Annotated in this window: 52 protein-coding genes (1 of these 52 cut by a window edge); 27 read left to right on the top strand and 25 right to left on the bottom strand. The window is 69.7% G+C overall.

Going from position 1 to position 57,238, the window contains the following annotated elements; genetic code table 11:
* Positions 1-848: the 3' portion of a glycosyltransferase gene (locus VN461_01750; protein ID HXB53472.1), read on the top strand. Its footprint begins 286 nt before the window's first position; 848 of the gene's 1,134 nt are visible here — the last part of the coding sequence; the start codon falls outside the window, past its left edge; the stop codon is at positions 846-848.
* 19 nt (positions 849-867) lie between these two features.
* Positions 868-2,085 (top strand): PP2C family protein-serine/threonine phosphatase, encoded by a 1,218-nt coding sequence (locus tag VN461_01745; GenBank protein ID HXB53471.1) that lies wholly within the window; start codon positions 868-870, stop codon positions 2,083-2,085.
* Here the strand turns inward: VN461_01745 and mtnC are convergent.
* The 6 genes from mtnC to VN461_01715 form a co-directional block, all read right to left on the bottom strand.
* Positions 2,082-2,849: an acireductone synthase gene (mtnC, locus tag VN461_01740; protein ID HXB53470.1), complete on the bottom strand. Its 768-nt coding sequence runs from the start codon at positions 2,847-2,849 to the stop codon at positions 2,082-2,084. The two genes, VN461_01745 and mtnC, sit on opposite strands and share 4 nt — an antisense overlap.
* Positions 2,810-3,370, bottom strand: a complete 561-nt coding sequence (locus VN461_01735) for a cupin domain-containing protein (protein HXB53469.1) — start codon at positions 3,368-3,370, stop codon at positions 2,810-2,812. Before VN461_01735 ends, mtnC begins: the two co-directional genes overlap by 40 nt.
* 10 nt (positions 3,371-3,380) lie before the next feature.
* On the bottom strand, positions 3,381-3,992 hold the full coding sequence (gene mtnB, locus VN461_01730; protein ID HXB53468.1) for a methylthioribulose 1-phosphate dehydratase: 612 nt from the start codon (positions 3,990-3,992) through the stop codon (positions 3,381-3,383).
* Between the two features lie 135 nt (positions 3,993-4,127).
* A complete protein-coding gene (locus tag VN461_01725; protein ID HXB53467.1) occupies positions 4,128-5,960 on the bottom strand; it encodes a transketolase in 1,833 nt (610 codons plus the stop codon).
* A gap of 93 nt (positions 5,961-6,053) precedes the next feature.
* Complete coding sequence (locus tag VN461_01720; protein ID HXB53466.1) at positions 6,054-6,968, bottom strand: DCC1-like thiol-disulfide oxidoreductase family protein; 915 nt, start codon at positions 6,966-6,968, stop codon at positions 6,054-6,056.
* A gap of 101 nt (positions 6,969-7,069) precedes the next feature.
* The gene (locus VN461_01715; GenBank protein ID HXB53465.1) at positions 7,070-7,624 is read right to left on the bottom strand and encodes a TlpA disulfide reductase family protein; all 555 of its coding nucleotides are present in this window, start codon (positions 7,622-7,624) and stop codon (positions 7,070-7,072) included.
* Positions 7,625-7,721: 97 nt separating this feature from the next.
* On the opposite strand from VN461_01715, the gene fumC reads away from it, so the two are divergent.
* The gene (gene fumC, locus VN461_01710) at positions 7,722-9,110 is read left to right on the top strand and encodes a class II fumarate hydratase (GenBank protein HXB53464.1); all 1,389 of its coding nucleotides are present in this window, start codon (positions 7,722-7,724) and stop codon (positions 9,108-9,110) included.
* The gene (locus VN461_01705) at positions 9,107-9,697 is read left to right on the top strand and encodes a DUF4337 domain-containing protein (GenBank protein ID HXB53463.1); all 591 of its coding nucleotides are present in this window, start codon (positions 9,107-9,109) and stop codon (positions 9,695-9,697) included. The genes fumC and VN461_01705 overlap by 4 nt, the downstream gene beginning before the upstream one ends.
* A gap of 62 nt (positions 9,698-9,759) precedes the next feature.
* Here the strand turns inward: VN461_01705 and dtd are convergent, their stop codons facing one another.
* Positions 9,760-10,209: a D-aminoacyl-tRNA deacylase gene (gene dtd, locus VN461_01700; GenBank protein ID HXB53462.1), complete on the bottom strand. Its 450-nt coding sequence runs from the start codon at positions 10,207-10,209 to the stop codon at positions 9,760-9,762.
* 82 nt (positions 10,210-10,291) lie between these two features.
* Here dtd and VN461_01695 point away from each other — a divergent pair, with 82 nt between their 5' ends.
* Both VN461_01695 and VN461_01690 read left to right on the top strand, forming a co-directional pair.
* Positions 10,292-11,800, top strand: coding sequence for a serine/threonine-protein kinase (locus tag VN461_01695; protein HXB53461.1), 1,509 nt, complete (start codon positions 10,292-10,294; stop codon positions 11,798-11,800).
* Between the two features lie 97 nt (positions 11,801-11,897).
* Positions 11,898-12,164 carry a ferredoxin family protein gene (locus tag VN461_01690; protein HXB53460.1) on the top strand — a complete coding sequence of 89 codons (267 nt, stop codon included), beginning with the start codon at positions 11,898-11,900 and terminating at the stop codon, positions 12,162-12,164.
* Positions 12,165-12,188: 24 nt separating this feature from the next.
* On the opposite strand, the gene VN461_01685 is transcribed toward VN461_01690, so the two are convergent.
* The gene (locus tag VN461_01685) at positions 12,189-13,691 is read right to left on the bottom strand and encodes a TonB family protein (protein ID HXB53459.1); all 1,503 of its coding nucleotides are present in this window, start codon (positions 13,689-13,691) and stop codon (positions 12,189-12,191) included.
* A gap of 89 nt (positions 13,692-13,780) precedes the next feature.
* Between VN461_01685 and VN461_01680 the strand changes: the two genes are divergently transcribed.
* From VN461_01680 to map, 5 genes are all read left to right on the top strand, one after another.
* Positions 13,781-14,062 (top strand): hypothetical protein, encoded by a 282-nt coding sequence (locus tag VN461_01680; protein HXB53458.1) that lies wholly within the window; start codon positions 13,781-13,783, stop codon positions 14,060-14,062.
* Between the two features lie 29 nt (positions 14,063-14,091).
* The gene (locus tag VN461_01675; GenBank protein HXB53457.1) at positions 14,092-14,553 is read left to right on the top strand and encodes a hypothetical protein; all 462 of its coding nucleotides are present in this window, start codon (positions 14,092-14,094) and stop codon (positions 14,551-14,553) included.
* Between the two features lie 388 nt (positions 14,554-14,941).
* Positions 14,942-15,145: a cold-shock protein gene (locus VN461_01670; GenBank protein ID HXB53456.1), complete on the top strand. Its 204-nt coding sequence runs from the start codon at positions 14,942-14,944 to the stop codon at positions 15,143-15,145.
* A gap of 130 nt (positions 15,146-15,275) precedes the next feature.
* The gene (locus tag VN461_01665; protein HXB53455.1) at positions 15,276-16,172 is read left to right on the top strand and encodes an exopolyphosphatase; all 897 of its coding nucleotides are present in this window, start codon (positions 15,276-15,278) and stop codon (positions 16,170-16,172) included.
* A gap of 7 nt (positions 16,173-16,179) precedes the next feature.
* Positions 16,180-17,073, top strand: a complete 894-nt coding sequence (gene map, locus VN461_01660; protein ID HXB53454.1) for a type II methionyl aminopeptidase — start codon at positions 16,180-16,182, stop codon at positions 17,071-17,073.
* A gap of 10 nt (positions 17,074-17,083) precedes the next feature.
* On the opposite strand, the gene VN461_01655 is transcribed toward map, so the two are convergent.
* Positions 17,084-17,293, bottom strand: coding sequence for a hypothetical protein (locus VN461_01655; protein ID HXB53453.1), 210 nt, complete (start codon positions 17,291-17,293; stop codon positions 17,084-17,086).
* A 93-nt stretch (positions 17,294-17,386) separates the two neighbouring features.
* Between VN461_01655 and VN461_01650 the strand changes: the two genes are divergently transcribed.
* The 5 genes from VN461_01650 (at position 17,387) to VN461_01630 (ending at position 23,395) form a co-directional block, all read left to right on the top strand.
* Positions 17,387-17,710 (top strand): translation initiation factor, encoded by a 324-nt coding sequence (locus tag VN461_01650; protein ID HXB53452.1) that lies wholly within the window; start codon positions 17,387-17,389, stop codon positions 17,708-17,710.
* A gap of 146 nt (positions 17,711-17,856) precedes the next feature.
* Entirely contained in the window at positions 17,857-18,714 is an 858-nt protein-coding gene (locus VN461_01645; GenBank protein ID HXB53451.1) for an SDR family oxidoreductase, read from the top strand.
* A 5-nt stretch (positions 18,715-18,719) separates the two neighbouring features.
* Positions 18,720-19,457: a DUF2071 domain-containing protein gene (locus tag VN461_01640; GenBank protein ID HXB53450.1), complete on the top strand. Its 738-nt coding sequence runs from the start codon at positions 18,720-18,722 to the stop codon at positions 19,455-19,457.
* Between the two features lie 295 nt (positions 19,458-19,752).
* Positions 19,753-21,825 carry a S9 family peptidase gene (locus tag VN461_01635; protein HXB53449.1) on the top strand — a complete coding sequence of 691 codons (2,073 nt, stop codon included), beginning with the start codon at positions 19,753-19,755 and terminating at the stop codon, positions 21,823-21,825.
* Between the two features lie 4 nt (positions 21,826-21,829).
* Positions 21,830-23,395, top strand: a complete 1,566-nt coding sequence (locus VN461_01630) for a 3,4-dehydroadipyl-CoA semialdehyde dehydrogenase (protein HXB53448.1) — start codon at positions 21,830-21,832, stop codon at positions 23,393-23,395.
* A gap of 82 nt (positions 23,396-23,477) precedes the next feature.
* Here the strand turns inward: VN461_01630 and VN461_01625 are convergent, their stop codons facing one another.
* Together VN461_01625 and VN461_01620 are read right to left on the bottom strand one after the other, a co-directional pair.
* The gene (locus VN461_01625; GenBank protein ID HXB53447.1) at positions 23,478-25,973 is read right to left on the bottom strand and encodes a Tex family protein; all 2,496 of its coding nucleotides are present in this window, start codon (positions 25,971-25,973) and stop codon (positions 23,478-23,480) included.
* A gap of 70 nt (positions 25,974-26,043) precedes the next feature.
* A complete protein-coding gene (locus VN461_01620) occupies positions 26,044-26,712 on the bottom strand; it encodes a DNA-3-methyladenine glycosylase (protein HXB53446.1) in 669 nt (222 codons plus the stop codon).
* 89 nt (positions 26,713-26,801) lie between these two features.
* On the opposite strand from VN461_01620, the gene VN461_01615 reads away from it, so the two are divergent.
* Genes VN461_01615 through VN461_01605 form a run of 3 tightly spaced genes read left to right on the top strand, consistent with a single transcriptional unit; the run spans position 26,802 to position 30,610 of the window.
* Positions 26,802-28,685, top strand: coding sequence for an acyl-CoA dehydrogenase family protein (locus VN461_01615; protein HXB53445.1), 1,884 nt, complete (start codon positions 26,802-26,804; stop codon positions 28,683-28,685).
* 30 nt (positions 28,686-28,715) lie between these two features.
* On the top strand, positions 28,716-29,573 hold the full coding sequence (locus VN461_01610) for an arginine deiminase family protein (protein HXB53444.1): 858 nt from the start codon (positions 28,716-28,718) through the stop codon (positions 29,571-29,573).
* Positions 29,574-29,590: 17 nt separating this feature from the next.
* Complete coding sequence (locus tag VN461_01605; protein ID HXB53443.1) at positions 29,591-30,610, top strand: adenosine deaminase family protein; 1,020 nt, start codon at positions 29,591-29,593, stop codon at positions 30,608-30,610.
* A gap of 9 nt (positions 30,611-30,619) precedes the next feature.
* Here the strand turns inward: VN461_01605 and VN461_01600 are convergent, their stop codons facing one another.
* Both VN461_01600 and VN461_01595 read right to left on the bottom strand, forming a co-directional pair.
* On the bottom strand, positions 30,620-31,591 hold the full coding sequence (locus VN461_01600) for an aldo/keto reductase (GenBank protein ID HXB53442.1): 972 nt from the start codon (positions 31,589-31,591) through the stop codon (positions 30,620-30,622).
* A 43-nt stretch (positions 31,592-31,634) separates the two neighbouring features.
* Positions 31,635-32,837 (bottom strand): M24 family metallopeptidase, encoded by a 1,203-nt coding sequence (locus VN461_01595; protein ID HXB53441.1) that lies wholly within the window; start codon positions 32,835-32,837, stop codon positions 31,635-31,637.
* An 87-nt stretch (positions 32,838-32,924) separates the two neighbouring features.
* Here VN461_01595 and VN461_01590 point away from each other — a divergent pair, with 87 nt between their 5' ends.
* From VN461_01590 to VN461_01580, 3 genes are all read left to right on the top strand, one after another.
* Positions 32,925-34,232 (top strand): S8 family serine peptidase, encoded by a 1,308-nt coding sequence (locus VN461_01590; protein ID HXB53440.1) that lies wholly within the window; start codon positions 32,925-32,927, stop codon positions 34,230-34,232.
* A gap of 37 nt (positions 34,233-34,269) precedes the next feature.
* Complete coding sequence (locus VN461_01585) at positions 34,270-36,204, top strand: S9 family peptidase (protein HXB53439.1); 1,935 nt, start codon at positions 34,270-34,272, stop codon at positions 36,202-36,204.
* Between the two features lie 91 nt (positions 36,205-36,295).
* Complete coding sequence (locus VN461_01580) at positions 36,296-36,826, top strand: hypothetical protein (protein ID HXB53438.1); 531 nt, start codon at positions 36,296-36,298, stop codon at positions 36,824-36,826.
* Positions 36,827-37,196: 370 nt separating this feature from the next.
* Here the strand turns inward: VN461_01580 and VN461_01575 are convergent, their stop codons facing one another.
* Positions 37,197-37,433: a hypothetical protein gene (locus tag VN461_01575; protein HXB53437.1), complete on the bottom strand. Its 237-nt coding sequence runs from the start codon at positions 37,431-37,433 to the stop codon at positions 37,197-37,199.
* Between the two features lie 185 nt (positions 37,434-37,618).
* Here VN461_01575 and VN461_01570 point away from each other — a divergent pair, with 185 nt between their 5' ends.
* Positions 37,619-39,706, top strand: a complete 2,088-nt coding sequence (locus tag VN461_01570) for a tetratricopeptide repeat protein (GenBank protein HXB53436.1) — start codon at positions 37,619-37,621, stop codon at positions 39,704-39,706.
* An 8-nt stretch (positions 39,707-39,714) separates the two neighbouring features.
* Here VN461_01570 and VN461_01565 read toward each other — a convergent pair whose 3' ends face one another.
* Positions 39,715-41,256 (bottom strand): radical SAM protein, encoded by a 1,542-nt coding sequence (locus VN461_01565; GenBank protein HXB53435.1) that lies wholly within the window; start codon positions 41,254-41,256, stop codon positions 39,715-39,717.
* 45 nt (positions 41,257-41,301) lie between these two features.
* Positions 41,302-42,414 carry an aldo/keto reductase gene (locus VN461_01560; protein HXB53434.1) on the bottom strand — a complete coding sequence of 371 codons (1,113 nt, stop codon included), beginning with the start codon at positions 42,412-42,414 and terminating at the stop codon, positions 41,302-41,304.
* Positions 42,415-42,472: 58 nt separating this feature from the next.
* Here VN461_01560 and VN461_01555 point away from each other — a divergent pair, with 58 nt between their 5' ends.
* Together VN461_01555 and VN461_01550 are read left to right on the top strand one after the other, a co-directional pair.
* Positions 42,473-43,465, top strand: a complete 993-nt coding sequence (locus tag VN461_01555) for a radical SAM protein (GenBank protein HXB53433.1) — start codon at positions 42,473-42,475, stop codon at positions 43,463-43,465.
* 38 nt (positions 43,466-43,503) lie between these two features.
* Entirely contained in the window at positions 43,504-44,268 is a 765-nt protein-coding gene (locus VN461_01550) for an enoyl-CoA hydratase/isomerase family protein (protein ID HXB53432.1), read from the top strand.
* 42 nt (positions 44,269-44,310) lie between these two features.
* On the opposite strand, the gene VN461_01545 is transcribed toward VN461_01550, so the two are convergent.
* The 4 genes from VN461_01545 to VN461_01530 form a co-directional block, all read right to left on the bottom strand.
* On the bottom strand, positions 44,311-45,840 hold the full coding sequence (locus VN461_01545; protein HXB53431.1) for a biosynthetic peptidoglycan transglycosylase: 1,530 nt from the start codon (positions 45,838-45,840) through the stop codon (positions 44,311-44,313).
* A 147-nt stretch (positions 45,841-45,987) separates the two neighbouring features.
* Entirely contained in the window at positions 45,988-48,846 is a 2,859-nt protein-coding gene (locus VN461_01540) for an FAD-binding and (Fe-S)-binding domain-containing protein (protein HXB53430.1), read from the bottom strand.
* 12 nt (positions 48,847-48,858) lie between these two features.
* Positions 48,859-49,272, bottom strand: coding sequence for a hypothetical protein (locus VN461_01535; protein ID HXB53429.1), 414 nt, complete (start codon positions 49,270-49,272; stop codon positions 48,859-48,861).
* Positions 49,273-49,442: 170 nt separating this feature from the next.
* A complete protein-coding gene (locus VN461_01530) occupies positions 49,443-49,619 on the bottom strand; it encodes a hypothetical protein (GenBank protein HXB53428.1) in 177 nt (58 codons plus the stop codon).
* A gap of 240 nt (positions 49,620-49,859) precedes the next feature.
* Between VN461_01530 and VN461_01525 the strand changes: the two genes are divergently transcribed.
* Positions 49,860-50,366, top strand: a complete 507-nt coding sequence (locus tag VN461_01525; GenBank protein HXB53427.1) for a DoxX family protein — start codon at positions 49,860-49,862, stop codon at positions 50,364-50,366.
* Between the two features lie 43 nt (positions 50,367-50,409).
* Here the strand turns inward: VN461_01525 and VN461_01520 are convergent, their stop codons facing one another.
* The 4 genes from VN461_01520 to VN461_01505 form a co-directional block, all read right to left on the bottom strand.
* The gene (locus tag VN461_01520; GenBank protein HXB53426.1) at positions 50,410-51,678 is read right to left on the bottom strand and encodes a hypothetical protein; all 1,269 of its coding nucleotides are present in this window, start codon (positions 51,676-51,678) and stop codon (positions 50,410-50,412) included.
* An 18-nt stretch (positions 51,679-51,696) separates the two neighbouring features.
* A complete protein-coding gene (locus VN461_01515) occupies positions 51,697-52,404 on the bottom strand; it encodes a hypothetical protein (protein HXB53425.1) in 708 nt (235 codons plus the stop codon).
* A gap of 87 nt (positions 52,405-52,491) precedes the next feature.
* Complete coding sequence (locus VN461_01510) at positions 52,492-53,139, bottom strand: arylesterase (protein ID HXB53424.1); 648 nt, start codon at positions 53,137-53,139, stop codon at positions 52,492-52,494.
* Between the two features lie 5 nt (positions 53,140-53,144).
* Positions 53,145-54,155, bottom strand: coding sequence for an NAD(P)-dependent alcohol dehydrogenase (locus tag VN461_01505; GenBank protein HXB53423.1), 1,011 nt, complete (start codon positions 54,153-54,155; stop codon positions 53,145-53,147).
* Positions 54,156-54,563: 408 nt separating this feature from the next.
* Between VN461_01505 and VN461_01500 the strand changes: the two genes are divergently transcribed.
* Entirely contained in the window at positions 54,564-55,835 is a 1,272-nt protein-coding gene (locus VN461_01500) for an NYN domain-containing protein (GenBank protein HXB53422.1), read from the top strand.
* A gap of 3 nt (positions 55,836-55,838) precedes the next feature.
* On the opposite strand, the gene VN461_01495 is transcribed toward VN461_01500, so the two are convergent.
* Positions 55,839-57,238, bottom strand: a 1,400-nt coding sequence (locus VN461_01495; GenBank protein HXB53421.1) for a hypothetical protein, incomplete at its 5' end; no start/stop codon positions are given.

Raw genomic sequence — 57,238 nt, 5'->3', positions numbered from 1 at the left:
TCGGGGAGCGCCGCCCCGCGGCCGTGGTCTCGGTCATGCCTAACTTCAACGGGGTCATCCGGGACGCGCTTCGGGCCACGCATCCCGGGGTGCCCTTCCTGGTCCTGCTCACGGATTTCGCCGACTTCCCCCCCCACTTCTGGATGGAGCCCGGGGTGGATCGCGTGATCGTGGGCTCCGATCGCGCGGGGGAGCAAGCCTTGGAAATGGGGATCCCGAATGAGCGGATCTCGCGTGTCTCGGGCATGGTCCTGCATCCCCGCTTCCACCGGGGGGAAGGCCAGCAGCTGCGGAGCGGGGTGCGGAGCGCGCTTGGCCTGGGCCCGCAGGACTTCGTCCTGCTTCTGCTCTTCGGGGGCAAGGGCTCCGCGGAGATGGAGCCGCTCGCGACCCGCTTGCTCGACTTGTCTCCCTCCTGGACCGTAATCGCGATCTGCGGCGACAACCCGACCCTATTCGAGCGTCTGGCCCCCCTGGAGGCTGCGGCGGGGGGGCGCCTCCGCCGCCTGGGCTTCACCGACCGCGTGGGGGACTACATGGCCGCGAGCGACGTGCTCATCACCAAGTCGGGCCCGGGCTCCCTGGCCGAGGCCTTCCACCAGGGCGTGCCCGTGGTGGTGACCGCGAACCGCCGGACCATTCCCCAGGAGCGGTTCAACACCCGCTTCGTGGCCGAGCGGCAGCTCGGGCTCGTGGTCCCGCACTGGCGCGAGATGCCACCCGCGGTGGCCCGCCTGGCCCAAGATCCCGAGCGTCTGGCCACCCTCCGCGCGAACATAGCGGCCCTGCCCAAGAACCGTGCCGTCTACGAGGCCCTCGAGGTCATCGGGAGAGAGATCGGCTTCTAGATGCTAGGATGGCCTCTTCATGGAGACCGCCAAGCTCCTCTACCGCCGGCTCGACGCGCTCTTCGGAACCCTCGACCCCAAGCGCCCGCCCGGGAAGGCGCTGGAGTCGTTCCTGGAAGACGCCTTCCGCACCCTGCACGAGGACCTGCGCTTGCGCGCGGGGCTCCTCTACGCCGAGCGGCGGGACGGCTTCGCCCTGACCAAGACGGTGGGCGATCTCGAGAGTCCGGTGGCGGAGACCCTCGACCCCTCGAAGCCGCCCCTGAGCCTGATCTTTCGCCATCGCGTCTACATCTTCAGCGACCTTAGCGCCGAAGGATCCCCCCAGCGCCTCGGCCTCCTGCCCCGCCGGGCGGCGGCGGCTCTGGTGGTGGGCCGGCGGCCGAACCGCCACGTCTTCTTCTTCCTGCTCGCTGACGGCTGGGTCCTGGAGGAGGTGGACTTCACCCTCAACACCGTGCGCGCGGCCCTGGGCTCCCGCCTCTTGGACGCGCGGGCGCAGGGTACCTTCCGGGAGGCGGCGGAGATCCAGCAGAGCCTCCTCTTGGAGGAACCGCCGGACTTCCCCGGTTTCGACCTCGCCTGCCGCTCGGTTCCCGCGGAGGAGGTGGGGGGGGATTTCTTCGACTTCCATGTTTTCGATGGGGACATGCTCGGCCTGGCCATCGGAGACGCTAGCGGCCACGGTCTGCCCGCCGCCCTCCTCGTGCGCGACGTGGTCACCGGTCTGCGCATGGGGATCGAAAAGGAGCTCAAGGTCGCCCACGTCTTCGCCAAGCTGAACCGCGTCATCCATCGCAGCAACCTCTCCAGCCGGTTCGTATCCGTGTTCTACGGAGAGCTGGAGTCGGACGGCAACCTCACCTATGTCAACGCCGGGCACCCCCCACCCGTGCTGTTCTTCCGAGACGCCGCTAAGGGCAACGGGTATGTCGAGCTGGCCACGGGAGGCACGGTCATCGGGCCCCTGCCGGAGGTGCAGTTCCGCCGGGGTTTTGCCCGCGTGCGGCCCGGCGAGGTGCTCGTGCTCTGCACCGACGGCATCCTGGAGCGGCGCGACCCCGCGGGGGAGTTCTTCGGGACCGAGCGCCTGATGGCGGTGGTGGCGCAGAAGCGGGACGGCACCGCGGGGGAGATCCTGGAGGGGCTCTTCGAGGCCGCGATCGCCTTCGGCGACGGCCGCCCCTGGGAGGACGACGCCACGGCGGTGGTGGTGCGACGGCGGGGAGCGGACTAAGCGAGTTCGGCCATTGAGCCGATGATCGGGTGGGGGCCGGGCTCCCCCCGCCCCCCGCGCACGCAGAGCGCGGTGCGCAGGCCGGCGCCCCGGGCGGCGTCCGCCTCCCCAGGGGTGTCGGTGACAAAGAGGACCTCGGCCGCCGGGCGGCCCAGGGCCTCGGTGATGCGCGAGTAGCTGGCCGCTTCCTGCTTGGGTCCGGTGGTCGTGTCGAAATACGCGTGGATGAAGCCGCTCAAGTCTCCCGCGGTGGAATGCCGGAAGAGCAAGCGCTGGGCGAGCACGCTGCCGGAGGAAAAGATGGCCAGCCGCCTCCCTCCCGCGGCCAGGCGGGCGAAGGCGGGGGGAACATCCTCGTAGACCTGGCCCTTGAGCTCGCCGGAGAGGTATCCCGCCTCCCAAATGCGGCCCTGCAGGGCCTTCAGGCCGGTGGACTTCCGGTCGCGGTCCATGAGCCAGAGCACATAGGCGACCGCGCCCACCAGCCGGGTCGCCGGCGGCTGGTCCGGCCAGGGCGGCGGAAGGGGGGCGACGGCGGCCGCGTGCTCCTGGCGCAGCCGGTCGAGGTCCGCCTGCACCCCCTGCTCCGCGGCATGGCTCTCCAGGAAGGAGCGGACGCGCGCGCGGGCATAGGGGAAGAGCACGGCGTGGACGAACTCCACGGGGGTGGTCGTGCCTTCGATGTCGAGAACGACCGCGGAGAGCCCGGCGGCGAGGGAGGGGCTCACCCCGGAGGTGAGGGTAGGAAGGCGGGGCCTAGACACACCGGCTCGTGCTGCCTTTCCGCTCCGCTCTCGGTGTAGTGGGGCGTCCAGCCGGAAGGGTCCTGGAAGAGACGGATAGCCCTTATCCGCCGGTCCGCGCAGAGGTCGAACCAGTGCCAGGTCCCGCGGGGCACCCTCAGCAGGTCCCCCCCTCCCACCTCGATGGCCAGGACGGGACCCTCTCGCGGCCGGACGTGAAACAGTCCCCGCCCCTGGAGGATGAAGCGCACCTCGTCCTCGTCGTGCCAGTGCTCGCGGCTGAACTTGGCGAGCATGGCCTCGAGCCCGGGGGTCTCCGGCTTGACGTCGATCACATCGGCGGTGACGTAGCCGCCTTCCTGCTTGAGCCGCGAGATCTCGCCCGCGTAGGCGGCGAGGACGTCCGCGGGCGGCGCGTCGTCGGCCACGGGATGAGCCGGCTCCCATTGTTCGTAGACGATCCCCGCCGGGGCCAGCTGCTCGCGTACCGCCTTGGGCTCCTGGAGCGTCCGGCTCTGGCTGGGGATCCTCACCAGGACCATGTTTCCTCCCTCACGGGGCCCCTCCCGCCAAGGACGGCCGCGCGCCGCCCTGCCGGCCCCGCACCTCGAACAGGAATTCCAGTATCTCCACGTGCCGCTTCGCCTCCGGGAGGTCCCGGCCCCAGGTGTAGAGCCCGTGCCGGTGGAGCAGGAAGCCGTGGGCCTCGGGATGACGATCGAGGGCGCGCTCGACCTCCACGGTCAGGCCGGCGTAGTCCTGGGAGTTGGCAAGAATGGGGATGGCTTCCCGGTGGTCGTGGGAGCGGACGCCGGCCAGCCCCTTGAGCATCTCGTAGCCCTCGATGTGGACCACTCCATCGGCGGCGTGGGCTTCGGAGACGAGCGTGCTCCAGACCGAGTGCGTGTGCAGGACCGCGCCCGCCGGCCGCCGACGCACGATGGCCAGGTGCAGCCCGCTCTCCTCGGAGGCGTGCCCCTTCCCGTTCTTCACCGCGCCCCTCTCGTCGATGGTCAGGATGTGCTCGGGGCGGAGCGCGCCCTTGTCCACGCCGCTCTGGGTGATGGCCAGGCGAAGGGGCTCGCGGCCGAGGACGACGCTCAGGTTGCCGCTGGTGCCGAGGAGCCAGCCCCGCGCGTGAAAGGCCGACCCGACTTCGGCCATGGCGCCGGCGAGGCTCGCCGGAACCCGAGGGCTTGCGGTCGCGCGAGCCATACCCGAGTGTAACAGGAGGCGCGCGGTCATTTCATGAGCGCCCCGCACCCCGTCCGCCGGGCTGGTGGCATCGGTGGACGGTCCTCAGGCCGACATCAGCCAGCGCACCGCGGCCACGATCGACTCCGCGGAGATGCCGTGGGCGTTCATGAGCTCGGTGGGCTTGCCGGAGCGCGGGATCTCACGGATGCCCAGCATGTGCACGGGCGCGCGGCCCGCGACCACCCCCGCCACCGCCTCCCCGATGCCCCCGCACACACTGTGGTCCTCGACGGTCACGAAGCCCCGGGTCTCGGCCGCGGCCTTGAGGAGGGTGACTTTGTCGAGGGGCTTGACGGAGTAGAGATCGATGACCCGGGTAGAGATCCCCTCCGCGCCCAGGGTCTCGCCCGCCCGCAGGGCCTCGGGGACGGTAATTCCCGCCGCCACCACCGTGACCACATCGTGGGCGGTGGCGCGGAGGGTCTTGGACCCGCCCACCGGAAAGAGTTCCTGGTTGTCGTAGAGGACCCGGGTCTTGGGCCGGCTGGTTCGGATGTAGACGAGGCCGGGGGTGCGGGCCGCGGTCTCCACCAGGCGCTCCCCGCTCACGGCGTCGCTCGGGTAGAGCACGGTGGACCCGGTGATGGCGCGCATCATGGCCAGATCCTCGAGCGCCATCTGCGAGGGGCCGTCCTCTCCGATGGAGACCCCGGCGTGGCTGCCGCAGAGCACCAGATGAAATGGCCGGGAGTAGGCGGCCATGCGGATGAAGTCGTAGGCCCGGGTCAGGAAGCAGGCGAAGGTGGAGGCGAAGGGGATCTTGCCCTCGGTGGCCATGCCCAGGGCGGCCCCCAGCATGTTCTGCTCCGCGATGTAGGCCTCGGCGAAGCGCTCGGGAGCCACCTCCTTGAGGCGCTCGCTGAAGGTGGAGTTCTTGGTATCGCCGTCGAGGGCCACCACCTCCGGGCAGCACCGGGCGAGCTTGGCGAGGGCGGTGCCGTAGGCTTCGCGGGTGGCGACCTCCTGGCCCCGGGCGTATTCCGGGGTGAGCGCGGGTAGGACGGGCGGACGGGAGGGCGCGGGGGGGTAGCGGCGTGGCTCCACGGGGAGCTCGATGGCGGTGTCGCCCAGCTCCCCCAGCGCCCGGGACAGTTCATCCCCCTTCTTCACCGGCTTGCCGTGCCAGCCTTCTCGGTCCTGGAGGAAGGACACCCCCTTGCCCTTGAAGGTGCGGGCCACAATCCCAAAAGGACGGCCCTGGGTGGTGCGCGCGCGGGCGAAGGCCTCCCGCACCGCCCCCACGTCGTGGCCGTCGATGACCAGCGACTCCCAGCCGAAGGCCTGGAAGCGCGACTCATAGCGGGCGGTGTCGTGTTCGTACATGGTGGGTCCGCTCTGGCCCAGGCGGTTCACATCCACCAGCGCGCAGAGGTTGTCCAGCTTGTAGAAGGACGCAAACTGGGCGGCTTCCCACACCGAGCCTTCGGCCGCCTCTCCGTCCCCGAGGAGGCAGAAGACGCGGGCCGGCGTTTGGTCCAGCTTGCGGGCCCAGGCCATGCCCGCGGCGGCGCAGAGCCCCTGCCCGAGGGAGCCCGTGGCGACCCTCACCCAGGGGCTGCGCGGGGTCGGGTGCCCCTCCAGCCGGCTGTCGAAGCGGCGCAGGGTCAAGAGGTCGTCCGCGATGGCCCCCGATTCCTTGAGTGCGGCCCAGAGGATGGGTGCGGCGTGGCCCTTGGAGAGGACGAAGACGTCCTGGTCCTTCCCGCTGGGATCCCGGGGGTCGAAATGCATCTCGTCGAAAAAGAGGACGGAGACGAGCTCCGCGCAAGACATGCAGCTGGTGGGGTGCCCCGACCCCGCCTCCGCCGTGGACTCGAGGCAGTGGCGGCGCAGCTTCTGGGCCATCTTGAAGAGGGCGGGGTCTCCCACCGACATCTGGTTCTCCCTTCCTCAGTTCGGGGTTTTGAACCGGAGGGCGGAGTCTACAACACCCGCGCCCGCCGGGTCCATCGCGGTGCTTCCCGCTCGTTAGAGGTCGAAGCGGGCGCGCAGGTGGGGGGGGACGACGGGGCAGGCTTCCGTCGGCCGCGCGAAGAGTCGGTAGCGCACGCGCGCCACGGCGTCATAGGCGGCGTCGCGCAACCGCGTGGGGATGAGCCCCCCCCCGGCGGCCAGGAGCCGCCAGAGACCACCCAAGCGGGCCATAGCACGGAGCACGGCCGCCGACCGCATGAGGAAGGCACCATCCGCGGTCTCAAGGATCAGGCTGTCGGGAAGCGGACGAGGCAGCTGGCCGCTCACCGCCCGGAAGGCGTCGCCGTCCAGGGGTGCGAAGCGGAAGGCCCGGCCCGAGGGATCTTCGGCGAGCAGGAAGCGCACCGCCCGGTGGCAGAGACCGCAGGTCCCGTCATAGTAGAGCCGCTCCCGAGCCGCGGGCGGCGCGGGTTTCACCCAGGCGGGATCGAAGGCGAAGAGGCTCACCCAGACGACGGCGGGCAGGCCGGCCCACGCTCCCGAGGCCGCGGCCACGGCCCCCTCGAGGGCCAGCATGAGCATCCAGAGCCAGGGACGCCAGGTCCGGACAAGAGCCAGGGGCAGGACAGCCAGCTCGGCAAGCGCGGGCCAGGGGCGGCCGGCGAGAAACCTTGCCACACCGGAGCTCAGATAGAAGAGCAGGAGCAACCCCCAGGCCGCAGTCTGCAGGGGCGCGGGCACGCGCCAGGCGCCGGCCGGGTCCGGACGGTCGCGCGCCGCCCAGGCGCCATAAGGCGCGGAGGGGAGGGCGACGTGATAGAGGAGGAGGACGCCGACCACGAGGGGGCCGGGCGCGATCAGGGGAACGGGAAGGGCCACGAACCAGGCCACCGCCAAGGCGAGGGCGGCCGGGCGGTCGAGCCAGCCCGCGGCCAGAAGGAGGCTCAGGAGGGTCGCGGCCGCAGTCAAGACCGGGCGGACCCCGCCTGCGGCCAGCCGGGCGTAGTGAACGGCGAGGTACCCGCCGAAGAGGATGCGCAGGACGCTGTACTGCCCGCCCGTCCAACCGTTCAGGGCTTCTCCGCCAGGAGTTCCGCCACCCGGGCTTCGATGCTGGGCACGGGGGCCGACCCCTCGCGCCGGAAGCGCATTACACCCCTGCCCGCGGCTTTGCCCGGCTTTCCCGTGTCTTCCCTCATGTCGATGATCAGCTTGGTGGGAAAGACCGTGACCTCGTACGGCCCTAGGAGGGCGTCTGCGAGATAGACGGGGAAGCCGATCTTCTTCTCCTTGACGAAGGCCTCCAGGGTGTCCCGGGGATCGGTGACGTCGAAGCTCAGGAAGGCCATGTCGGATCGACCCTTGAGGCGCTCCTGGTAGGCGCTGAGGTCGGGCAGCTCCTTGATGCAGGGTGTGCACCAGGTGGCCCAAAAGTCCACCACCACGATCTTGCCCGCCAGGTCTCGGGTCCGGAGGACGTGGCCGGAGAGGTCCTTGACCGCGAAGTCGCGGGCTGGGACCCTCACCATCTCCCAGCCGTCGCGCTCTCCTCCTCCCGCCGCGGCGAAATGGGACAAGCCGAGCAGCGCCATAAAGCCCACCCGCGCCACAACTCTTGGGCCCAAGCGATCCCCCCTCTCGCCCCCTTCAACCCAGGTTAGCAGAGTCCGCCCGTCCCCGCCCCCCCGCGATTAGAATGGGGGCAGGAGGCCCACCATTGCCATGAAGACCCGGATCGAGCGCGACACCTTCGGCCCCATCGAGGTCCCCGCGGACCGCCTCTGGGGGGCCCAGACGCAACGCTCCCTCGCGAACTTCAAGATCTCGAAGGAGCGCATGCCGGAGGCCCTCCTCCACGCCCTGGCCGTGGTCAAGAAGGCTTCCGCCCTCGTGAACATGGACCTCAAGATCCTCGAGGAGAAGAAGGGCCGGGCCATCGTGGCCGCCGCCGACGAGGTGCTGGCGGGGCGGCACGAGGACGAGTTCCCGCTCGTGGTGTGGCAGACGGGGAGCGGCACCCAGACCAACATGAACATGAACGAGGTGCTGGCCAACCGCGCCAGCGAGCTCCTGGGGGGAGAGCGGGGCGAGGCGCGGCTCGTTCATCCCAACGACGACGTGAACAAGGGCCAATCCAGCAACGACGTCTTCCCCACCGCCATGCACGTGGCGGCGGCGGCCGCGCTCCGCGAGGCGGTGATCCCGAGCGTGGCCCGCCTGCGCGACGCCCTCCAGGAGAAGGTGGTGGCCTTCCGGGACGTGGTGAAGATCGGCCGCACCCACCTCCAGGACGCGACCCCCCTCACCCTCGGCCAGGAGTTCTCGGGCTATGTGTCCCAGCTCGATCATGGGATCGCCCACACGGAAGCCGCCCTCCCCCATTTGCTGGAGCTGGCCCTGGGCGGCACCGCGGTCGGCACCGGCCTGAACGCCCACCCCGCCTTCGCGGTGCGGGTCGCGGCCAAGATAGCGGAGCTGACCGACCTGCCCTTCGTGACCGCCCCCAACAAGTACGAGGCCCTGGCCGCCCACGACGCGCTCGTCCACGCCCACGGCGCCCTCAAGACCCTGGCCGCTTCTCTCAACAAGATCGCCAACGACGTGCGCTGGCTGGCCTCGGGCCCACGCTGCGGGATCGGCGAGATCTCGATCCCGGAGAACGAGCCCGGGAGCTCGATCATGCCCGGCAAGGTGAACCCCACGCAGTCCGAGGCTCTGACCATGATCGCGGCCCAAGTCATGGGCAACGACGTGGCCGTGAACATAGGGGGCATGTCCGGCAACTTCGAGCTGAACGTGTTCAAGCCCGTCATCATCCATAACTTCTTGATGAGCGCGCGGCTGATCGCAGAAGGCGGCGAGAGCTTCCGCGAGCACTGCGTGGTAGGGATCACGGCCGACCGGGAGCGCATCCAGGAGAACCTCCAGAAGTCCCTGATGCTGGTCACGGCCCTGAACCCCCACATCGGGTACGACAACGCGGCCCGGATCGCCAAGACTGCCCACAAGACGGGCCGCACCCTCAAAGAGACGGCGGTGGAGCTGGGCCTCGTGACCGCCGAACAGTTCGACCAGTGGGTGAGGCCGGAAACAATGGTAGGGAGCCAATGACCAAGCACGAAGTGGAACTGCCGAATCCGGAGGAGTTGGAGGAGGCCAAGGGGAAGTCCTTCACCCGCCGCACCGCCCTCACCACCGCGGTGATCGCGGTCTTCCTGGCCGTGGTGTCGCTGGGGGGGAACAACGCGACCAAGGAGGTATCCCTTTCCCAGCAGCAGGCCTCCGACCAGTGGGCCTTCTACCAGTCCAAGGCCATGCGGGAGCACCTGTACCGGATCGAGAAGATGCGGCTGGAGTCCGAGCTCCTAGAGAAGGGTCCGGGCCTCACCCCGGAGGCCCGGCAGCACAAGGAAGCGCTCCTAGAGAAAGTGACCAAGGAATCGGAGCGCTATGCGGAAGAGAAGAAGGAGATCGAGGAGAAGGCCAAGGAGCTGGAGAAGGAACGCGACCTCTATCGCCGCCGGGACCCCTACTTCGACTTCGGGGAGGTCCTCCTCCAGATCGCGATCGTGCTGGCCTCCATGTCCATCCTGACCGGGGCCCGGCCCATCTTCTACGCCTCCATGGCCGCGGCCGCGCTGGGCCTGGCCTTGGGCCTCAACGGCTTCTTCCTCATCTTCAGGCTACCGTTCCTTTGAGGGTAGGTCCCGGGGAGTCCGGGGCCCGCGGGCGGCGCGGGTCCCGGCATCCCGGGCGCGGGTCAGAAGGTGCGGCGGCTGTCCAAGAGCAGGGTCACCGGCCCCTGGTTCACGAGGGCCACGTCCATCATGGCTCCAAAGACACCCGTCGCCACGCGCAGGCCGGAGGGTCGGAGGCCCGCCAGGTAGCGCTCGTACAGAGGGCTGGCCACCGCGGGGGGCGCGGCTTCCAGGTAGGAGGGCCGCCGGCCCTTGCGGGCGTCCCCGTAGAGGGTGAACTGCGAGACGACCAGGATCTCTCCCTTGAGGTCCAGGACCGAGCGGTTCATCTGCCCGCCCTCGTCGGGGAAAATGCGAAGGTTGAGCGTCTTGTCCGAGAGGGCGTCGGCGTCGCTCTCCCCATCCCCCTGCCCCACGCCTAGGAGCACGAGGAGGCCGGGACCGATCCGGCTCACCGTCTCATGCTCCACGCGGACGGAAGCCTCTGACACCCGCTGCACCACCGCGCGCACGAGGAGGACCCTAGGGCGAGGACCAGGCCGGCGTCAAGCCCGATAATCCCCGGGCGATCGGGTTTTCGATATGATTCCGGCCGTGGCCCTGCCCCCGCACATCGGGCGCTACCGCGTGCTGGGCCTCCTGGGGCAGGGGGCCATGGGCATCGTTTACCGGGGTCGCGACGAGGCCCTCGAACGCGACGTGGCGCTGAAGGTTATGTCCCTGGGCCAGGCCGACGCCGACGCCCGGGGTCGATTCCAGCGGGAGGCCAAGGCCGCGGGCCGCCTCCAGCACCCCAACATCATCACCATCTACGAGCTGGGTGAGCATCAGGGCTCGCCCTTCATGGCCCTGGAGCTGCTGGAGGGAGTGGACTTGCAGCGGGCCATCGAGGCGGGGATTCGTCCCGACCCCAAGGTCACCCTGCCCATCGTGCTCCAGCTTCTGGCCGGGCTCGGACACGCCCACGAGAACGGCATCGTGCACCGAGACGTGAAGCCCTCCAACATCTTCCTCCCCCGCGGCCGCCCCGCGAAGATCATGGACTTCGGCGTGGCTCGTCTGGCCGGGGGCGCCACCGCGGCGGGCATGGTGATCGGGACCCCGAACTACATGTCCCCCGAGCAGGTCCAGGCGCGGAGCGTCGACGGACGCAGCGACCTCTTCTCGGCTGGGCTCATCCTCTACGAGCTTGTCACGGGAGAGAAGGCGTACCAGGCGGACACCGTGGTCGCCCTCCTCTTCAAGATCGTGCAGGAGGATCCCAACCTCGACCTCATCCCCGAGGGGGGGCGGTGGGAACGACTCCGCCAGGTGCTAGCGCGCTCCGTGGCCAAGCAGCCGGACGACCGCTATCCCGACGCCCAGGCCATGGCCGCCGACCTCGCGAAAGCCTTGAAGGACCTGGGGGGGTCCGCGGACTGGACGACCGCCGCGGACCAGGGCTTGTTGGTGAAGACAGCCCCCCGGGTGACCCCCCCCGCCCCCGTCGATCCACCGGTCGCCCTCTCCGCCCCGCCCGCTCCCGCCCCCCCCTCCTCCTCGCGTCTGCCCATCGCGATTGCGGGGACCCTGGGCGTGCTCGCGGTTGGGCTTTTGGGCTTCGCGGCCCTTGTCCTCGTGCGTCCCTCCCCTCCTGCTCCCGTTCCCCACCCCCCGGTGACGGCTGCACCGGTCCTCCCGGCCTCGCCCCTGCCCCTGTCGCCGACACCGCCACCCAGTGGCGGCCCCTCCGCTCCCCCGACACGCCCCACGCCCGCTCCGGAGCGAACGGCTCCTCCCTCGAAGGAGGAGACGCCCCCGCCCGCCCTCTCCCCCGTGGAAGCACGAATGGATCGCGCCAACGACCTCATCGAGAAGGGCCGCTATGCGGAAGCGCTGGCCGTGGCCAGGGCCATCTTGGAGCGCGACCCCGGCAACGCCGCTGCCAAAGCCCTGGCCGGAGACGCGGAAGCCGCCATCGTCATCGAGACCTGCGTAAAGAACGCGAAAGCGGCGCTGAACGCGGGCGACAAGGACAGGGCCCTGGAGGAGATAAAAAAAGGCCTGGCCGTGAACCCGAGCGAGGGCCGGCTCCTGGCCCTCTTCCGCGAGGCCACCCAATGAGCCTTTTCGCCCTCTTCAACCGCGCCCGGTTTTGCGCTACGATGCAGCCCTCCCCGGGGGCTGGCCCCCGGGGACCCTCGTCAAGGAGGACCCGTTCATGACCTACGTCATCGCGGAGCCGTGCATCAACACAAAGGACACGGCCTGCGTCGAGGTGTGCCCGGTCGATTGCATCCACCCCAAGAAGGACGAAGCGGACTTCGCGGGCGAGAACAAGCTCTACATCGACCCCGAGACGTGCATCGACTGCGGGGCGTGCGTGCCCGTGTGCCCGGTCCAGGCGATCTTCCCCCAGGAGGAGTTGCCGGAGAAGTGGGCCCAATTCACAAAGATCGACGCTGACTGGTACACGAAGAAGAAGTAAGGCGGCGGGCCTAACCGCCCTTCTCTAGCGGCGGAAGACGTGTCGGACGATCAGGCGCACGGAGACGGGGACGCCGCCCAGGGTGGCGGGGGCGAACCTCCATCTCGCCACTGCCTGCAGGAGGGCAGCGTCCAGAGCCCCGCCCGCGGACTCGATCAGCGCTGTCTCGATCACGTCGCCCGTCTCCCCGATCCAAGCCTCCACCACGACTGATCCCTCGATGCCGCGCTCACGCGCGGCATCCGAATAGACCGGGGTTTCCCCCGCGATCCGCCGGGGGGGGGTGACCTCGGGGCCGAAGTCCACGAGCTGACCGGGGCGGACACCTCCCGGTCCAGCGACGGCCAGAGGAAGCGTGCAGGTCAGGGCCTGGAGGGGGCGGGCCGCCGTTAGCTCGATATCGGTGGTGACCCCGGCGCGCCCTCGCGCTTCCATCCGTATCTGGTGGCGGCCGAAAGAGACGCCCAGTCCGGGCTGGGGGGCCCGGCCCAGCCGCTGCCCGTCCAGGTACACCTCCGCTCCCGGGGGGTCGCTGTCGAGGGCGAGCACCGCCTCCCGGCCGGCGGCGTGGGGGATCGTGTTCTCCCCGGGGATGCCGGCGGGGGCAGTGGCGGTGCGCGCGGTCTTCAGGGTGGGCGCGGAGGCCTCGGCCCGCGTGGGGGAGGCCTCCGCCGCGGGGTAGGTGACCTCCAAATCGAGGACCGACTGCGCGGCCGTCTGCAGATCGCGCGCGAAGTCCAGGGCGTGGGGGTACCGGTCGGCGGGGGATGTGGCAAAGGCGCGGACGAACACCGCGTTCACGGCCTCCGGAAGCCGCCCGTCGGCCTGCCGGGGGGGCACATGCTTGCCGTGGACGACCCGCGCCACTACCTCAGTGATGGTTTTGCCTGGGAAGGGGGGGCACCCGGTAAGGAGCTCGTAGGCCACCGCAGCCAGGGAGAACACGTCCGCGCGGCCATCCACCCTCTCCCCCATCATCTGCTCGGGGGACATGTAGCGAACCGACCCCACCATGGTGCCAATGGCGGTCAGGGTGGAGGACTCCAGCCGGGCCACCCCGAAGTCCATGACCTTCACCCCTCCGTCGTTCATCATCATGATGTTGGCGGGCTTGATGTCTCGGTGGACGATGCCGTGGCGGTGGGCGTAGTCGATCGAGTCGGCGACCCGCAGGACGAGCGCGCACACCTTGCGCACGCTGAAGACGGAGCCGTCTTTGAGGATCACGGAGAGGGGCTGGCCCTCGAGAAATTCCATGACCAGGTAGGCGGGGCCCACGTCGTAGATCTGGACGATGTCGGGGTGGTTCATCCGCCCCGCCGCCTCCGCCTCGTGCCGGAAGCGAGCCTGGTACTGCTCCTGCTCGGCGGGGGTCATGAATTCCGACCGGCGCATGACCTTGATCGCCACCGGCCGGCTCAGGCGGGGATCCACGCAAAGGTAGACCACGCCCATGGCCCCCGAGCCCAGCTCCTCCAGGACCTGGTAGCGGCCGAAATAGTCGGGGGCCTCGCTCTCGATGGGCATGCGCGCCGGAAATTTAAGGAATCCTCACTTTAGCCCCGCCGCCCTGGCAGCGTCAAACCGGCCTGCCTATGCTATGGTTGGGCTTCGCCATGAGCCGCCTTCAGCCCAGGACGGGCTGCCACGAACTAATGTTCCACGCCGGGTTCGTTCTCGACGATCCGGGGGAGGTGGCGCTCGAGGACTATGCCCGCGCCCTCACCCGGTCCCGGGAGGCGGAGGCCGGGCGGGACCCACTGGACCCCGCCCAGGTCAAGGGCGTCCACGTCTGCGGGTTGGCGAGTCCCCCGGCCCCCCAGGTCCTAACGGATCTCGAGGCCTTCGCCCGTGACCTGGCGGTCCACCGCGAGGGCAGCGGCCTCGGCTGGGCCTAACCCCGTCCTCTACAACGGAGCAAGCTAGCATGGCCGAGAACCTGAGGCTGGCCCGGCTGTATCTGGTGATCCTCGCCATCGTGGCCGGCGGGCGGTGGGGGATGAGCCTCTTCGGCGTTCCCTACGAGAGAGGTACGGACAAGGTCAGCATCGTCATCGTGACGCTGTTCTCGTCGCTGTTCTATGCTGCCTTCTGCCGCCGCTGGCGGGGCTACCGGATCCTACCTGCGGTGGGGCTGGCCATGACGTTCGGCGTCATCTCCCAGCTCGTGGTCCTGCTCTCGACGGTAGTCTCCTACCTCTTGGGGATCCACAGCTACTTCAACTATCCCACCGCGTTGAACCAGCCGGCGGCGGTTCCTTTCGGCTTGGCCCTCGGGATTCGCGTGGGCGGCCTGGTGGCGAATACCCTCACCAACGGCATTGCGGGCGCGCTCGGATGGGCCATGGGCGGCCTGCTCCCACCCTCCAGAGAGCAAACCGCCGGGTAGACCGGGCGGTCGTCCCCATTCCGGAGTCCGGGAGGGAGGGCCGGCCAGGTCCATAGGCCCCAGGGGTCCACGCCTCCGGCGTGGGCTAACGCCGCCGCCACGAATCACCCCCCCGGGGTGACCGACTCCGCCGGTCCCGGAAGAGGCTGGCCGGGAGCGCACTCAGGCCCGCCCTGGCGCCGACGCGAGGGCGACCGTATCCTCCTGAGCCCGCAGGGACGACTGTCACCGTGGTCTTGACATGACTTCCTCCGTTCTGATACCGTTCAGGTCGCACTAGTTGCCCCCGCTCTGGCGTTCGGAAGAGGCCGCCCACGGTGGGCGGCTTTGGTTCGTGGGCGCGCAGGTGACGTGGCGCTAGGCAAAGGCTAAGGAGGCCTGCACGTTCATGATCGAAGGCACGGTTAAGTGGTTCAACGAGTCCAAGGGTTTCGGTTTCTTGTCTCGCGAGGGAGGGCCGGACGTGTTCGTCCACCACTCCGAGATTCGCGCCGAGGGTTTCCGGACCCTCAACGAGGGTGACAAGGTACGGTTCGAGGTCGTGGATAGCCCGAAGGGACCTCGGGCCGCCAACGTCACCAAGATCGCCTAAAGGCTCATACCACTGAACCTAGGGACGCCCGGGGCCGCGAGGCTCCGGGCGTTTTCGCTTTTCAGGGTCTTTCATTGATCGCAGAGCGGCCCGGCGGTAGGATGCGGCTTCCCACCCGGGGAGGTCAGCCATGCGCCTGGTGACACGCGGGGACCTGGACGGCCTGACGTGCGCGGTCATCATCACGAGTTCGGAGGAGATCGACGAGATCCTGCTCGTCCACCCCCAGGACGTCACCGACAAACGGCTCGCCATCACCGAGGACGACATCCTGGCCAACCTGCCCTACCAGTCCGGCTGCGGCAAGTGGTTCGACCACCACCTGCTGACGGAGAGCAACGAGCGCCCTCCCGAGAAATTCGAGGGCCGCTACGGCCTCTCCCCCAGCGCGGCCCGGGTGGTCTACGAGTACTACATCGCCCGGAACCCGCGTATTCAGAGCTACGAGCGCCTGCTCGCGGAGACAGACCGGTTGGACTCGGCCCAGCTCAACATCGAAGATGTCCTCGACCCCAAGGACTACATCCTCCTCGGCTATACCCTCGACCCCCGCACCGGCCTCGGGGCCTACCAGGATTACTTCCTGCGGCTCGTGAACTGGGTGAAGACCCGGCCCATCGAGGAGATCCTGACCCTCCCCGAGGTGCAGCGGAGGGTGGGCCGGATCAAGGAGCAAGACGCGGAGTTTCGCCAGGCCACGGTCGCCAACTCGCGCCTCGAGGGGAACGTGGTCTTTACAGACTTCCGGGAGGTGAACCCGATTCCGGTGGGCAACCGCTTCATCGTCTACACCCTCTTCCCCCGGGCCAACATCTCCTTGCGCGTGCACTGGGGGCCGAGCCGCGAGCACGTAGCGGCCGCCGTCGGGCACTCGATCTTCAACCGCACCAGCCGCACCAACGTGGGCATGCTCATGTCAACCTACGGGGGCGGGGGCCACAAGGGTGCTGGAACCTGCCTGCTGCCCGCGGCCACGGCCGAGGCCCGGATAGCGGAGATGATCGCGATCATGCGGAAGGACGGCTAGGCGGGTCTTGTCCCCCTCCGTCCTCGAAACGCTGCGGGAGGCCGGCCGGGTGGCGGCCGCCGCGCGCGACATGGGGGCGCGCCTCATAGTGCCCGGGGCCTCGCTCCGCGAGGTGTGCGAGGCGGCGGAGCACGAGATCCGTCGCCGGGGCGCCGCCATCGCCTTTCCCGCTCAGTCTTCGCGCAACCACGTGGCCGCGCACTACTGTCCGTCCCCGGAGGACCAGACCGTCTACGCGGAAGGGGATCTGGCCAAGCTCGACATCGGGGTTCACATCGACGGGTACGTCGTGGACACCGCCCTCACCGTGAACGTGGGGGATCGGCCGGAAGGTCGGCGCCTAGTGGAGGCAGCGGGGGCGGCCCTGGAGGCCGCCATTGCCGCGGCCGGACCCGGGGTCCGGGTGCGCCGGGTCTCGGCCGCCATCGAAGCGACCCTCCGCCGCTACGAGCTGCGCCCGATGCGAAACCTCTGCGGCCACCACGTGGGCCGCTGGACGGTCCACTGCCCGCCCCCTATTCCGAACGTCCCCGAGGAGTCGGAGGACCGGCTCGTGGTGGGCGCGGTCTTGGCCATCGAGCCCTTCGCCACCGACGGCCTTGGCCTCGTGGCTGAGGAGGGCGCACCCGAGGTCTTCCGTCTCCCCCCCGGTCCAAGGAACGGGTCCGGCTTGGAGCCGGGCATCCTCGCCGCCCTCGAGGCCAGAAACGGCCTCCCCTTCGCCCGGCGGGACTTGGCCGGCTTTCCGCGGTCGCTGGTGGAGGAGACCCTGGCCGCGCTTCTCGCCCGGGGACGGCTGTCGGCTTACGCCCCCCTCGTCGAATCCAGCGGCCGGGCGGTCGCCCAGGCCGAGCACACACTGTACGTGGGGAGCGAGGGAGTGGAGGTGCTGACCCGCTGAAGAGTGCGGTTTACTTCTCTTCGTCCAGGAGGTCGTAAGGGAGGGGTTGGGGCCCGGGCACGATTCCCGCGATGTCGGGGTCCACCTCGACGCCGCTCTTCTCGACCTTGCCCTTGGCTTCTTTCCGCTCCACGCGCTTGGCGGCCTTTTCTCGTGCGCGCTCCTGGCGGGCTATCTCCTTCTGCCTCTTGGCAAATGTGGCTCTTCCTTTGTTGGCCATACTCTTGCTCCTGGACCTTCTGGCACCGCTAGCGTTTAGTCGGCGCGCCGCAGATCTCTAGTCTAGCACGAACGGGCGTGCTAAAAAGGCCCTATGGCGCGTGAGCCCGAGAGCCGACTCGCCTACTCCACCGGGGGAGAGCGGGAGCCGGAGCCTAAGAGCGCCGCGCCCCCCTCTCCGCGGGGTGGAATCCGAATCCGCCTAGAACGCCGGGCCTCCGACCGCATAGTCACGCTCGTGACCGGACTCCCGGGGAGCGCCGTGGAGTTGGCCCGCCTGCTGCGGGCGCTCAAGTCCGCTTGTGGCGCGGGGGGCACGGTGAAGCGCGGGGTCCTGGAACTCCAGGGCGACCATCGGACGGCGGCGGAGGCTTTTCTGGCGGACCGGGGTCTGGCCCCCCGCGTGACCAGAGGCTAGCCCATAGCGGTCCCGGGGCGCGGGGTGGCCACCGCCCGGAGAGAGTGGTGGACGAAGCGGACCGACTCCACGCCGACACCACCACCAACGGCTTCTTGCAGCGTCCTTCACGTGGGGAGGGGTAGGATTCGGGGGGAGGCACCCCCATGTTCGAACCATTCCGGCCCGAGCTGCTGAAGGGAAAGACCACGATCATCACCGGCGGAGGGACCGGCCTCGGCCGCTCCACCGCTTTGCGTCTGGCCGGACTGGGGGCGCGGGTGGCCGTTCTCGGCCGCCGACCCGACCCTCTGACGGAAACAGTCGGAGCCATTCGCGGGGCGGGCGGGGTGGCGGTGGGGGTCCCCGCGGACGTGCGCGACCCCGCTTCCGTGAAGGCCGCGTTCGACGCCGCGGAGAGCGAGCTGGGCCCCGCCAACCAGCTCATCAACAATGCGGCCGGGAACTTCCTGGCCCCGGCCGAGGACATCTCGGCCAACGCCTTCAACTCCGTGGTGCAGATCGTGCTCTACGGCACGTTCCACTGCACCACCGAGCTGGGGCGCCGGCTCATCGCCCGTCAAGCCAAGGGTGAGGTCCTCTCCATCACCACCAACTACGCCGAGACCGGTTCCGCTTTCGTCGTTCCCTCTGCAGCCGCCAAGGCGGGCGTGCTGGCCATGATGCGCTCGCTGGCCGTAGAGTGGGCGCTGTACGGCATCCGTTTGAACGCGGTCGCCCCCGGGCCCTTCCCCACGGAGGGGGCGTTCAGCCGGCTTCTCGCGGGCTCGGAGATGGAGAAGCAGGCCCTGCGGCGCGTCCCTGGGAAGCGTTTCGGGGAGCATTGGGAGCTCACCAACCTGATCGCCTACATTCTGAGCGACGCCAGCCCCTATCAGACGGGCGACCAGGTCACGATCGACGGGGCGGAGGGGCTCTTCTCGGGGCAGGAGTTCGCGGGCCTGGCGCATCTGGACCGGAGCGCGGCCAAGGAGATGATGGCGTCCCTCAAGCCCAGGAAGTGAGCGGGGTGGAGATCGACCGCGTCCTTCCCACCTGCCGGCCCCCGGGGCGGGCGGCGATGCGCCAGCGATGGGCCGACCTCCTGTTCCTGCACTGGGCGGTGCCGGCGGCGGCCCTCCGCCCCCGTCTCCCTCCCCGCCTCTCCGCGGACACCTTCGAGGGCCAGGCTTATGTGGGTCTTGTCCCCTTCCGCATGACGGGGGTGCGGCCCGTCTGGGCCCCGGCCTTTCCCCCCTTCTCCGACTTCCGCCAGGTCAACGTCCGAACGTATGTTCACCTCGCGGGGCAAGAGCCTGGCGTCTGGCTTTTCAGCTTGGACGCCTCCAGCGCTCTCGCGGTCGTGATGGCCCGAGTCCTCTACAAGCTGCCCTACTACCTTGCGCGCATGCGACTCGAGTACGACGCCGAGGGTGGCGTGTGCTACACCTCCGATCGCCGGGGCTCCCGACCGGTTGGCTGCAGGGTCCGCTACGCCCCCTGCGGCCCGGCAAGGGTGGCCCTTCCGGGCAGCCTGGAGCACTTTCTGGCCGAGCGGTACGTCCTCTACACGCAGAGCCGGGGGCGCCTCTATCGCGGCCGCGTCCACCACCGCCCCTATCCACTCCAGCCGGCCCAGATCGACGGCCTGGAGGAGACCCTTCTGGCCGCGGCCGGCCTCGCGCGGCCCGAAGAGGCCCCGCTGGCCCACTACGTCCGCGAGGTTTCGGCTGAGGTCTTCCCCCTGCGGCGGATCGCGCCTCGGTAAGGGGAGGTTCGTCGGTCAATACCCACTTCGGCATTGCTCGAATGCGGCGCCTCCGTATGCGGGTTCGTATGGCCGACCGCTGTCGATGGCCTGGGCCCTGCGCATCGGGTGGGGGCGTAGTCAGGTTGGCCTGGGCCAGGCCTGTCTCTGTTAATTCGGAGGGAACAACTTCCTTAGCTTCAAGCGTACGCGGAAACGCCCACCCGGCGCCATGCTCTTAGAGCTGACCGACGATACGGGGAGGGGTCGTTTGACAGCCGGGGTCGCCCCGAATAGCCTGTGATGTTGCGGCGTCATGAAGGACTCCATCCTCGATCTCAGCGCTCCCGCGATACCCGCGCCCCCTGTCGCGCCCAAGGCTCCCAAGGTGGACGTTCTCCACGGAGATCGCCGGGTGGACGACTACTTCTGGCTGCGCGACAAGACGAACCCCGCGGTGGCCGCCTACCTCGAGGCGGAGAACGCCTACACGGACGCGGTCATGAAGCCGACGGAGACCCTCCAGGAGGCGGTCTACAAGGAGATGCTCGACCGCATCAAGGAAACGGACGATAGCGTCCCCTACCGCAAAGGCGGCTACTGGTACTACTCACGAACGGAGCAGGGTAAGCAGTACCCGATCCACTGCCGCCGGAAAGGGAGCCGGGAGGCCCCGGAAGAGATCACCCTCGACCTGAACCAGCTGGCGGAGGGGCAGAAGTTCATGGCCTTGGGCGCCTACGCGGTGAGCGACGACGGCTCCCTCTTGGCCTACTCCACCGACAACACCGGATTCCGTCAGTACACCCTACAGGTCAAGGACCTGCGCACGGGGGATGTCGGGCCTCTGCGGGCGGAGCGAACGGGCTCGGTCGCCTGGTGCGCCGACAACCGAACCCTCTTCTATACCGTGGAGGAGGAGTCCACCAAGAGGCAGCACCGGCTCTACCGACACCGCCTGGGGACCTCCGCCCACGACCTCGTGTACGAGGAGAGTGACGAAGCCTTTAGCGTGGGCGTGCACCGGACGCGAAGCCTCCGCTATTTGATCCTCAGCATCTCGAGCCACACCACCTCCGAGGCCCGCTCCCTGCCCGCGGACGAGCCGGGGGCGGAATGGTCGCCCATCGCCCCCCGCCTTCCGGACCAGGAGTACGACGTTGACCACCACGGAGAGCTTTTCTACATCCGCACCAACGACCGGGGCCGCAACTTCCGGCTGGTGTCGGCTCCCGTGGGGAGCCCCTCCCGAGAGCATTGGCGGGAGGTCGTCCCCCACCGCTCGGAGGTGATGCTGGAGGGGGTGGACGTCTTCCGCGACCACTACGTCCTTTCCGAGCGCGAGGACGGCCTGCCCCAGTTCCGGGTGGCCCGTCTGCTCACGGGACAGGTGCACCGGCTGGCCTTCCCGGAGCCGGTCTACGCCGCCTACCCGGGGCCGAACCCGGAGTTCGACACCGCCACTTTCCGCTACAGCTACCAGTCGCTGGTGACGCCCAGCTCCGTCTTCGACTATGACCTCGAGGGCCGGGAGTCGACGCTTCTGAAGCAGACCGAGGTCCTGGGCGGCTATGAGGCGGCCCACTACCGGTCCGAGCGCCGGCATGCCACTGCCCCCGACGGCGTCCGCATCCCCTTGTCCATCGTCTACAAGGAAGGGTTGAAACGGGACGGCCGCGCCCCGCTCTATCTCTACGGTTACGGCGCCTACGGGTTCCCGCTCCCCATCGGCTTCTCCTCGAACCGGCTCAGCCTGCTCGACCGCGGGGTGGTCATGGTCTACGCGCACGTCCGGGGCGGGGGTGACCTCGGCAAGCGCTGGCACGACGACGGGCGGATGATGAAGAAGAGGAACTCCTTCACCGACTTCATCGCGGCCGCGGAATTCTTGATCGCGGAAGACTTCACCGGCGCCGAACGCCTGGTCATCGAGGGGGCTAGCGCGGGCGGGCTCCTCATGGGCGCGGTGGTCAACGCGCGCCCCGACCTCTTCAAAGCGGTGGTCTTGAAGGTGCCCTTCCTGGACGTGATCAACACCATGCTGGACGAGAGCCTGCCCCTCACGGTGGGCGAGTTCGAGGAGTGGGGCAATCCCAAGAAGAAGGAGGAGTACGACTACCTGAAGACGTACTGCCCCTACTCCAACCTGGAGGCCAAGGCCTACCCGGCCATGCTCGTGAAGACCTCCTTCCACGACAGCCAGGTCATGTACTGGGAGCCCGCGAAGTACGTGGCCCGCCTGCGCACGCTCAAGACCGACCCCAATCCGCTCCTCCTCAAGACCAACCTGGAGGCCGGCCACGGCGGGGCATCGGGCCGCTACGATTACCTGCACGAGGTGGCCTTCGACTACGCCTTCATCCTCGGTCAGCTCGGGACGGCGGAGTAAAGCAGTGCTGACCCTCAAGAGCCATCTCGGAGGGCGCTGGGTGGAGAGGGGGGGTGCCTCCTCAGAGACCCTGGTGAACCCCGCCACCGAGGAGCCCTTGGCCTCGGTGGGAGGGGGGGCCACCGACGGGAAGGCCGCCCTGGCTTTCGCCCGCACCCAGGGCGGGGTCGCCCTGCGCGCCCTCAGCTTCGCGAAGCGCGGCGCCCTCCTCGGGGCGATGGGCAAAGCCCTTCAGACCCACCGCGACGAGCTCCTCGACCTTTCCGTCCGCAGCGGGGGCAACACCCGCAGCGACGCGAAGTTCGACGTGGACGGGGCCATCTTCACGCTGGCCGCCTACGCCGAGATCGGCCAGGGCCTCGGGGGGGCCACGTTCCTCGTGGACGGGGAGGGGATCACCCTCGGCCGCTCACCCCGCTTCCACGGCCAGCACATCGCGGTCCCGCGTCAGGGCGTGGCCGTTCACATCAACGCCTTCAACTTCCCGGCCTGGGGCCTGGCGGAGAAGGCGGCGGTGGCCCTTTTGGCGGGGGTGCCGGTGGTGAGCAAGCCCGCCACAAGCTCCGCCCTCCTCGCCCACCGCATGGTGGAGATCCTGCTGGAGGAGCAAGTCCTGCCCGAGGGCGCCCTCTCGCTGCTGGTGGGTCCGGTGGGCGACCTTCTCGAGCACCTGGGGCCGCAGGACGTGGTGGCCTTCACGGGGGGCAGCGACACCGGGCTCAAGATACGGTCCCTGCCCCAAGTGCTGCGGAACTCGGTGCGGGTGAACGTGGAGGCGGACAGCCTGAACGCGGCGGTGCTGGGACCGGACGCCGATCCCGGCTCCGAGACCTACGAGTTCTTCCTGAAGGACGTGCTCCGGGACATGACGCAGAAGGCGGGCCAGAAGTGCACGGCCATCCGCCGCGTCCTGGCCCCCGCAGCGGTGGCGGCCCGGGTCCGGGACGACCTTGTGGACCGCCTGGGCGGGATCACGGTGGGAGACCCTGCCCACGACGGCGTGCGCATGGGTCCCCTGGCCACCGTCTCCCAGCTCCGCGACGTGCGCGAAGGCGTCTCCGCCCTGGCCGCGGACGGTCGGCTCGTGTTCGGGGTCTCGGAGGTGAAGGCCCTGGGCGCGCCCCCCGGAAAGGGTTTCTTCGTCTCGCCCGCCCTCATCGAGGTCGAGCCGGGGGCGGACGCCCCCGCCGTCCACGGGCGCGAGGTCTTCGGCCCCGTGGCCACGGTGGTGCCCTATTCGGGGCGGGCGGGGGAGGCGGCGGAGATCGTGGCCCGGGGGGGCGGCGGTCTGGTCGCCTCCGTGTACTCGGAGGACGCCCCTTTCACCGTCGACGTCGTGCTCGGCCTGGCTCCGTTTCACGGCCGCGTATTCCTAGGCAGCGCGCGCATCGCGGAGCAGTCTCCGGGGCCGGGAACGGTGCTGCCCTCCCTCGTCCACGGAGGCCCCGGGCGCGCGGGCGGGGGCGAAGAGCTGGGCGGGCCGCGCGGCCTCGCCTTCTACCTGCAGCGGGTGGCCCTCGAGGGCTCGCGTCCCATCATCGAGAAGATCGCCGGTATCAAAACGGATTGACCGCGGTGATCCCCACCGGGCCGGGCACGGAGTAGCCACCGGACCCGGCCGCGACCCTTGACAGGGCGCGCGACGCGACTCCTCAGCCGCCTCCTTCGGGCCCGCCCTTCCCCGGCCCCTTGAGCCGGGCCAGGACCGCGAAGGGGTTGTTGAAGGCGGGGGCCACCTTGTCCGGCGGGGTCGCGGCCCGGCTCCGTGGCGTCGGACGGGGGGAGGGCGGCCGCCGAGCCCCCGCGGGCGGGCGGGACACTTCTCGGGGTGCGGGCCGGGCTTGCGGGCCCGGGGGCCGGGACGGGGGCCGAGACACGGGCGCGGGTGCCTTAGAAGGCGCTGCCTTGGCCTCCCGACGGCGCGACCGCGGGGGCTTCCGGTCGGGCGGCGCCGGTTTCAGGCTGAGGGAGATCTGCTTCTTCTCCAGGTTGACCTGGAGCACGCGGGCCGTCACCCGGTCCCCCGGGCTCACCACGTCGCGGGGGTCCTTCACGAACTGGGCCCCGAGCTGGGAAATGTGGACGAGGCCGTCCTGGTGGACGCCGATATCCACGAAAGCGCCGAAGTTGGTCACGTTGGTCACGATCCCGGGACAAGCCATCCCGGGCTTCAGGTCGGGGAGGTCGTGCACGTCTTCCCGGAAGGCGAAGGGCACGAAGGCGGTGCGGGGATCGCGCCCGGGCTTTTCCAGCTCCTTGACAATGTCCTCGAAGGTGTAGTTCCCGACCTCCTCGGCCAGTCCGGCGGCCTGCCGGACCAGCTCCACCCCGGGTCCGAGCAAGTCCGCCACTGCCTTGCCCAGACGCTTGGCCAGCGCTTCCAGCGCCGCGTAGCGCTCGGGGTGGACGCTGGTGTTGTCGAGGGGCTGCTCGCCGCCGGGAATGCGGAGGAAGCCCGCGGCCTGTTCGAAGGTCTTGCTGTTGAGGCGGGGCACCGCGAGAAGGGCGGCCCGGGAGGCGAACAGGCCCTTGTGCGCGCGGTGCTCCACGATGGCTCGGGCCAGGGCGGGCCCGATCCCGGAGACGTGGGCGAGCAGGTGCGGGGAGGCGGTGTTGAGGTTGACCCCCACCTGGTTCACGCAGGAGTCCACGACCCGCTCCAGGCTCTTCTCCAGGGCCTTTCCGGCGACGTCGTGCTGGTACTGGCCGACCCCGATGCTTCGGGGCTCGATCTTGACGAGCTCGGCCAGCGGATCCTGCAGGCGCCGGGCGATGGAGATGGCCCCCCTCACGGTGACGTCCAAGTCCGGCAGTTCCTCGCGGGCCACCTCGCTCGCGCTGTAGACGCTCGCCCCCGCTTCGCTCACCATCACGACCGGGATGGTCAGCGCCTGCTCCTTTAGGGCGTGGCGCACGAAGATCTCGGTCTCACGCCCGGCGGTGCCGTTCCCCACCGCCACCGCTTGGATCCCGTCTCCGCGGACGATCTCGGCCAGGCGGGGCCCCGCCTGGGCCTTTCCCTCCTCGTTTTCCAGGTGAAGGAGTTCGTTCCGGACAAAGCCCCCGGCCGCATCCACCGCCGCCAGCTTGCAGCCGGTTCGCAGCCCGGGGTCCACCCCCAGGACCGGCCGGGCGCCGAAGGGAGGGGCCAGGAGCAGCCGGCGCACGTTCTCCGCGAAGACCCGGATGGCGGCCTCGTCCGCCGCCTCTTTGAGGCTGCGGTGCACCTCGTGCTCCACGCTCGGCAGCACGTGCTCCTTGAAGGCTAGCTGGGCCGCCTTCGCGAGCACCGCCGCCCCCGGCGAGTCGGGCACGGTGCAGGCCGCGGCCTCGAAAGTCCGCAGGAGCCGAGCTTCGAAATCGGAGTCCTCGGGGGGTGGGGCCACGAGGAGCGTGATCTCCTCCTCGGCCGCGCCCCGGCGCAGCGCCAGGTAGCGGTGGGAGTTCTGGGGCTCGCGCAGCGAGGTGATCCGCTCCTGGAAACGGAAATAGTGCTCGTACTTGCTGTTCGGCTTGGCTTTCCCGGCCAGGGTGGAGCGCACGTACCCGTTCTCGAAGATGCCCCTGCGCACGCAGGCCCGCAGCTCCGGGATCTCGGCCAGCCTCTCCACCAGGATGTCCCGCGCCCCCAAGACCGCCGCCTCCGGATCCTTGATTCCCTTCTCCTCGTCGCGGAAGGTAAAGGCCCACAGCTCGAGGGTCTGCCCGGGCTGGGGGCGGTCGAGGCCGTGGCCGCAGTCCCAGATCCAGTCCGCGAGCGGCTGGAGGCCGGCCTCCCGGGCCTGCGCCGCCTTGCTCTTGCGCTTCTGCTTGAAGGGAAGGTAGAGGTCCTCGAGAAGGTCGATCTCGAAAGCGGAGAGGATCTTATCCTTGAGCTCGGGGGTCAGCTTCTTCTGACGCTCGATCGACTCCAGGACGACGGTCTGGCGGTTGACGATCCGGTCCCAGAGCTCCCGGGCTTCCAGGGTGCGCTCGATCTGGACCTCGTCCAGATTGCCCGTCTGTTCCTTGCGATAGCGGGCGATGAAGGGGACGGTGGCCCCTTCCCCCGCCAGTTTGAGGACGGAATGAGCGCCCCCCAGGCGGATGTCGGGGTGCCGGGCCTGGAACCAGGAGTCGAATGTTGTCGCGGCCAAGGGGACGTTCAATCCGCCTCTTCGGAAAGAAGGCCTATGCTGCCATCACTCCCCCCCCCGCGCAAAGGCCGCCGGACCGGGTTTAGTCCCCCCCCGGGCCGTCCAGGCTTCGCCACAGGTACCAGCTGGCCACGGTGCGGTAAGGCGCCCAGGGCTCCGCCTGACGCCGCATCCAATCCGCCTTGGGCAGGGCCCGCTTCCGGTAGGCCTTCTGCATGGCCTTGCGGATGCCGTAGTCGTCGACGGGCAGCACGTCCAGGCGACCCAACCGGAAGATCAAGAACATCTCCGCCGTCCAGCGGCCGATCCCCTTGACCGCGGTCAGGGCCTCGATCACGGCCTCGTCGGGGAGGCGGGAGATGCGGCCGAGGGGAAGGCCCTCCCGGGCCCGGGACGTGAGGTCGCGCAGGTAGCCGATCTTCTGGCGGGACAGCCCGGCCTTGCGCAGGGCCGCGTCCGAGGCACGGGCGATGTCCTCCGGGCGCGGCCTTCGGCCCCCCGCGAGCGCGCAGAGCCGGCCGTGAATGGTGGCCGCGGCGCGACCCGTGATCTGCTGGTAGACGATGGACTCCACGAGGGCGGAAAAAGGGCCGCCCCCGCGCTCCACCCGCAAGCGGCAGGGGCCAACCTCCGCGATGATCCGGGCCAGGACGGGATCGCGGCGCCGAAGGTGGGCGGCGGCGCGGCGGAGCAGCTTGGGGTCGAGATCCAGGGTCGCCTCCTCGCGGCCAGCTGGCCACTCGCTCGCCATCGTAACCGGGCGGCCGGCCTCCGTGGGACCGCGCGCATCCCTGGTCCACCGGCGGGGGGGGTTACAATTCAATGGACGGGAGGCGGTCCATGACCACGTCTGAGGTCACCGAGCGGGAGTCCCGGAGGGTGGCGGAAGCCTCCCGCCAGGTGGAGTGGGAGCGGCCCAGTTTCATGCGCGAGCTGTTTCTGGGTAACTTCCGCTTGGACCTCATCCACCCCTTCCCCCTAGCCGGGGAGGAGCGGCCCGAGTTCAAGGCCTTCTACCTTGCCTTCTCGGAGTTCCTGCGCACCCGCGTCGACTCCGTGGCCATCGACGCGAGCGGAGAGTATCCGCCGGAGGTCCTGGACGGGCTCCGGAGGCTGGGTGCCTTCGGCATGAAGATCCCCAAGCCGTACGGGGGCCTGGGCTTCAGCAACGCCGAATACAACAAGATCATGCTGCTCCTGGGGAGTGCGGACGGAAATCTTGGGGCCCTGCTCTCGGCGCACCAGTCGATCGGCGTCCCCCAGCCCCTGAAGCTCTTCGGGACCGAGGAGCAAAAGAAGAAATACCTGCCCCGGTGCGCGGCGGGGGAAATCTCGGCCTTCGCCTTGACCGAGATCAACGTGGGCTCCGATCCCGCCCGGCTCGCCACCACCGCGGAGAGAACCCCGGACGGCGACGCCTACCTCCTGAACGGCACCAAGCTCTGGTGCACCAACGGCACCCTCGCCCGGCTCCTGGTAGTCATGGCCGCGGATCCGCGCACCCGGAAAATCAGCGCTTTCGTGGTGGAGACGGATTGGCCGGGGGTAAAGGTCGAGCACCGCTGCCACTTCATGGGCCTCAAGGCCCTCGCCAACGCGGTCATCAGCTTCAAGAACGTGCGGGTGCCGGCCGCGAACCTGATCGGAGCGGAGGGCCGGGGGCTCAAGGTCGCCCTCACCACCCTGAACGACGGTCGTCTCTCCATCCCCAACAGCTCGGTCGGGACCGCCAAGGCCTGCCTGGAGATTTGCCGGCGCTGGGCCCAGGAGCGCGTGCAGTGGGGCAAGCCGGTGGGCCAGCATGAGGCCATCGCCCACAAGCTGGCGGCCATGGCCGCCCACACCTTCGCCATGGAGTCGGTGGCGAGCCTGGCCGCCGAGATGTCGGACCGGGGCGGGCACGACATCCGGCTGGAGGCGGCCGCGGCCAAGGAGTGGAACACCGACCGCTGCTGGGAGATCGTGGACGACACCATGCAGATCCGGGGCGGGCGCGGCTACGAGACCGAGCGCTCGCTCGCCAACCGCGGGGAGGAGCCGATCGGGGTGGAGCGCATGATGCGCGACTACCGCATCAACAAGATCTTCGAGGGCAGCAGCGAGATCATGCACCTCTTCATGGCCCGGGAGGCGGTGGACCGCCACCTCCAGTTGGCGGGCGCCCTCGCCGATCCCGAGCAGAGCCTTTCCTCCCGGCTGGCTGCGCTGCCCAAGATGGCGGCCTTCTACGCGTGGTGGTACCCGAGCCGCTGGCTGGGCTGGGGACGGTGGCCGCGCTACTCCGCCTTCGGGCCTCTGGCCCCCCACCTGCGATTTCTGGAGCGGAGCTGCCGGAAGCTGGCCCGGGAGAGCTTCCACGGGATGGCGGTGTACCGAGCGGGCTTGCAGCACAGGCAGGCCTTCCTCTTTCGCCTAGTGGACGTGGCCAACGAGCTCTTCGCCATGGGGGCGTCCGTCGCGCGGGCGCATGCCCTGGGGGCGGCGGGCCATCCGGAGGCGGAGGGGGCCCGGGAGATGGCGGACCTCTTCTGTCGCATGGCGCGGAGACGCGTGAAGAGCTTCTTCCTCGGCCTTTGGAGCAACGACGACCCCCGTCGCCGCCGGGTAGCCACCGAGGTCCTGGCCGGCCGCCACGCCTGGCTCGAGGCAGGAACCCTGGGCCGGCGCGAGGGCGCCGGGGCCAAAGCCGCGGAGCGGGAGAACACCCCGGTGGGCGTTCCCTAGGCGCACGTGGGGGCCTTTGGCGCGCAGAGCATGGTCGCACCCCTGCGCCGTGTGATCGTGAAGAGGCCGGAGGACGCGTTTGGCTCCCCGGCGCGGATCGCCGCGGAGTGGCAGCGGCTGGGCTTCACCGCCCCTCCCGACCTCGAGCGCGCAAACCAGGAGCACGACCTCCTCGTCGCCCTCCTCGCCGCCGCGGGGGCGGAGGTGCTGTACCTGCCCAAAGGCGAGGGCACCACCCTCGACTCTCTGTACGCCCACGACGCCGGGCTCGTGACCGAAGAGGGAGCGGTGGTTTTCCGGATGGGCAAGCCGGATCGTCGGGGCGAGGGCCCGGCCCTGGCCGCGGCCCTGGCCTCCTGGGGGGTGCCCCTCTTGGGTTTCGTGGACGGGGAGGGAACCGCAGAGGGCGGGGACATGCTGTGGCTCGACCAAAAGACGCTGGTGGTGGGCCGCGGCTTCCGCACCAACGGGGCGGGGGTCGCCCAGCTGAGGTCGCTCCTCCGCCCCCTGGGTATCCAGGTCATCGACGTGCACATGCCCCACGCGGACGGGCCCCAGGGCCTTCTCCACCTGCTCTCCATCATCAGCCCCCTGGACGAGGACTTGGCCCTCGTCTACCGCCGGCTCCTTCCGGTCCCCCTCTTCGAGCTGCTCGGCTCGCGGGGGATCGAGCTCGTGGACGTGGCGGAGGAGGAGTACCCGGCCATGGCTTGCAACGTCCTGGCCGTGGTCCCGCGCGGGGTGGTGATGTTGAGCGGCCTGCCCCTCACCCGCCGGCGCCTGGAGGCGTTCGGGTGCTCGGTGGAGGAGTACGAGGGAGACGAGATCTCACGGAAGGGAAACGGTGGCCCGACCTGCCTGACCCGACCGCTGCTGCGGTCCACGTGATACGATCCCGCCCCGTCATGCCGGACCTCGAGGCCCGTTTGCGGGCCCTCCCCAAGATCGAACTCCACCAGCATGTCGACGGCTCGATCCCCGCCGAGGTCACCTGGGAGCTGATGCGGCACTACCGCCTCAACCCGGTGGACAGCCTGGAGGAGATGCGCCGCCACCTGGAGATCCAGGAGGGGGAGGAGGGCACCCTCCTCGCCTATTTGGACAAGATGCACTACCCCCTCTGGGTGACCCAGTTCTACGAGAACATCAGCAGGGTCACGGAGGCCATCGTGGACGCGGCGGCGGCGGCGGGGGTGGTGACCCTTGAGCTCCGCTACTCCCCCGTCATCCACACCTACGCCGGCCTCACCCCCCGGCAGTCCATCCGCTCCGCCCTTTCCGGCATGAACCACGCGCGGAAGCGTCACCCCCAGATGAAGCTGGGGATGGTAGTGATCGCGATGCGCCAGCACGGACCCCACATCGCCAAGATCTTGGCCCGCCAGGCCCTGGCCGAGGCCCAACACCTCCACGAGCGGACGGGGGTGGTGGGCTTCGACATCGCGGGACCGGAGCGGGGCAATCCCCCCCGGCTCTTCCGCAGCGCGTACGAGATCGCCCGCCTGGGTCACCTGGGCCTCACCGCCCACGCGGGGGAGGATGCGGGGGCGGAGTACGTCTGGCAGGCCGTGGACGAGCTGGGGGCGAACCGCATCGGCCACGGCTGCGCGGCCGCGAAAGACAAGGAGCTGCTCCGGCGCCTGGCTCGGGATCGGATCGCGGTCGAGTGCTGCCTCTCCAGCAACTACCACACGGGGGCGGTGCCCGCGGGGGCCCGACACCCGATCCACGCCTTCCTGGAGGCGGGGGTGCCGGTGGCCCTCTGCTGCGACAACAGCACCGTCTCCCACACCGACCAGGTGCGGGAGGGACTGCGAGCCGCGGAACAGATTGGGGTGGAGGCGGTGGAAGCCATCCACCAAGAGGCCGGCGCCTTCAGCTTCATCAGGCCCGAGACCGCGCTCTCCTCCGGGCTCGGGGACTAGAGCCGGGCTTCAGTCCGCGTAGAAGTTGCGGGGCCAGGCATGCGTCCGCAGGCGGCCCAGAAGCGCGGGGGAGAGCGGGCGGCCGTCGGAGACGGCGACGTTCGCATCCACCGTGCTCACCCGCCGCATGCCCGGGATCACGGTCGACACCGCCTCCGGGCTGAGGCAGAAGCGCAGGGCCAACTCGGGGAGCGTTTTTGCCTCCCCGTCGAGCAGCGTCTTCAGGGCCTCCCCCCGCTCGAACACCTCCCGCCGGCGGGCGCCGCGGAAATAGTCGCGGCGGAAGTCCCCCTCCGGGAACACGGTCTTGGGGGTGATAGTGCCGGTCAGCCCCCCCTCGTCCAGGGGTACCCGGGCCAGCACCCCCACCCCGTGCTTCCGGCAGGCCGGGAAAAGGGCTTCCGCGGGCGTGGGGTCGAAGATGTTGTAGATGACCTGCACGGCGTCGAAGAGGCCGGAGGCCACCGCGCGCAGGGCGGAGCCGGGGTCGTGGTCATTGATGGAGATTCCCAGGAAGCGTGCCTTGCCCGACTGCCGCAAGGAGAGAAACTCGTCCTTCCAGCCGTCTTGGTCCAGGAACTCGTCCCGCCAGACGTGGAGCTGGAGGAGATCCACCGAGTCGCGGCCGAGGTTGCGCAGGCTCTTCTCGCAGGAGCGGAGGATGTGGTCGCCCGGGAACACCTGGGAGACCCGCACCCCCTGGGCCGCCGGCCAGATCAGGTTCTTGGGCGGGATCTTGGTCGCCACCCAGATGGTCTCGCTCCGCTCGCGCAGCAGCTGGCCCACGAGGCGTTCGCTCTGCCCCTCCCCGTATACGATCGCGGTGTCGATGAAGTTGACGCCCCGGTCGATGGCGTGGTGCAGGGCGCGGAGGCTCTCGTCCTCCTTGGCCCCGACCCACATGCCGCCCCCGATCCCCCAGGCCCCATAGCCAATCTCGGAGACGGCGAGACCGGTGCGCCCAAGGATTCGGGTCTTCATGCGGGGATTATCTCACGGCCGGGCCCGCCCGCCCGGGCGCGCCTCAGGCCAGGAGCAAGAGCTCGCGCTGAATGTCGCCCGTGACCTCGGCCTGGCCCTCGCCCACGTACATGTCGATCTCGCTGCGCACCCCGAACTCCGGAAGGTAGACCCCGGGCTCGATCGAGAAGCAGACGCCGGGGATGATCGTGCGCTGGTCTCGCGTCTCCAGGTTGTCGATGTTGACCCCGTTGCCGTGGACCTCGTAGCCGATAGAGTGGCCGGTGCGATGGAGGAAGTAGGGGCCGAAGTCGCGGGCCTCGATGTAGCGGCGCGAGACGTCGTCCACCTCGTAGCCGTGGATCGTGCGCCCGGCCTTGACGGAGTCCATCACGAAGGTCACCGCCGCGTCCCGGGCCCCCTTCACCGCCTCCCAGACCTCACGCATCCGCGCGGGCACGTCTTTCCCGCAGTAGCCCATCCAGGTGGCGTCGTAGTATACGGCCCGGGGGTCGTTGGCCACTTTGGCCCAGAGGTCGATGAGGACCAGGTCCCCCTTCTTGATCTCGCGGTCGTCGGGGCCGGAGGCGGTCTCGAAGTGGGGGTCGGAGGCGTGCTCGTTCACGGCCACGATGCAGGGGTGGTGGGTGAAGAGGTGGCGGGCCTCGAAACGGGCCTGGATGAAGGCCTGGACTTCGCTCTCCTTCAGAGACCGACCGGAGGCCAACCGATCCTGGATCAACCGGAAAGCCTCATCCTTGGCGAGCAGGGTGTCGCGGGCGGCTTGATCGTGGAGCCCCTTCTGCGCGGGCGTCCAGCGGGCCTCGAAGACCTGGACGAGGTCGGCGGAGCTCACGACCTCCGGCCCCGCCGCCCGCACCATCTCGATCGTCCCCGCGTCCACCCGGCCCACGTAGGGGATGGCCGCGCCCGGGCTGTACTCCATGGCCACGCGCTTTAACCCCTTGAGGTGGGAGGCCAGCAAGGACTCGAGCTCCTGCCAGGAGCGGTAGAGAACGCTCCTCCCCGGCGCCCCCTTGAGGGCGTGGGGCTCGATCACGTGGAGGATGGCCACCGGCTCCCCCGTGCGGGGGATGAGGTAGAACCAGCGCCGGGTGCCGATCTGCTTCTCGTCAAAGCCGATCACCGCCCGCGCGATGGGGTTGGAGCCCCGAAAGTCGTAGAGGAGCCAGCCATCCAGCCGCTCCTCGGTCAGGGCTTTCTGGATTGCCACCAGGTCCATGAGAAGGATGACCTCCGCGGGCATTATACTCGGGGGCTCATGGAGCCGGCCCCGGCCACAAGGAGCTCCCCCTGCGCCCTCTGCCTTTCCGACCTAGGCGGGGAGGGGGGGGTGGGGGACCTGGACCCGCAGGTCCTGCTCCTCATCCTCGCCAACAACCCGTGGTGGCACCCCGGCGCGGACCGCATCTGCCGCGACTGCGCGCGGCGCTTCTCGGAGGCGACGGAGGAGGCCCGCGCCCACTACCCCGCTTTCGACCGAGGCACCTGCCCCATCCTCCCCACCCCTGTCCGCCTGGGGGCCTCCGACCGGTTCACGGGACGCGGCGTCACCATCGCCTTCCTCGACTCCGGCTTCTACGCCCACCCCGACCTGACCCGGCCTTCCGACCGCATCCGGCGCTACCTGGACGTGAACAACCCCCGGGCCCGGCGCACCGACCTTGAGACCCCCGACGAGTCCAGCTGGCACGGGATGATGACCTCGGTCGTGGCCTGTGGGAACGGTTGCCTCTCGGGCTGGCTCTACCGGGGGCTGGCCTCCGAGGCCCGGCTGGTCTTGGTCAAGGTGGGCAGCGCCCGTCGCATCGTGCACGACGACATCCGACGCGGGCTGGAGTGGGTGATCCGCAATCGCACGCGCTACGACATCCGGATCGTGAACGTGAGCTGCGGGGGCGATTACGAAGCCTCCTACCTCAAGGACGGCCTCAGCCAGGCCGCGGACCGGGCCACCCGGGAGGGAATCCTGGTCTGTGCCGCCGCGGGCAACCTGGGAAACCACCCCCGCCACGCCGTGATCCCCCCCGGCTCCGCCCCCTCGGTCTTGACCGTGGGCGGCCTCGACGACAAGAACCGCCTCGCTTTCTCCGGCTACCAGATGTACCACTCCAGCTACGGGCCGACGGTTGATGGGCTGCAGAAGCCGGAGGTGATCGCGCCCGGGATCTGGGTGGCCGCACCCATCCTGCCCGGCACCCCTACCGCCGCCCAGGCCGCGCTGCTCTCCCTCCTGGCCGCCACTCCCGACGCCGCGCTGCCGGCCACGATCGCCGCCCACCCGGGAGTGGACGCCGCCCTCGAAGCCGCCCTCCACCTCGAGCCCGCCCTTATCCGACAGCTCGTGGAGCTGAAGCTCCGGGACAACCGTGTGATCTCGGGGCACTACAAGCACGTGGACGGAACGAGCTTCGCGGCCCCCATCGTCTCCTCCATCGCCGCCCAGATGATTGAGGCCAACCCCCAGATAACGCCCCAGCAGACGAAGCTCATCCTGATCCGCACCGCCCGACGCATGGCCACGGTGGAGGTGGACCGGCAGGGCTGGGGAGTGGTAAACCCACGCCTGGCCGTGGAAGAGGCCTTGGCCCTGCGCGCCCGGGCCAAGGCCGCCCCCGCCCGCCCGGAGCGGGTAACATAATCGCTGGAGGCCATCGCCCCGAAAAGGAGCCTTTGTCATGAATCCACGCTTCCTGATCCCGATCCTGCTTCTGGGGGCTCCCCCCCTTCCCGCCCAGACGCCCGCCATTGCCCCCGACGCGGCCCTGGTCACGGAAGGCATCCCGCCCATCCCGGCCGGGCTCGCGGCCACGGTCGACCGCTACACGGAGTCCCGCGCGGCTTTCGTCCAGAGCTGGCATCCCACCAAACGGGAGATGCTCATCACCACCCGCTTCGGCGACACCAATCAGGTGCACCGCGTGCGCTTCCCGGGGGGGGACCGGACCCAGCTGACGTTCTTCCCCGACCGCGTGCTCGCCGCCGCCTACCCACGCCACGCCGACTCCTACTTCGTCTTTGCCAAGGACACGGGGGGCAACGAGTTCAGCCAGCTCTACCGCTACGATCTGGCCACGGGGACGATCACCCTCCTCACGGACGGAAGCTCCCAGAACGGCCTCGGGCCCTTCTCGCACACGGGGGACCGGATGGTCTACGGTTCCACCCGCCGGAACGGGAAGGACCGCGACCTATATGTCATCGACCCCCGGGACCCGAAGAGCGATCACCTTCTCGCGCAGCTGGAGGGCGGGGGGTGGCACCCCCTCGACTGGTCTCCCGACGACCGCACCATCCTTGTGCTTCAGGGGATCTCCGCCAACGAGAGCTACCTGTGGCTCGTGGATTCGGTCACGGGGGAGCAAAAGCTCCTCACCCCCAAAAGGGCCGGGGATAGCGTTGACTACGCGGGAGGACGATTCTCTGCGGACGGGAAGAGCCTCTACGTCACCACCGACCGGGAGTCGGAGTTCCACCGCCTGACCCGCGTCGACCTCGCGAGCGGCGCCCACACCTACCTCTCCACCGTTCCCTGGGACGTGGACGCGTTCGACCTGTCCCCCGACGGCCGGATCCTCGCCTTCGTGACCAACGAGGGCGGGGTGGATGTCCTGCGCCTGCTCGACACCGCGACCGCCAAGGAGAGGCCGGCCCCCAAGTTGCCCGTCGGGCTCATCGGCGCCCTGCGCTGGCACGCGAACGGGAAAGACCTCGCCTTCACGCTGAGCGGCGTCCGCTCACCGGCCGACGCCTACTCATTGGATGCTACGACGGGGGCCCTCGAGCGCTGGACGGAGAGCGAGACGGGCGGGATCGTGGTCGCCGGCCTGGCCGATCCGGAGCTCATCCGCTGGACAAGCTTCGACGGCCGCAGCATCTCCGGGTTCCTCTATCGGCCCCCCGCCCGCTTCCCGGGGCGGCGGCCGGTCGTGATCAGCATCCACGGCGGGCCCGAAGGCCAGGCCCGCCCCGGCTTTCTGGGGCGGTTCAACTACTACGTCGACGAGCTGGGCCTGGCCCTCATCACCCCCAACGTGCGCGGGTCCTCCGGCTACGGCAAGACCTTCCTGAAATTGGACGACGGCTACGCTCGCGAGGACTCGGTCAAGGACATCGGTGCCCTCCTTGAATGGATCAAGACCCGGCCGGACCTCGATTCCGACCGGGTCCTGGTCACGGGCGGCAGCTACGGCGGCTACATGACCCTGGCCGTGGCCACCCACTACGACAACCGCATCCGATGCTCGGTGGACGTAGTGGGCATCTCCAACTTCGTGTCCTTCCTGGAGCGCACGGAGGCCTACCGGCGCGACCTGCGCCGGGTCGAATACGGGGACGAGCGCGACCCCAAGATGCGCGCGTTCCTGCTCGGGATCTCGCCCTTGAACCAGGCCCAGAAGATCACCAAGCCGCTCTTCGTGGTGGCGGGCAAGAACGATCCGCGGGTTCCTTTTCAGGAGGGAGAGCAGATGGTGGCCACGGTCCGTAAGAACGGAACCCCGGTCTGGTACCTGCTGGCCAAGGACGAAGGGCACGGCTTCGCAAAGAAGAAGAACGCGGACTTCCAGTTCTACGCCACCGTGGCCTTCGCGCAGGAGTACCTCCTTAAGTGAGGCGGGCGTCGGGACAACGCGGGGCGGGTGCGGGGCCGATGCCTTGACGGGGGACCGGAGGTGGGGTATCAACCGCGTGCAGGGGGGTGCCATGAGCCAGCCGGGTCGGTCCGCCGGAGACGGTGTCCTTTGGTCGCGCCGCGCGCTCGTCATCGGCTTGGGCCTCGCCCTCGCCCTGCCCGCGTGCAAGAAAACGACCTCGCCCACCCCCGTGGCCACGCCCACGCCCACACCCGCGCGCGCCGTCGTGACCATCGCCATCCTCAACTTCCAGCTCAAGATCGTGAATCCGCCCCCCGACAAGAATCACCCCGGCTTCTACAACGAGACCATCTACACCCTGCACGTGGTGGAGTCGGGGGGTGTGGGCTGCGCTCTGAACTACGTTCGGCTGGACTACTTCGAAGCGGACGGCACTCTCCTGGAGAGGACCGAGCAGGGTCCCTCCGCTTTTAGCGTCGGGGGCAACCGGCTGGAGGCCGGGCACACCCAGGACTACACCGTGTTCAGCTTCTTCAACAGCGATCTCAAGAAGGGCCGCTCCCTGGTGTACAGCGTGGGATTCACCGACGACAAGGGCAACAACGGGACCGCGTCGTCCGGCAGCCTGGTCATCGGGTGAGAGGCCGATCGACTCTGAGCGGCCCAGAGGCGCGGCGCACTCCCTAAAAAAGAAGCGGGGCGCCTTGCGGCGCCCCTCTTCACGGCTGTGGAGGGTCCCCTCTTTGGGGGGGGAAGGATTGTTAGCGGGATTGAAAGGTTGGACTAGCCACCAGGAATGCGTTTTTTCATGGCCTTCTTAGTGGCTTAGACGTAGCAAACCCCATGCCGGTTGCACCACGATGTGTTAACACTTGTCAAGGGCTTTGTTTTCAACGAATTGAGGGGCGGGGCCGGGCTGTCTTTAAGAACGGGCGTGCACACGGGTGTTCCCCCGGTGCCACTTATGCCCCCCGAAGCCCTCCAAATGTGGACAGTCCGTCACGCCGCGGTCAGTGCCCCCCGCTCGGCGGGCCCGGCGCCCCCAGCTCGTGCGCGCACTGGTGACAGAGAAAGTCGTAGCCCGAGATGATGTCATAGACTTTCAGGCACTCTGCGCAGGCGAAGCGCTCGCAGATGTCGCACTGGAGCAGGCTCTCGTGGTGCACGACGTCGGCACCCCGGTGGTAGCGCAGCATGCTCTCGGTGGCGACCCGGCGGCAGGCTTGACAGTTTCCCGGCGGTTCCATAACGACCTCACTCGCCTTTTTCACGGTCTTCGCGGCCCTCGGTGGGCTGGGCGGAGAGCCGTGAAGCGTGTCCATAAGCCTACACTACCACGTTCTGGATCCCCTTGGCTGTGCGCCCCCCGAGCCCCGGCTATAATGTGCCCGGCTACCCTAATATGAATATGAAACGGAGACGGAGTCACCTCATGAGATATGTCGCCGCCTCGGTCGTCGTCTTCGGCCTGCTGACTGCCCCCGTTCTTGCCGACCGAAAGCTAGACGAGGCGGTGGCGAAGGCGGATGAGCAGTTTCAAAAGGGCAAGCCTGAGGACGCCCTCAAGACCCTGACCAAGCTCACCGAGCAAAGCCCCTCCGGCGAGGCCTTCGTCGCCCTGGCCCGGATGCAAGAGCGGCTCGGGAACCTGGACGACGCGGCCGCGACCCTGGCCCGCGCCAAGGACGCGAGCCCGGCGGGGCCGGCCCGGGCCGAGGTTCTGGCCGCCTGGGCGGGGATGGACCTGCTGCGGGGGGCGGGCAAGGACGCGCTCGCCCACGCCACCGAGGCCGTCGAGCAGGTGAAGTCCTCTCCCACCGCGAGCGCCCTCGCGGCCCTGGCCCGGGCCCAGGCGCGGAATCAGGACGCGGCGAGCGCCCTCCAGACCGCGGACAAAGCGGTGGCGGCCTCCCCCACCAGCGCCCTCGTCCACGAGGCGCGGGGCGAGGCCCTGCTCGGCCTCGGCCGCGCGGAGGATGCGGGGGCTGCGTTCCGCAAGGCCCTGGAGCTCGACCCCAAGCTCACTCTCGCCCGGACCCGGCTGGCCTCCGCGCTTCTCGCCCAGGGCAAGAAGACGGAGGCCGTAGCCGAGGCCCGCAAGGCCACCGAGGTCGACCCCAAGGCAGGAGAAGCCTTCGCAGTGCTGGGGACCGCGATCCTGGCCGAGAACCCGAAGGCTTGGCCGGATGCCATCGCCCAGGCCCAGCAAGGCGCTTTCCTGAACCCGCGCAGCCCCCTGGTCCAGGTCGCGGTGGGCAAGATCTTCGAAGCCAACGGCAACCTCGACCAGACGGTCAACGCCTACAAGAAAGCTCTCGAGACCGATCCCGGCTACGGGCCTGCGCGGCTGGCCCTCGTCCAGGCCCAGATTGCCAAAGGCGACAAGGAGGGCGCGTTCGTGGAGGCCCAGAGGCTCGCCACCGACATGCCGGGCAGCGGCGAGGCCCAGCTCGAGCTCGGGCGGATCCTCCTCCGGAAGAACGACTATGCGGGCGCCATTCCTCCCCTCGAGCGGGCGGTCAACCTGACGCCGGGCACGGCCGAGGCCCATGCCCTCCTGGGGCGGGCCTACCAGTTCAGCCACCGGTCGGAGGACGCGGCGGTGGAGTACAAGAAAGCGGTGGAGCTCGACCCCAAGAACCTGGACTACCGCACCACCTACGGGCTCGTCCTGGGCATCACCGGCCAGCACGACGCCGGCATCGCCGAGCTCAAGAAGGTGATCGCCACCCCCGGCTACAAGGACTCCGCTGCCTACGTGAACCTGGGCTGGATCTACCGCAACATGAACAAGGCCACGGACTCGATCGCCGCCTACAAGAAGGCGCTCGAGATCGACCCCAAGGGCGAGCAGGCCGCGCAGGCGGCTCTGGGGCTGGGCTGGGCCTACTCCTACACCAAGACCTGGGACGACTCGATCGCCGCCTTCAACCGCTCCATCCAGATCGACCCCAAGACGGCGGGCGAGGCCTACAACGGGATCGCTTGGTGCTACTTCTTCAAGAAGGACATGGCCCAGGCGCAGGCCTTCCTGGACAAGGCCCAGGCGGCCGGTCGCAACGCGGCCACCCTCAAGGAGAACATCGAGCGCGTGAAGAAGGCGATCGCGGCCGGCCACGCGGTCACGGAGGAGCAGCTGGCCCAGGCGCAGGCGGAGCAGGAGAAGGAGCGGGAGCGGGCCCTCAAGGCCGAGGCGGCGAGCGAGGGCATCCGCGCCCGCAGCCCCGCCACCCGCATTCGCTCCCTCCAAACCCTCACCAGCCTGTTGGGAGCGGAGGCGGTGCCCTCGCTCATTTGGCTCCTGGATACGGACAAGGATTACTCGGTGCGCGAGGCCGCGGCCAACGCCCTCGGCTCCCTCGGCCCCGGGGCCAGCAAAGCGATCCCCGACCTAAAGCGGTGCCTAAGCGCTCCCACCATCGACGGCGTTATCTTGGGAAAAGAGGAGATGGACGCGGCGATGAAGCAAGGCGATCTCAAGCGGGCCTGCCGGGACGCGCTGCCCAAGATCCAGAGGTAGGGTCGGCCTCAGGCGACGGGGGCGGACCAGAAGCCGGGGATCGTCCGTGCGCAGTCGGGGCAGCGCCCCTGCGAGATCCGGTTCGCGAGCACGCGGAACCCGTACCGCTCGATGAGCAGGGCCGAGCAGCCCGGACAGTACGTGTTCTCCCAGTTCCGGACCCGGCCCGGCAAGTTGCCCGCGTAGACGAAGTGCAGGCCCTCCCGGACCCCGATCTCGGCCGCGCGTAGCAGAGTGGCCACCCCCGTGTTCTCCGGGTCCGTCATCTTGTAGTCCTGGTGGAACGCCGTCACGTGCCAGGGGATGTCGGGGGAGACCGAGGCCAGGAAGCGGGCGATCTCGGCGAGCTCCTCATCCGAGTCGTTGAAGCCGGGGACGGTCAGGGTGACGACCTCCACCCAGAAGCCCCGCTCGTGCAGGGCGCGGATCGTCCACAGCACCCGCTCCAGGGTCCCCCCGAGCTCCCGGTAATGCCGGTCGCGGAAGCTCTTCAGGTCCACCTTGTAAAGGGAGACGAAGGGCTGGATGTAGTCCAGGACCTCCGGGGTGGCGTTGCCGTTCGAGACGTAGGAGCAGACGAGGCCCGCCGCCTTGGCCTCGCGGAAGATCTCGACCGCCCATTCGCTCGTGATGAGGGGCTCGTTGTAGGTGGAGGTCATGATGCGGGCTCCGTGCTTTCGGGCCAGCGCCACCAGCGCGGCGGGAGAGACCTCCTCGGGGAGGGAGACCGCCTTGGGGTCGCGCAGCGCCTGCGAGGTGAGCCAGTTCTGGCAGTTGTGGACAGCCGCCCCCTGCACGAGGTAGGTGCGGTCTTCCTCCACTTCCAGGTTGTAGACGGGACCGTCGTAACTCAGGATCCGGGTGTCCTCGATGGGCCGCGTCCGGAAGGCGCCGTCCGCGGAGGGCTCCAGGAGATCGAACTCCGCGGTCAGGGCAGAGGCGGGCATGAAGAAGGAGGGAGGGGGCAGGCCCCGGGCCGCGCGCGCCGAGACCAGGAACTCGTGGTCGGGAGTGGCGTGGATCTCGGTGCCCCCCCGCGGAAGGATGGCCATGAGTGGTCCGCGGTAGTGGTGCCGGAAGACCCCCTGCACCGGGCGCGACCGCCCGCGGTGAGTCAGGACCTCCAAGCCCGGACGCACGGCCACCGCGTCCCCGCCGCTCTCGAAGACGGCTTCCCCGCCCCGGAAGAGCGCGTCGATCATGCGCGGGCCCCCGCGCGTTTCCACCTCCGTGCCGGGCACGAAGCAGTAGCCGCAGTGGTAGTCGCATCCCAGCATGCCGAAAGAGAGGGCGGAGGAGCCGGGGAGGGCGTGAAAGAACGGTTTCTTCTCCACAGGGTCGAGCTGGAGCGCCCCCACGTAGCCGTGGGGCACCTGCAGCGTGCCCCCTTCGTTGAAGCGCACCTTGCAGATGCCCTGCTGGCCGGGAGGGATGAGGCAGCGGTGGCCGCAGGCCACGCAGCGCACCCGGTCGTTGCCAAGTTTCGAGTAGAGCTCGCCCTCCCGGGTGTGACGAGCGAGGACCTCGCCGAGTGGGGATGCGGTGGGCATGGGAACGACCCCAAGCAAGAGTATACGGCCATCCCCCACCAGGCTTTAGCGAGAGGGCAGAAGCCCGGCGACGGCCGCGGGGGCCAGGGGAGGCACGGCCAGGACGGCTAGGTTCTCGCGCACGTGGGAGAGGCGGGCCATTCCCACGAGCGCGGTGGTGAGGCCGGGCGCAGAGCGGGCGATCTGGAGAGCCCGTTGGGCATCGGTCGCGAGGCCAGGGGTCACGGCCAGGCCAGCCGGCAGGCCGCGGGCCAGCCGGCCTTGGAGGAGGGGGGCGCTGCCGATCACGATCGCCCCCAGCTCGGCCGCCGCCTCCAGAAGGGAGCCTGTCGCGCCCGCCACGACCTGGGTCCGGGCCACGAGCGCCTCGGGCATCCCTACGTTGAACGGGAGCTGGACCACGCGGAAGTGGTGGCTCTCGCCCGCCACCTCGCGCGCCCGGGCCACGAGGGCCTCCAGCGACAGCGCGCGCGGGCCAGGGGGAATGCGGTACCCGTTCCAGGTCGCGGTGCCGTAGTGTCCGACCCGGCCCCGCCCCACCTCCTCCTCGAGCATTTCGAAAGCGGCCCGGATGCGCACGCCGAAGATCGCGGGCTCCACCTCGTCGAGCTGTTGTTCGGGATTGTGGAGATAGTAGATGTCGACGGAGCCCAGACCGAGGTTCTCGAGGCTTCTGTCCAACTGCTGGCGCAGGTAGCCCGGAGCCATGCAGTGGCAGCCCGCCACCAAATCCTCGGCCCGCGCGAGTCCCCGCCCAACGATCTGCTTCTCGAAGTACTTTTCGGGGTCGCGCGCGGGAACGTAGCCTCCCTTCGTCGCGACCACGACCCCCTCGCGGGGAAAACCCGCGGCGGCGAGGTCCGCGAGAGCGGCGCCCACCGCGCGCTCGCTGCGCTCTTCCCGGTAGTTGACGGCGGTATCGAGAACGTTGATCCCACCCGCTACCGCGGCCGCGATGGCCTCGCGGTAGGCTTGATCGCCGGCCGCGTCCGCTCGCCCCAGGTACGTGCCGAGGCCGACGGAGGAGAGATGGAGACCGAGAGCCTCCCGGAAGTGGCCCCGGGCCGCGCTCTCCGGGAATCTCCGAGCGTAGGTAGCCGTCCCCGCCGCCGTCGCGCGCCCGCTCGCCGTGCTTTCCTCCGGACCCGAGGATCCCACGCATCCTTGGGGCGTGTCGAGGAGGGCCCTTGACAGCACGTATCCCAGTGGCGAAGATATGGCGAAAGTCGCGTGTATGTTCCAGCCTGGCATCCCCGCCCCTCATCTGGCTCCGCTCATGGGCCGGGAGGCGCTCTCCGAGCGCGGCGGGGTGACCTACCGCGAGCTTGAGACCCGGTCCCTCCTGAACCGCTGCGACTCCCCGCGCATGCCCTTCCGCTGGACGGTCAACCCTTATCGCGGCTGCGCCATGGGCTGCCGCTACTGCTACGCCGCCTACACCCACGAGTTCATGGGGATCAAGGGAGGGGACGAGTTCCACTCCACGGTCTACGCCAAGTCGGGGGGGGAGACTGAGACCGCGAGGCGGCTGAGCGTGGTCCGCGGCCGGGGTGAGCTCGTCGCCCTGGGCACCGCTACCGATCCCTATCAGCCGGGCGAGGCGGAGTTCAAGGTCACCCGGCGCTTCCTGGAGCTCGTCGCCCGCCAGCGTGGCCTGCGGCTCTCGATCACCACCAAGGGCGCGCTCGTGCTCCGCGACCTCGATCTCTTGCTCCGCATCCATGAACGCTCCTCGCTCTCCGTCCATGTTTCCCTGATCTCGCCGCGCGCCCCGCTGCTGCGCGCCCTGGAGCCGTGGGCCCCGCCCCCGGAGGTGCGCATCGAGGTCCTGCGCCGCTTGGTGGAAGCGGGAATCGTGGCCGGCCTCTCCCTCGCCCCCGTCCTGCCCCTGCTCACGGACCGGGAAGCGGACCTGGACGAGTTGCTCGGCCGGGTGGCCGCGGCGGGGGTGAAACGGATGTTCTGGAACATCCTCTTCCTGCGCTCCCCCACACGGGAGAAGTACCTGCGCTGGCTAGCGGGAGCGTTCCCCCAGCACCTCGAGGCCTACGAGCGGGCCTATGCCGGGCACGTCTACTTGAAGGGGCGGTACCGCGATTGGCTCCGGGGCCGCATTGGGCGGCTCCGCGAGAAGCACGGACTTCAGGATGGGTTCCCGGTCGAGCCCGCTCCCCGCGCGCCCGCCGTCCAGCTCCCGCTCTGGGGATGAGATAATCACACGTCTTCGCGAGCGGAAAGGAGGCGGCGGTGGGCGGGATTCGGGTGGAAAGGCAAGGACACCTGGTCGTCCTGCGCATGGACAAGCCACGGGGCAACGCCATCGACGAGCCGTTCGTGGAAGAGCTCCTGCGGGCCTGCCGGGAGCTGGCCGGCGACGCGGGGGTCCGGGGGGTGCTTCTGGCCTCCGCTCATCCCAAGATGTTCTGCCCCGGCCTCGACCTCGTGACCCTCTTCGAGTACGACCGGCCGGGCATGGAGCGCTTCCTCGTCACTTTCGGGGAGGCCACGCTGGCCCTCTTCAGCCTCCCCAAGCCGCTCCTCGCCGCCATCGGCGGGCACGCGGTGGCGGGGGGTTGCGTGCTCGCCCTCACCGCCGACCATCGGATCCTGCGGCTGGGCTCCCAGATCGGCCTCAACGAGGTGCGGGTCGGGATCCCTCTTCCCTGGCCGGTGGCCATCCTCCTCAAGGCCGCCGTACCCCCCGCCTCCCTCTCCCGCGTGGCGCTCCTCGGCCAGAACTTCAAGGACGAGGAGGCGCGGTCGGTGGGCCTCGTGCATGAGGTCTTGGAGGAGGTGGGCTTCGAGGGGCAGTGCCTAGCGCGGCTGGAGGAGTTCGCGGAGAAGGACCCAACCGCCCTGGGACGGACCAAGGCCTACCTGCGCGAGGGGACCATCCGCGAGATTATCGGGCAAGAGGCCGCCCGTGCGGGCGAGTTCCTGAACGCCTGGTTCGGCCCCGCTGGACGGGCGGGCATCCGCCAGACCGTGGAAGCGCTCACCAAGCGCGGCTAGCGCGCCCCGGTTTCGGTCCGGGGCGGGGACCCGGAACGGGTCTTAGGGCCCGGGCATCTCGGGACGGCGGAATACGAGTTTCTCCTCGCGGGCTTGTTCGTACTCCTCATCCGTGATCGCCTCCACCGATCGGAGTTTGCTCAGGAGGTGGGTGACCAGAGGTTCGAAGCCGGGCGAGAGCTCTCCCCCTGCGAGGGAGCGTTGGTATTTGATGGGCCCCGGGATCAAGGCCACCAGGAACGCCATCTCCTTGACGCTGAGGTCTCGCGGCTCCTTGCCGAAGTAGTGGCGCGCCGCCGGCCGCAGGCCGTAGATCCCCGGACCCCACTCGATGATGTTCTGGTAGATCTCCAGGATCCGGTTCTTGCCCAGGGCCGACTCCAGGAGCAGGGTGAGCGCGAGCTCCTGAAGCTTGCGACCCAGGCTCTTCTCGCGGGAGAGGAAGAGGTTCTTGGCGAGCTGCTGGGTCAGGGTGGAGGCCCCTCGCGCCGCCGAGCCCCGTGCCCAGTCCGTGGCCAAGGCCACCGGGACCTCCGAGAGGTCGAGGCCTCGATGGCCGAAGAAGCCGGCGTCCTCGGCCAGGAGAAGCGCCCTCACGAAGAGCGGCGGAACCTCGCCCAGGGGAATGAAGTCCAGCGAACTGGGCGAAACCTCGATCGCGCGCCGGGTTCCGTCGGGCAGCTCGACCTCGTGGATGAAGTCGGTCTTGAGCCGCTCCACCGCGGGGACGGGCGTCCGCGGGGGCACGAAGTCCAGTCGGTGGTTCACGACAAAGGAGGAGGGGTCGGAGAGCCGGCCGGTGAAGCGGGCTTGGAGGGCCACGGTGCCGAGGTCCGCCGCGCCTGCGGGAAGGCCAAGGCCCGAGGTCGCGAGCAGCCGGGCCAGGTCCACTCTTTCCACGCGGAGGTCGAGGCCGAGCCGGGGGTCGTCCAGGGTCCCCGCGAGGACGATCGTCCCCGCAACCGCAACCCCCGCCGCCGCCACCCGCCCGTCGCCCGTGATCTCGCCCGGTTTCGCCGGGCCCACGCTGACTTCTCCATCGACGGCACCGAGGTCGACGGTAGGGACGTCGTTGACCAGGAGACGGGCCACGCTTGAGACGCGCAGGTGGTCAAGGCGAATGTTCGTTCGCTTCCGCTCTGCGAAATAGGAAACGATGAGCCCTTCGACCGGCTCCTTAAGAGTTGCCGAGCTGGCGCCCGTCCGCCGCGCCACCTCCCAGACCGTCGGCTCCACCTCGACCCGGAGGCCCCCCGGCAAGGCCGCCCCCCCGGGACCGATCGCAAGCCGGAGGACGGGGATCCCGCCCGCCCCGAGACGAAGGCTCAGGGCCACGCTCTCAGCGCGGAGAGCCAAGCGACCGCGCTGGAGGGAGAGATCCTTCAGGAGCAGGGGCGGGAAGAGCCCGAGGCGCACGCCCTCCACATGGGCGACCAGCCCGTAGCGCGCGGCCTCCGTCTCGATCGTGTTCCGGAGCTTCCCCTCGCCCCAGCTCTTCAGGAGACCAGCGGCGAGGAGCGCGGCCGCGAGAAGCAGGATCCACGGGGCCCAGGGACGCGCACGTCCGAGCACTAAGCCCTCTCCCGGTCCCGCGGGAGAGGTCCGAAGGCCGCGCGCCCGCACAGCTCGTCCCCGGGGATGGCTCGGAGAGCCCTCCCGAAGGCCGCCCCGGGTGCGGGGCCGTTCGGCCCCCTAGGCGCACACCCCCCGGGGGCGCGGTCAATCGCCAAAGACGGCCTCGTGAACGAGGTGGAGGACGGACCGACACGGACGCCCCACCGCCCGCGACATCCCGATCTCGCACGTGCGACAAGTGGAGTAGAGGCCGCCCCCTCTGGCCGCGAGCAATTCCCGCACCTCCGCCGCCTCGCGGGCGGCGGCACTCCGCGTCAGCTCGGGCACCAGGTATCCACGGTCTCCCGCGAAGCCACAGCATTCGGCCGCGTCGGCGACGACCACGCTCTCGCGGTGGGCCCGGGCTACCTTGAGCAGGTCAGGCAGGCCACCCACCCGCACGAGGGTGCAGGTGGGGTGGAGGACGGCGAAGCCGGAGAGCCGCGGGGGAGCGGACCGGCCGGGCAGGACCTCGCGGGCCCAGAAGGTCGGGAAGTCCTGGACGCGGAGACTCCGGCCGCTCTCCCTCAAGAGACCTGCGGACAGCTCCTGGAGGGTCCCCGCGCAGGGCGAGGCGTCGGTCACGACCACATCTCGGCCCTCGTGAGTCGCGCGCCACAGGGCAGACACGGTCTCCGCTCCGGCCCGCCGGGCCGCTTCCGGAAACGCCTTGCCCGCAAACGGCAGCCCGCAGCAGAGGCGGCCGATGCCATCGGGATAGCGTACGTCCACCCCTGCCCAGCGCAGGACATCGAGGGCGGCGCGCGCGGGGGGGAGGGCGTTCTCCCCAGGAAGCTCGCCCAGGATGCGCGTGAGGCAACTCGGGAAGTACACGACGGCCCGCCCGCCGCGGGGGCCCGGGAGGGCGGGTAGAGCGGACGCCGCGCGGGGCAGCTCGAGGTCCGGGGCCAACCTGGGCACGAGCGAGGGCAGCCCGCGGTGCAGCAGGTCGGTCAGGGCCTCGAGCGCGAGCCCGCCCCCGGGGACCGAGCGCAGGGCGCGGCCCGCGCGGAGGCTGGTGCGGGCGAGGGAAGCCAGGAGCCCGAAGTGCCCGGCCGCCCAGGTGGCGGCTCGACGCGCAAAGGGGGGCTGGGCGGCGGCCTTGATCTCCTTGATGAGGGCGCCGGTGTCGATCTTGACCGGGCAGGAGGTCTGGCACATGGAGTCACCCGCGCAGCTGGCGATTCCCTCGTAAGCGAAGTCGGCGCGCAGAGCGGAGGCGAGATCCCCCGCTTCCCGGCTGGCTTCGGCGTCCAGTCGCGCGAGCTCCCGCGTCACTCGGATCCGTTGCCGCGGCGTCAGGGTGAGATCCCGAGAGGGGCAGCGGGGCTCGCAAAGGCCGCACTCGATGCAGCGATCGGCCAGGAGCGAGATGGAGGGCATGGGCTTCAGATTCTGGAGGTGGGCACGGGGATCGTCGTTCAGGACCACTCCCGGGTTCAGGATCCCGTGCGGGTCAAGCAGGGCCTTGATTCGTCGCATCACCCCGTAGGCTCGGTCGCCCCATTCCCGGCGCACGAAGGGAGCCATGTTCCGGCCCGAACCGTGCTCGGCCTTGATCGCCCCGTCGTACTTGGCGACCACCAGGTCCACGAGGGCCTCCAAGAAGCGCCCATAGCGCTCCACCGCTTCGGGACGGCGCAAGTCCTCGGCCATGACGAAGTGCAGGTTTCCGTCCTTGGCATGGCCGAAGAGGATGGTGTCGGGAAGGCCGTGGCGAGCGAAGAGCGACTGGCAATCGGCGATGGCCTCGGCCAGGCGCTCGGTGGGCACGGCCACGTCCTCGGTCAGGAAGGAAGTCCCGGAGGGTCTGAGGGCCCCCACCCGCGAGGCCAAGCCTTTGCGCAGGCGCCAATGCTGCTCCCGCTCGACGGGGTCGGTGGTGAAGCGAAAGGGAGCGAGCAGGTTGAAAGGAGCCAGAGCGGACTTGGCCCGGGCCAGCGCCGTCTCCAGCTCTCCCTCGTCGGCGGCGCGAAACTCGGTGAGCAGCGCGGCCACGCGATCCCCGATCGGGAACGGGTAGGCCCGGTCGTCCGCCTGGGAGCGCAGGGAGGCGGCGTCCATGATCTCAAGGGCATCCGCACCCGCCGCCGCCAGCGGCGCCACCGCGGCTCCCGCCTCCTTGAGATCGGCAAAATAAAGCAGGCCCGTGGCCCGGGCCGGGGGCTCGGGCACGGTTTTGAGCGTCATCTCGGCCACGAAAGCCAGGGTCCCCTCGGAGCCGACCATGAGGTGGGCCAGGATGTCGGCGGGGGCGTCGAAGTCCAGGAGAGCGTTCAAGCTGTAGCCGGTGGTGTTCTTCCGCGAGAACTTGGCCCGGATGCGGGCGGCGAGGGGGGCGTCGGCCCGCACCTCGTCGCGCAGGAGCCGGATGGCCGCGTGGAGGGCGGGCCGCTCGCGCTGCAGCGTGGCGTCGGCGTCGCTGCGCGCGGTGTCCACCCAGGTGCCGTCCGCGAGCAACACGGCCAAGGAATCGAGGGTGTGGTAACTGTTCTGGGCCACGCCGCAACACATGCCCGAGGAGTTGTTGGCGAGGATCCCGCCCATCATGGCGGCATCGATAGAGGCCGGATCGGGACCAATGCGCGCGCGGTGCGGGGCAAGGAGGCGGTTCAGGTGTCCGCCCACCACCCCCGGTTGGGTCCAGACCCGACGGCCGCGGTCGAGGACTCGGGCCGCCCGCCAGTGGGGCGCAAGCTCCAGCAGCAGGTCATCGCTCAGAGCCTGGCCCGAGAGCGAGGTCCCGGCAGCCCGGAACGTGAGCCGCCGCCCGTGGGCGTGGGCATAGTCGAAGAGGCCGCGGATCTCAGCGAGATCCCGGGGCCGCACCACGGCCTGCGGGATCAGCTGGTACATGGAGGCGTCGGCGGAACGCCCGAGGCGATCGAGGGGACGGGCCAAGACGCGGTCGGGAGACAGAATGCGGCCGAGGTCGCGAAGAAGTGCGGGGTCCGGGGGCTGCACGGAGGGGTCCCCTTAGGGGGAGGACGCCTCGCCCACCGGCACCTTGAACCGGTAGCGTGTCCCCCCCGCGTTGAGCGTGATGGTGACAGTCCGCGGGGTCGTGACGCGGTCCCGGGTCTCCCCCTGACGGTCCGTGACCAGAATGTTGCCGCCCGAGTAGAGCGTCCCCGTGGACGCGCGGAAGCGCACCTCCACCCCCGGATACGCCGCGCCCCCCCGCTTTTGCACCCGCACCAGGAGCTGGGCAGAACCGCCCCCCGCGGGCAGCCGCGGCGGCTCGGCCCAGGCGGCCACGATGATCTCCTCCTCGACCTTCTTGACGGGAAGCGGCTCCTCCTCCGCGGGGTGCCTGAACCTGCTGCACCCGGCCAGGGCTCCCCCCAGGAGCAGAACCATAGCGAGACGCTTCGGAAGGGTGGCGGGCATGAGCTCCTGGGTTGCGAAACCCGAGAAGACTATCCTACAACGCCAACCTGCTTCTGACGGGACGGCACGCCGCTGTTCTGTGTGGGTTTCGATCGTTGGGCCCACCTGCCGAGGGGACGAGCGGCAAGGACAAGCCCCCCGGGGTCCAGGATCATCCGCGCCGCACAAGGCTAGCGTCGTCCGACATCCGCCAACGGCACCATTCGAGGCGTCTCGCGTCGCTTCAGCTCCTCGCGAAGCTCGCGGAGTTCTCGGACGTCGTAGATAGTAGTTCCAGCTAGAACGAGGAGGAAAAGGGAAACGAGCCACCGGAACCAGTCACGGGGAGCCTTCGAGACGTTTTCCATTCGTACCTCTCCTTCGCAAATCTATCCTACCCGGGGCGCGGTTTCCGACCGAGTAGCCTTTCCGTGCCGGCCCTTGCTCGTCTTTAAGCGACGTGCTCCCCCGCTCCACGCGGCGGCGGGTTGACGTAGGATCTAGAGGCCCGTTTCGGGGAATGTCGGGCCGACGACCACGAAATGATCGTGCCTGTGCGGCCCGGTCGTGGTGGTCGCGCCGCTTCGTTCGGTCGATTGGAGGTCGAGATGCCCGCCTCTGCCGTCGTTCGTCGTGCCGCGAACCTGGGACTGAGCATTGCGGCCGTCCTCGGCTTCCTGGCCCCTCTCGCCACCCGCCTTGTCGTGGGGTGGGCCTTCTACCTGACCGGCCACGGGAAATGGGAGCACTTCGACAACACGGTCACCTTCTTCACCGAGCTAGGCATCCCCTTCCCCGTCGCCAACGCCGCTTTCGTGGCGAGCTTGGAGTTCGTGGGCGGGATCTGCCTGATCCTGGGCCTCCTCACGCGTCTGATGGCCGCGGGCCTGGCCTCCACCATGGTCGTCGCCCTCCTCACCGCGGACCGGCAGCGCTTCGTCGAATCTTGGAGCTCGGCGAGCGAGATCAGTCCCACCGACATATCCTCCTTCGTATTCCTGCTCTTCTTTCTCTGGCTCGCGCTCTACGGCCCCGGCGTCTTGAGCCTGGACACGCTTCTCGCCCGGCGGTTGGGTGTGGGCGGGTCCGCGGGGGGAAAGGCCGCGGCCAGATGAGCTTGGGGAGCGAGCACGGTCTGGCGTCTCTGCCGACCCGGACCTAATCGAGCTCCCCCTCCACGAACCAGGCCTCGCGCAGCCGATCGCGGAAGATCCGATAGACGCCCGTCCCCAGGGCCACGTCCCATTCCTCACGGCTCCAAGCCACGTCCCACCAGTCGCCGGAGGCACGCCAGGGGCCGGCCCACTCCACGACCGCCCCCCGGACGCCAGGAGCGGAGACAAACCCGGGGGCGCCGTCCCGCAGGACAACGTTCGCGGGGAGGGGAGGGCGGAAGACGCGCAAGGCAACCCGCGCCCGCAAGGGACCTCCGGCCGTTGCCCCGCCCGTGGCCGGACCGGGCAGGAACGTCCCCACCGCGAATGCCCCCGGCCGGTGCGTGTCGAGCAGAGCGGCGGCCCCGCCGCGGCCGGCCGTGGTCCAGGCGTGGAGACGCGCCATCGTTTCCGCCAACCGCTCCGGGGAGGGCTGAGCGGGATCCAGGAGCGAGAACTGGATGGTGCGGGCGGGGGTGGGTTCCGCGCGCACGGTAATCGTCTGGACCGCTTCCGACGGGGGATGGACCTCGAGGTCGAGGAGGATCAGTGTCCGCCAGGTCCGCGGTTCCACCGAAGGGGCAGCGGGCTTCAAGGTTCGGGAGTGGAGCGAGCCGTCCACGAGCCGCAGGTCGAGGGTGAGGGCGGCGGCGCGGCGGCCGCGCGCAGCGAGGCCGTGGCAGAGCGGCTCCAGGACGCGGGTGAGGAGGAAAGAGAGCGGTTCTAGACCGTCCACGGGCCAGTCCAGGTCCAGGGTGAGAGCGAAGGTCTCCGGAAGCGGGGTGGGAACGAGGGGCACGTCGTCTTCCCCCCGGGCGAGACGGCGGAGGCGGGGGCCGTCGGGGCCCAGGCGGCTGGAGAGACCCGCCGCGGGCAGCCCCGCCAGGTCGCCGATGGTACGGAGGCCCCAGCGGTGGAAGAGTTCCTGGCGTTGGGGGTCGAGGTCGAGGAGGAGGAGGGGCAAGGGAGCGAGGGCCGCGGCCTCCTGGCCAGCGGGGATGATGGTCAGGCCCGCGCGTCCTCGGGCCGCCATGAGGGCGGCGGCGCGGGTCCAGGCCAGGGCGACGTGCGGCGTGAGCCGCCTCTCGCATGCCGCGCGGAGCAGGGCTTGGCCGAGGCCCTCGACCGTGGGCCAGACCCGGCCCAAGCCGTGGAGGTCGAGCAGCACCGGCGTGGGGCCCCGGGCCTCGACCCGGGGCGTGAACTCACGGGCGAGATCGAGGAGCGCGTGGTCGGAAGGAAGAGGCCGTGGGGAATGAAGTCCTCCGTACATGGAGCGTTCCCGCGGCTCTCAACTGAACGCCTGCAGCTCGAGGTCGGTGCGACGGACGGCGTAGCCCCCGGCCAGGGCCTGGGCGCCGAGGCCCCGGAGCAGGCGGCCCGGCCCGGGGGGTCCGGACCAGCGCGGACCGGCGGGCTCGAGGCGCAGGGAGACGCCGCCGGGGCCCCGGGCGGTGTGGGCATCGGCGAGGAGCATGAAAACCGTGGGTGTCTCCTCCACCATCCGCTGCAGGCGGATCCAAGTGGCGCCGGGTAAGCGGCGCGTCTCGGGCACGGGAACCCCCGCCAGGTCCAGGACCACGGCCTCGAAGAGGCCGGAGCCCAGGAGCGTGCCCACGGCGGCGACGGCTTCCGGCAGTCCACGGGAGGTGCGCGGCTGTCCGCGCAGCCAGAGCAAACGCGTGAGGTCGACGCCGGTGGCAGCGGCGGAGGCGGGGTCCAGGCGGTCTTCCGGGTCCACCCAAGCCGCGAGCGCACCCCGGCGCGTGGTGCGGGCGAGGAGGCCGAGGGCGAGACCGGTGCGCCCCGATGAGGCGGGGCCATAAGCTTCCGATACCTGGCCGCGGGGGAACCCACCGCCGAGGAGGGCATCGATCGCTGGGATACCGGTGGGCAGGGGCGAGAGCCGGCGGTCCTCGCCGCGCAGGGGCGGAGCCTCCTCTTGGAGGCGACGCGCCCGGAGGAGGTCCTGGAGGGCGATCTTGAGGGGGGAACCCATCTTCGCTTTTTCTTCGCTATTGTGTTCTCGCCCCTCCCCCCTTGTCAAGCCGCGATGCCACGCACCGAATGCCCCTATCCACGCACGTCAGGGACGCTTCCCGGCCCGGACCTCGGCCAGCAGCAGCTCCAGGTGGGGCAGAAGGTTGGTAGCCACCCGCTCCTGGCCCACGGCCGAGGGGTGCAGCCCTTCGGGAAAGGTCATCTCCGGCCGGCCGGCCACCCCCTCCAAGAGGAAGGGCACGAGCGGGAGGCGGTAGTCGGCGGCCAGCCGCTCGTAAATTTCACCGAAGCGCCGCGCGTACTCGGGGTCGCGACCGGGCGGGATGCGCATCCCGGCCAGGAGGACGTGCACCCCTCTCCCTCGAGCGCGGCTCACGATGTCGCGGAGGTTCGTTTCGACGGCGGCCAGGGGCAACCCGCGCAGGCCATCGTTGATCCCGAGGGCCACCACCAGGACATCCGGCCGCAGCTGCAGCACTCCCTCGAGGCGCTCCCCGCCCTGGGCCACCGTGTCTCCGCTCACCCCGGCGTTCAGCACGCGTATGGGCCGCCCGCGCTCCCGCAGCGCCCGCTGCGCCCGCGCGGGATAGGCCTGATCGGGCGGCAGCTTCCAGCCGGAGGTGAGGCTATCCCCGAGGAAGGCCACGAGCGGACCTTGCGACCACCCCGTCCAGAAGAAAAGGCATCCGATAGAGACGGCCAGCGCGAGCAGGCCGAGAAGCCGCCCCCTCATGGCCTTCAGATGCGGATGCCGATCTTGCCGAAGTGAGCCTGCCCGGCCAGATACTCCAGGGCGGCCCGGGCCTCCGCGAACGGGAACACACGATCCAGCACCGGGCGCAGCTGGTGGAAGGCGATGGCGCGGTTCATGGCCTCGAAGGTCTCCCGGCTCCCCACCATCACTCCCTGGACGCGGACATTTTGCATGAGGATCGGGGCCAGGTTCAGATCGGCGGTGAGGCCAGTGAGGTTGCCGATCAAGCTGATGTGGCCGCCTATGCGTACTGAGCGGAGCGAGCGGGAGAGGGTGCCGGAGCCACCCACCTCGAGCACGTGGTCGGTCCCCACGCCCCCCGTCAGCTCCTTCACCTTCTTCTCCCAGTCCGGCGTGGCTTTGTAATTGATGAGCTCCGACGCGCCCAGGGCCCGCGCCCGGGCCAGCTTCTCGTCGCTCGAGGAGGTGACGATCACGCGCGCGCCCAGCAGGCGGGCGAACTGAAGGGCGAAGAGGGAGACCCCGCCTGTGCCCAGGACGAGCAGGGTATCGCCGGCTTTGAGGCCCCCCTGGGTCACGAGGGCGCTCCATGCCGTCACCGCCGCGCAGGGGAGGGTGGCCGCCTCTTCGTCGCTGAGGTGGGCGGGCACCGGCACCACTCCTTCTTCGGGCAGGACGATATGGTCGGCGAGCATGCCGTCGAGGGGGCCGCCCAGGGTGGAGAGCAGCTTCTGCCGGGTGGGCTCGCCAGCGAGCCACTTCTGCGCGAAGGTCCCCGCCACGCGGTCCCCCTCCTTCACGCGGGTCACTCCATCGCCGAGCCGCACCACCTCTCCCACGCCGTCGGAGAGGGGGATGAGGGGCAGCGGCTGCTTGGGATTGTAGAGACCCTGGACCATGAGGAGGTCCCGATAGTTGAGGGAAGCAGCCCGGACCCGGAGGAGGACGTGGCCGGGACCGGGGCTAGGATCCGCACGCTCGGTTGGGGTGAGCGCGTCCAGGCCGAAAGTCTTGCGGATCTCGAACGCCTTCATACCCACGCCTCCCCCGGGCTCTTCGAGAGCAGAGCCTCCCCAGGCAAAGGCTCCGCTCCTTGCCCCCGCGTGCTCCGATCTTCCGGCTCCGTCTCCACCCTCTGCGATTGCCCCCGTCCCGCTAAGTGTACGACCTGGCCAACGGTAAGGCGCGCGGTTGCCTGCCCCTGCGAGGGAGGGGAGAGGGAGAGCCGCGAGCCCGCGCAAAGGCCCGGCCCAACCGCCACGCGTCACAACCGGCGGCCAGCAGTGTGCTTGCAGCGCGCCAAAACCGCTGGAGTCGGCCCAAGACCTGTGCTACCATCAGGTTACCCCCGTGGCCCCGGGAGCGTATTGAACCCGGGCGCCCCCGCCCGGGACCCCAGGGTCCGGGTCGGGTGTCTTTTCCTTGACCCCTCAGGAGGAAGTTTGGCAGTCAATCCCCAGGACGAGCAACGACTCGGTCTATTCATCGACTTCGAAAACATCGCCATCGGCGTCCGTGACGCCCACTACCGCAAGTTCGACATCAACCTTGTCCTGGAGCGGCTGCTCGACAAGGGCAAGCTCCTAGTCAAGAAGGCCTATGCCGACTGGAGCCGCTACTCCGACTACAAGCGCAGCTTCCACGAGGCGGCCATCGAGCTGATCGAGGTACCCCAGAAATCGGTGGGCGGCAAGAACTCCGCGGATATCCGTCTGGTCGTGGACGCAATGGACATGTCCTTCCAGAAAGAGCACATCAACTGCTTCGTGGTGGCCTCGGGGGATTCCGACTTCTCCCCTCTCGTCTCGAAGCTCAAGGAAAACAACAAATACGTGATCGGCCTGGGGGTCAAGAACTCCACCTCCGACCTGCTCATCGAGAACTGCGACGAGTTCATCTTCTACGAGGACCTCGTCCGCGGACAACAGCGTACACTCCCGCAGATCGCGAACGTGCCGGAAAAGGTCCAGGAGTGCTTTGCCCTCCTCGTGGATTCCGTTCTCGCCCTGCAGCGCGAGAACAAGGAGATCCTCTGGGGCTCCATGGTCAAGGAGACCATGAAGCGGAAGAAGCCCTCCTTCAACGAGACCTACTACGGCTTCCGCACCTTCAGCCATCTGCTGGAGGACGGGCAACGCCGCGGCATCGTCACTCTCCGGCGGGACCAGAGGTCGGGCAGCTACATCGTGGAGGACCTCGGCGCCGCCTCCACCGCCACCGCCGCCGCCCGGATGGAGGCTCCCACGGTGGGGAGCCTGCCCCGTCCGGCGGAAGCGCCCACCGCGCTCGCCGCCGCCGCCCCCTCCGCGGAGGCCGCGGAGGCCTCCAACGGCACGCGGAACCCGCGGCGACGACGAGGTCGCGGACGCCGGGCCCGTGGAGCATCGACGCTGGCCGCGGGCGCGTTCATGGACCCGGCCGCCTCGCCCCACCCGGACGATGCCGATGCGGATGAGGGTGACGAGCACGACGAGGGCGAAGAGACTCTCTCCCACGAGGAGCACGAGCACGATCCCCACGCGGAAGCCGGGAGCGCGCCCCCCCCTCACCAAGCTCACCCGGAAGCATCACCTCCGCCCGCGCCGGCCCCCGCACCCGGGCCTGCGGAGCCCGAGCGGCCGTCGTTCTCGCTCTTCTCGTGGATCCGGCGGGACCAGACGGAGGCGCCGCCACCCCATCCCCCCGAGGGACGGAAGCCAGAGTCGCGGGACTGAGGTTCAGCCTGGAAACAGGCTGAGAACGAACCAGTCCTCCACCCCGGGCACGCTCTCGGTCCCGAGGCTCCCCCCGTGCAGTTCGGCGATCCTGCGGGCCAGGTTGAGCCCCAGCCCCGGGGGGGGGCTGGTCGTCCCCGCCGCCGGCGTGGGCGAGCCCACACTCAGGAGCACGCGACCCCCCCCCGTCTCGGCGCGGATCTCAACGGGGACGTTGCCGCCCGGGCCGCACACGTGGTCGAGGAGGGTCCGGACCGCTACCCGCAGCAGCGCGGGATCCCCGGAGACCGATTCCGCTCCGGGGGCGATGCGGACCGTGACCTGTTCGGAGCGGAGCTCGGCGAGGAGATCCTCGACCAGGATGGACTCGCGCTCGATCTCGCCCTTGCTGAAGCCAAGGAGGGAGCGCCCCGAGGAGAGTGCTGAGGCCAGAGAGGGGGCGAGGCGCGCGAACTCCTCTAAGAACCAGGGTGGGGCGTCGGGGCGACGTCTCATCTCCCCCAAACGATCACGGAGCTCTACTAGCGAGCGGACCACGTCTTCGAGGCCGCGAAGGGACGCCGTGCCGGTGAGGGCCATCTCCAGGGCCCGCTCCGCTCCCCGCACCGTCTCCAGGGTGGCCGCGAGCTCCAAGGAGGCGGAGAGGCCCCGCGCGACTTCGCCGAGATGGGCGAGGGTGTCGGGCGCGGGCCGCACGGCGTCGGGGGTGTAGTAGAGAGCGGCCAGGCCTTGCAGGCCGCGGGGCGTGCGGAAGGGAACGCTGACGACGGCGGTGAAAGAGGGCTCCCCGCGGTCGAGGGCCTGACCGAGGTCGAGGTTCTCGGCCCCATCGTGGAGGCGAGGGGCGTCCAGGGGTGCGCTCTCAAGCACGTGGCGCAGCGCTCCCGGGGCCGCCAAGAGTGGTTCGTCGCGGAGGCCCAGGAGGGCCGCGGCGCGGAGACCCCGCCCCCCGCTCTGGGGAAGGAGGAAGGTCGCCTGCGAAACCCGAGTGACGTCCGCCATCCGGGAAAGCACTCCCTTGAGGGTCGACTCAAGGGGCTTCCCGGCCAGGATGTCCTGGGAGGCCAAGAGCGCCTGCTGCAGGTCCTCGAGCCGGCGCCGGGCGAGGTCACGCTCCTCCCTGAGGTCGGTGATCGCAGCGCCGAGCTGGGACGAGGCCTCGGCATACGACTCCACCAGCGTCTCGTTGGCCCGAGCGTCCGGCTTTCCTCCCGGGCTGCGCATTGATTCTTCGGCTTGGGGGGCGACGCGCACCACGGTCCGTGTCGCGGGCGCGACCGGGGGTTGAGGCGGGGCGGGGGCAGGGAGGGAGGCGGCGGGGGCAGGGGATGCGGAAGCGGCGACCGGGGGCGGCGGCGCGGAGGCCGTGGAGGTGGGAGCGGCCGGAGCGGCGGGGCGGGGTG

The sequence above is a fragment of the Vicinamibacteria bacterium genome, from assembly GCA_035570235.1.
Taxonomy (GTDB): Bacteria; Acidobacteriota; Vicinamibacteria; order Fen-336; family Fen-336; genus DATMML01.
The sequence above is the reverse complement of the archived record's forward strand: the minus strand, read 5'-3'. Positions and strand labels throughout refer to the sequence as shown.

Coding starts and splice junctions, on each gene's coding strand:
- VN461_01745 (HXB53471.1), top strand. CDS start 868: ATGGAGACCGCCAAGCTCCTCTACCGCCGGCTCGACGCGCTCTTCGGA.
- VN461_01735 (HXB53469.1), bottom strand. CDS start 3,370: ATGGTCCTGGTGAGGATCCCCAGCCAGAGCCGGACGCTCCAGGAGCCC.
- mtnB (HXB53468.1), bottom strand. CDS start 3,992: ATGGCCGAAGTCGGGTCGGCCTTTCACGCGCGGGGCTGGCTCCTCGGC.
- VN461_01725 (HXB53467.1), bottom strand. CDS start 5,960: ATGTCGGTGGGAGACCCCGCCCTCTTCAAGATGGCCCAGAAGCTGCGC.
- fumC (HXB53464.1), top strand. CDS start 7,722: ATGAAGACCCGGATCGAGCGCGACACCTTCGGCCCCATCGAGGTCCCC.
- VN461_01705 (HXB53463.1), top strand. CDS start 9,107: ATGACCAAGCACGAAGTGGAACTGCCGAATCCGGAGGAGTTGGAGGAG.
- VN461_01690 (HXB53460.1), top strand. CDS start 11,898: ATGACCTACGTCATCGCGGAGCCGTGCATCAACACAAAGGACACGGCC.
- VN461_01685 (HXB53459.1), bottom strand. CDS start 13,691: ATGCCCATCGAGAGCGAGGCCCCCGACTATTTCGGCCGCTACCAGGTC.
- VN461_01680 (HXB53458.1), top strand. CDS start 13,781: ATGAGCCGCCTTCAGCCCAGGACGGGCTGCCACGAACTAATGTTCCAC.
- VN461_01675 (HXB53457.1), top strand. CDS start 14,092: ATGGCCGAGAACCTGAGGCTGGCCCGGCTGTATCTGGTGATCCTCGCC.
- VN461_01670 (HXB53456.1), top strand. CDS start 14,942: ATGATCGAAGGCACGGTTAAGTGGTTCAACGAGTCCAAGGGTTTCGGT.
- VN461_01665 (HXB53455.1), top strand. CDS start 15,276: ATGCGCCTGGTGACACGCGGGGACCTGGACGGCCTGACGTGCGCGGTC.
- VN461_01655 (HXB53453.1), bottom strand. CDS start 17,293: ATGGCCAACAAAGGAAGAGCCACATTTGCCAAGAGGCAGAAGGAGATA.
- VN461_01650 (HXB53452.1), top strand. CDS start 17,387: ATGGCGCGTGAGCCCGAGAGCCGACTCGCCTACTCCACCGGGGGAGAG.
- VN461_01645 (HXB53451.1), top strand. CDS start 17,857: ATGTTCGAACCATTCCGGCCCGAGCTGCTGAAGGGAAAGACCACGATC.
- VN461_01635 (HXB53449.1), top strand. CDS start 19,753: ATGAAGGACTCCATCCTCGATCTCAGCGCTCCCGCGATACCCGCGCCC.
- VN461_01620 (HXB53446.1), bottom strand. CDS start 26,712: ATGGCGAGCGAGTGGCCAGCTGGCCGCGAGGAGGCGACCCTGGATCTC.
- VN461_01615 (HXB53445.1), top strand. CDS start 26,802: ATGACCACGTCTGAGGTCACCGAGCGGGAGTCCCGGAGGGTGGCGGAA.
- VN461_01610 (HXB53444.1), top strand. CDS start 28,716: ATGGTCGCACCCCTGCGCCGTGTGATCGTGAAGAGGCCGGAGGACGCG.
- VN461_01605 (HXB53443.1), top strand. CDS start 29,591: ATGCCGGACCTCGAGGCCCGTTTGCGGGCCCTCCCCAAGATCGAACTC.
- VN461_01600 (HXB53442.1), bottom strand. CDS start 31,591: ATGAAGACCCGAATCCTTGGGCGCACCGGTCTCGCCGTCTCCGAGATT.
- VN461_01595 (HXB53441.1), bottom strand. CDS start 32,837: ATGCCCGCGGAGGTCATCCTTCTCATGGACCTGGTGGCAATCCAGAAA.
- VN461_01585 (HXB53439.1), top strand. CDS start 34,270: ATGAATCCACGCTTCCTGATCCCGATCCTGCTTCTGGGGGCTCCCCCC.
- VN461_01580 (HXB53438.1), top strand. CDS start 36,296: ATGAGCCAGCCGGGTCGGTCCGCCGGAGACGGTGTCCTTTGGTCGCGC.
- VN461_01575 (HXB53437.1), bottom strand. CDS start 37,433: ATGGAACCGCCGGGAAACTGTCAAGCCTGCCGCCGGGTCGCCACCGAG.
- VN461_01570 (HXB53436.1), top strand. CDS start 37,619: ATGAGATATGTCGCCGCCTCGGTCGTCGTCTTCGGCCTGCTGACTGCC.
- VN461_01565 (HXB53435.1), bottom strand. CDS start 41,256: ATGCCCACCGCATCCCCACTCGGCGAGGTCCTCGCTCGTCACACCCGG.
- VN461_01555 (HXB53433.1), top strand. CDS start 42,473: ATGGCGAAAGTCGCGTGTATGTTCCAGCCTGGCATCCCCGCCCCTCAT.
- VN461_01535 (HXB53429.1), bottom strand. CDS start 49,272: ATGCCCGCCACCCTTCCGAAGCGTCTCGCTATGGTTCTGCTCCTGGGG.
- VN461_01530 (HXB53428.1), bottom strand. CDS start 49,619: ATGGAAAACGTCTCGAAGGCTCCCCGTGACTGGTTCCGGTGGCTCGTT.
- VN461_01525 (HXB53427.1), top strand. CDS start 49,860: ATGCCCGCCTCTGCCGTCGTTCGTCGTGCCGCGAACCTGGGACTGAGC.
- VN461_01520 (HXB53426.1), bottom strand. CDS start 51,678: ATGTACGGAGGACTTCATTCCCCACGGCCTCTTCCTTCCGACCACGCG.
- VN461_01515 (HXB53425.1), bottom strand. CDS start 52,404: ATGGGTTCCCCCCTCAAGATCGCCCTCCAGGACCTCCTCCGGGCGCGT.
- VN461_01510 (HXB53424.1), bottom strand. CDS start 53,139: ATGAGGGGGCGGCTTCTCGGCCTGCTCGCGCTGGCCGTCTCTATCGGA.
- VN461_01505 (HXB53423.1), bottom strand. CDS start 54,155: ATGAAGGCGTTCGAGATCCGCAAGACTTTCGGCCTGGACGCGCTCACC.